The sequence below is a fragment of the Pseudomonas sp. rhizo25 genome (genome assembly GCF_031931935.1).
In the GTDB taxonomy this organism is placed as follows: domain Bacteria; phylum Pseudomonadota; class Gammaproteobacteria; order Pseudomonadales; family Pseudomonadaceae; genus Aquipseudomonas; species Aquipseudomonas synxantha.
Genome location: NZ_JAUJXA010000007.1, coordinates 169,608 through 227,278 on the forward strand (window position 1 = coordinate 169,608; position 57,671 = coordinate 227,278).

49 protein-coding genes, 2 tRNA genes and 1 other RNA gene (2 of these 52 cut by a window edge) are annotated in these 57,671 nt (G+C 58.3%); 30 read left to right on the forward strand and 22 right to left on the reverse strand.

What is annotated here, in order from left to right; all coding sequences use genetic code 11:
• From QZR30_RS17550 to QZR30_RS17560, 3 genes are all read right to left on the reverse strand, one after another.
• A protein-coding gene (locus QZR30_RS17550) for a hypothetical protein (protein WP_311903756.1) crosses the window boundary here: on the reverse strand, positions 1–353 show its beginning. 673 nt of this gene lie to the left of the window's left edge; only the first 353 of its 1,026 coding nucleotides appear in the window; its start codon is at positions 351–353; the stop codon falls past the left edge of the window.
• Between the two features lie 106 nt (positions 354–459).
• Positions 460–714, reverse strand: coding sequence for a DUF6124 family protein (locus QZR30_RS17555; RefSeq protein WP_046069586.1), 255 nt, complete (start codon positions 712–714; stop codon positions 460–462).
• A gap of 342 nt (positions 715–1,056) precedes the next feature.
• Positions 1,057–1,575: a cysteine hydrolase family protein gene (locus tag QZR30_RS17560; RefSeq protein ID WP_059397695.1), complete on the reverse strand. Its 519-nt coding sequence runs from the start codon at positions 1,573–1,575 to the stop codon at positions 1,057–1,059.
• A 313-nt stretch (positions 1,576–1,888) separates the two neighbouring features.
• Here QZR30_RS17560 and QZR30_RS17565 point away from each other — a divergent pair, with 313 nt between their 5' ends.
• Both QZR30_RS17565 and QZR30_RS17570 read left to right on the forward strand, forming a co-directional pair.
• Positions 1,889–2,812 (forward strand): phytanoyl-CoA dioxygenase family protein, encoded by a 924-nt coding sequence (locus QZR30_RS17565; RefSeq protein ID WP_046069584.1) that lies wholly within the window; start codon positions 1,889–1,891, stop codon positions 2,810–2,812.
• Positions 2,813–2,846: 34 nt separating this feature from the next.
• The gene (locus tag QZR30_RS17570) at positions 2,847–3,806 is read left to right on the forward strand and encodes a DMT family transporter (protein ID WP_311903757.1); all 960 of its coding nucleotides are present in this window, start codon (positions 2,847–2,849) and stop codon (positions 3,804–3,806) included.
• A 55-nt stretch (positions 3,807–3,861) separates the two neighbouring features.
• On the opposite strand, the gene QZR30_RS17575 is transcribed toward QZR30_RS17570, so the two are convergent.
• From QZR30_RS17575 to QZR30_RS17595, 5 genes are all read right to left on the reverse strand, one after another.
• On the reverse strand, positions 3,862–4,179 hold the full coding sequence (locus QZR30_RS17575; protein WP_056845772.1) for a hypothetical protein: 318 nt from the start codon (positions 4,177–4,179) through the stop codon (positions 3,862–3,864).
• A 288-nt stretch (positions 4,180–4,467) separates the two neighbouring features.
• Positions 4,468–4,865: a transfer-messenger RNA gene (gene ssrA, locus QZR30_RS17580) on the reverse strand.
• Positions 4,866–4,959: 94 nt separating this feature from the next.
• Positions 4,960–5,238, reverse strand: a complete 279-nt coding sequence (locus QZR30_RS17585) for a hypothetical protein (RefSeq protein WP_046069562.1) — start codon at positions 5,236–5,238, stop codon at positions 4,960–4,962.
• 136 nt (positions 5,239–5,374) lie between these two features.
• Positions 5,375–8,185: an FAD-binding and (Fe-S)-binding domain-containing protein gene (locus QZR30_RS17590; protein WP_311903759.1), complete on the reverse strand. Its 2,811-nt coding sequence runs from the start codon at positions 8,183–8,185 to the stop codon at positions 5,375–5,377.
• A gap of 70 nt (positions 8,186–8,255) precedes the next feature.
• Positions 8,256–9,950, reverse strand: coding sequence for a lactate permease LctP family transporter (locus QZR30_RS17595; RefSeq protein WP_046069560.1), 1,695 nt, complete (start codon positions 9,948–9,950; stop codon positions 8,256–8,258).
• Between the two features lie 252 nt (positions 9,951–10,202).
• On the opposite strand from QZR30_RS17595, the gene QZR30_RS17600 reads away from it, so the two are divergent.
• Positions 10,203–10,970, forward strand: coding sequence for a GntR family transcriptional regulator (locus QZR30_RS17600; protein ID WP_034117836.1), 768 nt, complete (start codon positions 10,203–10,205; stop codon positions 10,968–10,970).
• Positions 10,971–11,008: 38 nt separating this feature from the next.
• Here the strand turns inward: QZR30_RS17600 and smpB are convergent, their stop codons facing one another.
• Complete coding sequence (smpB, locus tag QZR30_RS17605; protein WP_014719962.1) at positions 11,009–11,491, reverse strand: SsrA-binding protein SmpB; 483 nt, start codon at positions 11,489–11,491, stop codon at positions 11,009–11,011.
• 168 nt (positions 11,492–11,659) lie between these two features.
• Between smpB and QZR30_RS17610 the strand changes: the two genes are divergently transcribed.
• On the forward strand, positions 11,660–12,094 hold the full coding sequence (locus QZR30_RS17610) for a type II toxin-antitoxin system RatA family toxin (RefSeq protein ID WP_005791512.1): 435 nt from the start codon (positions 11,660–11,662) through the stop codon (positions 12,092–12,094).
• A complete protein-coding gene (locus QZR30_RS17615) occupies positions 12,087–12,389 on the forward strand; it encodes an RnfH family protein (protein ID WP_311903760.1) in 303 nt (100 codons plus the stop codon). The genes QZR30_RS17610 and QZR30_RS17615 overlap by 8 nt, the downstream gene beginning before the upstream one ends.
• Before the next feature lie 63 nt (positions 12,390–12,452).
• Here QZR30_RS17615 and QZR30_RS17620 read toward each other — a convergent pair whose 3' ends face one another.
• Positions 12,453–12,980: an outer membrane protein assembly factor BamE gene (locus QZR30_RS17620; RefSeq protein WP_043048396.1), complete on the reverse strand. Its 528-nt coding sequence runs from the start codon at positions 12,978–12,980 to the stop codon at positions 12,453–12,455.
• Positions 12,981–13,078: 98 nt separating this feature from the next.
• Here QZR30_RS17620 and fur point away from each other — a divergent pair, with 98 nt between their 5' ends.
• The gene (fur, locus tag QZR30_RS17625) at positions 13,079–13,483 is read left to right on the forward strand and encodes a ferric iron uptake transcriptional regulator (RefSeq protein WP_003194220.1); all 405 of its coding nucleotides are present in this window, start codon (positions 13,079–13,081) and stop codon (positions 13,481–13,483) included.
• Between the two features lie 85 nt (positions 13,484–13,568).
• On the opposite strand, the gene recN is transcribed toward fur, so the two are convergent.
• Positions 13,569–15,242 (reverse strand): DNA repair protein RecN, encoded by a 1,674-nt coding sequence (recN, locus tag QZR30_RS17630; protein ID WP_046069558.1) that lies wholly within the window; start codon positions 15,240–15,242, stop codon positions 13,569–13,571.
• 254 nt (positions 15,243–15,496) lie between these two features.
• Here recN and grpE point away from each other — a divergent pair, with 254 nt between their 5' ends.
• From grpE to QZR30_RS17670, 8 genes are all read left to right on the forward strand, one after another.
• On the forward strand, positions 15,497–16,066 hold the full coding sequence (gene grpE / locus QZR30_RS17635) for a nucleotide exchange factor GrpE (protein ID WP_056845709.1): 570 nt from the start codon (positions 15,497–15,499) through the stop codon (positions 16,064–16,066).
• Positions 16,067–16,168: 102 nt separating this feature from the next.
• The gene (gene dnaK, locus QZR30_RS17640; protein ID WP_046069556.1) at positions 16,169–18,085 is read left to right on the forward strand and encodes a molecular chaperone DnaK; all 1,917 of its coding nucleotides are present in this window, start codon (positions 16,169–16,171) and stop codon (positions 18,083–18,085) included.
• Positions 18,086–18,402: 317 nt separating this feature from the next.
• Positions 18,403–19,527 carry a molecular chaperone DnaJ gene (dnaJ, locus tag QZR30_RS17645; protein ID WP_056845708.1) on the forward strand — a complete coding sequence of 375 codons (1,125 nt, stop codon included), beginning with the start codon at positions 18,403–18,405 and terminating at the stop codon, positions 19,525–19,527.
• A gap of 9 nt (positions 19,528–19,536) precedes the next feature.
• Positions 19,537–20,343 carry a 4-hydroxy-tetrahydrodipicolinate reductase gene (dapB, locus tag QZR30_RS17650; protein WP_046069554.1) on the forward strand — a complete coding sequence of 269 codons (807 nt, stop codon included), beginning with the start codon at positions 19,537–19,539 and terminating at the stop codon, positions 20,341–20,343.
• Positions 20,344–20,602: 259 nt separating this feature from the next.
• Positions 20,603–21,739, forward strand: coding sequence for a glutamine-hydrolyzing carbamoyl-phosphate synthase small subunit (gene carA, locus QZR30_RS17655; RefSeq protein WP_059397698.1), 1,137 nt, complete (start codon positions 20,603–20,605; stop codon positions 21,737–21,739).
• A 105-nt stretch (positions 21,740–21,844) separates the two neighbouring features.
• Positions 21,845–25,066 carry a carbamoyl-phosphate synthase large subunit gene (carB, locus tag QZR30_RS17660; protein WP_043048389.1) on the forward strand — a complete coding sequence of 1,074 codons (3,222 nt, stop codon included), beginning with the start codon at positions 21,845–21,847 and terminating at the stop codon, positions 25,064–25,066.
• A gap of 2 nt (positions 25,067–25,068) precedes the next feature.
• Complete coding sequence (greA, locus tag QZR30_RS17665; RefSeq protein WP_043048492.1) at positions 25,069–25,545, forward strand: transcription elongation factor GreA; 477 nt, start codon at positions 25,069–25,071, stop codon at positions 25,543–25,545.
• A gap of 28 nt (positions 25,546–25,573) precedes the next feature.
• The gene (locus QZR30_RS17670; RefSeq protein ID WP_311903787.1) at positions 25,574–25,978 is read left to right on the forward strand and encodes an MFS transporter; all 405 of its coding nucleotides are present in this window, start codon (positions 25,574–25,576) and stop codon (positions 25,976–25,978) included.
• Between the two features lie 9 nt (positions 25,979–25,987).
• Here the strand turns inward: QZR30_RS17670 and yhbY are convergent, their stop codons facing one another.
• Positions 25,988–26,296 carry a ribosome assembly RNA-binding protein YhbY gene (yhbY, locus tag QZR30_RS17675; protein WP_043048386.1) on the reverse strand — a complete coding sequence of 103 codons (309 nt, stop codon included), beginning with the start codon at positions 26,294–26,296 and terminating at the stop codon, positions 25,988–25,990.
• A 106-nt stretch (positions 26,297–26,402) separates the two neighbouring features.
• On the opposite strand from yhbY, the gene rlmE reads away from it, so the two are divergent.
• From rlmE to QZR30_RS17755, 16 genes are all read left to right on the forward strand, one after another.
• A complete protein-coding gene (gene rlmE / locus QZR30_RS17680) occupies positions 26,403–27,053 on the forward strand; it encodes a 23S rRNA (uridine(2552)-2'-O)-methyltransferase RlmE (RefSeq protein ID WP_034117848.1) in 651 nt (216 codons plus the stop codon).
• 200 nt (positions 27,054–27,253) lie between these two features.
• Positions 27,254–29,164, forward strand: a complete 1,911-nt coding sequence (gene ftsH / locus QZR30_RS17685; protein WP_046069552.1) for an ATP-dependent zinc metalloprotease FtsH — start codon at positions 27,254–27,256, stop codon at positions 29,162–29,164.
• A gap of 8 nt (positions 29,165–29,172) precedes the next feature.
• A complete protein-coding gene (folP, locus tag QZR30_RS17690; RefSeq protein WP_046069551.1) occupies positions 29,173–30,024 on the forward strand; it encodes a dihydropteroate synthase in 852 nt (283 codons plus the stop codon).
• 16 nt (positions 30,025–30,040) lie between these two features.
• A complete protein-coding gene (glmM, locus tag QZR30_RS17695; protein WP_043051840.1) occupies positions 30,041–31,378 on the forward strand; it encodes a phosphoglucosamine mutase in 1,338 nt (445 codons plus the stop codon).
• A 66-nt stretch (positions 31,379–31,444) separates the two neighbouring features.
• On the forward strand, positions 31,445–32,200 hold the full coding sequence (gene tpiA, locus QZR30_RS17700; protein ID WP_003194193.1) for a triose-phosphate isomerase: 756 nt from the start codon (positions 31,445–31,447) through the stop codon (positions 32,198–32,200).
• A 4-nt stretch (positions 32,201–32,204) separates the two neighbouring features.
• Positions 32,205–32,588 (forward strand): preprotein translocase subunit SecG, encoded by a 384-nt coding sequence (secG, locus tag QZR30_RS17705; protein ID WP_003194191.1) that lies wholly within the window; start codon positions 32,205–32,207, stop codon positions 32,586–32,588.
• Positions 32,589–32,609: 21 nt separating this feature from the next.
• Positions 32,610–32,695: transfer RNA gene (locus tag QZR30_RS17710), tRNA-Leu, on the forward strand.
• A 96-nt stretch (positions 32,696–32,791) separates the two neighbouring features.
• A tRNA-Met gene (locus tag QZR30_RS17715) sits at positions 32,792–32,868 on the forward strand.
• 140 nt (positions 32,869–33,008) lie between these two features.
• Positions 33,009–33,467, forward strand: a complete 459-nt coding sequence (rimP, locus tag QZR30_RS17720) for a ribosome maturation factor RimP (RefSeq protein WP_311903788.1) — start codon at positions 33,009–33,011, stop codon at positions 33,465–33,467.
• A gap of 47 nt (positions 33,468–33,514) precedes the next feature.
• Positions 33,515–34,996, forward strand: a complete 1,482-nt coding sequence (gene nusA / locus QZR30_RS17725; RefSeq protein ID WP_043051766.1) for a transcription termination factor NusA — start codon at positions 33,515–33,517, stop codon at positions 34,994–34,996.
• Positions 34,997–35,023: 27 nt separating this feature from the next.
• Positions 35,024–37,540, forward strand: coding sequence for a translation initiation factor IF-2 (gene infB, locus QZR30_RS17730; RefSeq protein WP_046069550.1), 2,517 nt, complete (start codon positions 35,024–35,026; stop codon positions 37,538–37,540).
• Positions 37,541–37,699: 159 nt separating this feature from the next.
• Positions 37,700–38,095, forward strand: coding sequence for a 30S ribosome-binding factor RbfA (rbfA, locus tag QZR30_RS17735; RefSeq protein ID WP_003176137.1), 396 nt, complete (start codon positions 37,700–37,702; stop codon positions 38,093–38,095).
• A gap of 3 nt (positions 38,096–38,098) precedes the next feature.
• Positions 38,099–39,016, forward strand: a complete 918-nt coding sequence (truB, locus tag QZR30_RS17740) for a tRNA pseudouridine(55) synthase TruB (RefSeq protein ID WP_034117853.1) — start codon at positions 38,099–38,101, stop codon at positions 39,014–39,016.
• A gap of 114 nt (positions 39,017–39,130) precedes the next feature.
• A complete protein-coding gene (gene rpsO / locus QZR30_RS17745; RefSeq protein WP_003176135.1) occupies positions 39,131–39,400 on the forward strand; it encodes a 30S ribosomal protein S15 in 270 nt (89 codons plus the stop codon).
• A gap of 196 nt (positions 39,401–39,596) precedes the next feature.
• Positions 39,597–41,702 carry a polyribonucleotide nucleotidyltransferase gene (gene pnp / locus QZR30_RS17750; RefSeq protein ID WP_005791474.1) on the forward strand — a complete coding sequence of 702 codons (2,106 nt, stop codon included), beginning with the start codon at positions 39,597–39,599 and terminating at the stop codon, positions 41,700–41,702.
• A 295-nt stretch (positions 41,703–41,997) separates the two neighbouring features.
• Positions 41,998–42,618 carry a BON domain-containing protein gene (locus QZR30_RS17755; RefSeq protein ID WP_043051762.1) on the forward strand — a complete coding sequence of 207 codons (621 nt, stop codon included), beginning with the start codon at positions 41,998–42,000 and terminating at the stop codon, positions 42,616–42,618.
• Between the two features lie 288 nt (positions 42,619–42,906).
• Here QZR30_RS17755 and QZR30_RS17760 read toward each other — a convergent pair whose 3' ends face one another.
• From QZR30_RS17760 to QZR30_RS17805, 10 genes are all read right to left on the reverse strand, one after another.
• The gene (locus QZR30_RS17760; RefSeq protein WP_311903764.1) at positions 42,907–45,840 is read right to left on the reverse strand and encodes a DUF748 domain-containing protein; all 2,934 of its coding nucleotides are present in this window, start codon (positions 45,838–45,840) and stop codon (positions 42,907–42,909) included.
• 87 nt (positions 45,841–45,927) lie between these two features.
• Positions 45,928–46,944, reverse strand: coding sequence for a class I SAM-dependent rRNA methyltransferase (locus QZR30_RS17765; RefSeq protein WP_311903766.1), 1,017 nt, complete (start codon positions 46,942–46,944; stop codon positions 45,928–45,930).
• Positions 46,945–47,012: 68 nt separating this feature from the next.
• Entirely contained in the window at positions 47,013–47,882 is an 870-nt protein-coding gene (locus tag QZR30_RS17770; protein ID WP_311903767.1) for an oxygenase MpaB family protein, read from the reverse strand.
• Positions 47,883–47,898: 16 nt separating this feature from the next.
• Positions 47,899–49,836, reverse strand: coding sequence for an acetate--CoA ligase (acs, locus tag QZR30_RS17775; protein WP_311903769.1), 1,938 nt, complete (start codon positions 49,834–49,836; stop codon positions 47,899–47,901).
• A 103-nt stretch (positions 49,837–49,939) separates the two neighbouring features.
• Positions 49,940–51,604: a glucose-6-phosphate isomerase gene (pgi, locus tag QZR30_RS17780; RefSeq protein ID WP_046069545.1), complete on the reverse strand. Its 1,665-nt coding sequence runs from the start codon at positions 51,602–51,604 to the stop codon at positions 49,940–49,942.
• 226 nt (positions 51,605–51,830) lie between these two features.
• Positions 51,831–52,682, reverse strand: coding sequence for a pantoate--beta-alanine ligase (gene panC, locus QZR30_RS17785; protein WP_046069544.1), 852 nt, complete (start codon positions 52,680–52,682; stop codon positions 51,831–51,833).
• The gene (gene panB / locus QZR30_RS17790) at positions 52,679–53,479 is read right to left on the reverse strand and encodes a 3-methyl-2-oxobutanoate hydroxymethyltransferase (RefSeq protein ID WP_046069543.1); all 801 of its coding nucleotides are present in this window, start codon (positions 53,477–53,479) and stop codon (positions 52,679–52,681) included. The genes panC and panB overlap by 4 nt, the downstream gene beginning before the upstream one ends.
• Positions 53,480–53,801: 322 nt before the next feature.
• Positions 53,802–54,284 (reverse strand): 2-amino-4-hydroxy-6-hydroxymethyldihydropteridine diphosphokinase, encoded by a 483-nt coding sequence (gene folK / locus QZR30_RS17795; RefSeq protein WP_046069542.1) that lies wholly within the window; start codon positions 54,282–54,284, stop codon positions 53,802–53,804.
• Between the two features lie 2 nt (positions 54,285–54,286).
• A complete protein-coding gene (locus QZR30_RS17800) occupies positions 54,287–55,690 on the reverse strand; it encodes a polynucleotide adenylyltransferase PcnB (RefSeq protein WP_046069541.1) in 1,404 nt (467 codons plus the stop codon).
• Positions 55,691–56,387: 697 nt separating this feature from the next.
• Positions 56,388–57,671 carry the 3' portion of a sigma-54-dependent transcriptional regulator gene (locus tag QZR30_RS17805; RefSeq protein ID WP_059397704.1) on the reverse strand. It continues 156 nt past the right edge of the window, so the window shows 1,284 of its 1,440 coding nt (coding positions 157–1,440); the start codon falls outside the window, past its right edge; its stop codon occupies positions 56,388–56,390.

Sequence of the window (57,671 nt, forward strand, 5' to 3'; positions counted from 1 at the left end):
TAGGCATCGCTGCCGCAGCCGTCCGCGCCAATGCGGCGCAGGGCCAGTGGCAGCGGCGTGCCGCCATCTGTTTTGCTCCAAGCACCAGAAAGGGTATCGCCCTGAGGTTTTTGCAGGGCCCAGAAACCGGTATTACCTTCCTCTACCCAAGGGGCGTTGTCGTTGGCCTGGGTCAACTGGATAGGGGTACGGATGCGCTGGTAGTAATAACTGCCATGCTCCCCGTCGGCGCCATTGAAACAGACGGTAATAGCGGACTTGCCCAAAGTACCTTGCCAAACCCCGTCCAGCTCGGCAGCGGTTGCGAATGAAGGGATGAAGGCGAGGGCGATGACGGCAAAGGGCTTGAACACGGGTATCTGACTTCCGGTTGTCTGATAAAGGCCGTCAGGGTAATGGGAAGTGTGAGGGGATGCCAGCGGGCGAGGTGCGGTGAGGCGTCTCGCCCTTTTTCGTGTTTTAGGGCTGTGGTGTCTGGCTAGTGAATGGCTGGGTGTTCAGGACTCGTTCTACGAGTAACTCACCCAGAACGATCAATTGCTGAGCGGCCAGCAACTTGTGGCGGTGCGCGCCTTCAAGCTCGAAAGCCAAGTCGGTAGTCATGGCGTTGAGAGAGGCGAGGGTTTCGCTGGCTTGGATTAGCAGGGTTTCGGGGTGGATGTCTTCGGCGAGGATGAAGAGGGTGGTTGGGGGATTGGGGGTGATTTTTTTCATGATGAAGCTCCCACACTGTTTAAGGAGCTGCCTCTCCCTGCTGTCAAACAGGAATGGGTGGCAGCTGTACGCGGGTTGACAGACCGGAAGTGTAGGAACCCGGCGCACCCGAAGATGCCCCACGCACAGCCGCCATGAACGGGGCGGAATGCGTAAGCATGCCGCCTTATCACGGGGTGTGAAAGGTTACACTTTTCGGCCTGTCAAAGCCGGTCGCTGATCATCAGCGACGCAAAGAAGTTAGCGTTGTGAGGTGGCTTGCGCTAGTTCACCAACAGCGCGGCAACTTGCGGGAAAATTCCGAAGCTCGGCCCTGTTGGCGTCCCCCGTCGTCAGGCTCTGTTAAAAGCTCCAATCCTCAGCCTGAACCAACTGGCAGAACGGCCCATTGAGCGTGGCATTGTGATGAGCCACGATGGCCTCGGCTTTCATCAAGGGCGTATCAGAACAGGTATGACCGTCGGCGATAAGTACCGCATCGAAGCCAAGATCACGTGCGGCGCGGCAGGTGCTGTCGACGCAGTATTGCGTTTTCATCCCAGTGATTACCACGCCGGTGGCGCCGCTGGAGCGCAAATTATCAGCAAGGTCTGTCATCGCAAAAGCGTTGGGCCGCCGCTTTTCGAACACCACTTCTCCACCTAGCAACTTCAGTTCCTCTGCAACCAGCGTAAGCGGGCTACCCGATTCGATTGGCGAGCCAGCGGGGCCGATGTGACGGGCGAGAAAAATCGGCGCGCCTGCGCTGCGGGCCTTGTCCATCAGGGTATTGAGCGTTTCCAACAGATCGTCGCAGCGCCAGGGTTTTTCCGGGCCGTGGATGAGTCCAACTTGGATATCGAGTATCAACAGGGCGTACATAGGTGCATCTCCTTGCGTGTGAACCAGCGACACAAGGGCATAAAAAAAGGCCCTGTCCATCGCTGGCGGGCCTTTGAAGTTCGTTGGCTAATGGCTCACGACACCTCGCACGCTCCGCTTTCGGCGGTCGTGGTGGTGGTTGTCGAGGTGAGGCCATAGGTAGTCATGACCTGACACTAGCAATATCGCCGACGACTGGCAACCCAGCATCCAATGTCGCCTCAGTGCGCAAAACAGTCGTCTGGGTTCAAGTCACCAGCGCCCACCTATTGCATGCTTGAGTTCAAACGCTGGCATAAAGGAGGCCACGCTGATGCAATCACAAGAAAAGGACCTGTCTCTTGTTAACAACCTCTCGTTCAGCAGCGATGAAATCGAAGCATTTCGTCGCCAGGGGTTTATCAAACTCAAAGACTTCTTATCTGAGCACGCCATTCAATCCTTGAAGCAGGCGGCGCGTTCAAAAGTGATCTCAGCTCGGGAGTCGCAGTCCGCCTATGGGGATTCTTTCAGCCGGTTGACCTACGATCTGGGGACAACCGATGCGGTGAAAAACATCTATTCCTCGATCGCGTTCAGGACGGCCTTGGTGACGTTGATCGGGCATCCGCTGATCATGACCGAGTCGCAGAGTTTCGAGCTAACCCCGCATAAAGAAGGTTTTGCCTGGCACTACGACTCCCTGAGTTTCAGGTACATCCGCCCTCAGGACGCCGCCTTCAGCGTGTGGATCCCGTTGGACCCTATCGACAATTCAGGCCAGCGCGGGGGCATGGCTTATTTAGCCGAAGACATCTATAGCGCAAAAGCGAATTTCCAGATGGCCAGCCTGATTTCCAAAAGGATGGATGCCGGCGTTGCCGTGGAGGATTTTTCCGCGCATTTGAGAGCGGTGTTCCAAACCCCCAGCCTGCTCACCGACCTGTTTGAAACGTATAAAACCCAGGACGATTTTGCATTGGGCGACGTACTGCTGTTCACCAAATCGATGTGGCACCGCTCTGAACCGCTCTTGCCAGGACCGCTCGCGACTCGCCTGGCGGTGACCATGCGTTTTCTCGATTGGCGTTCACGATTGGACAAAACGATGTTCGAAGGCGAGTCTGAAAGCGGTGGCGGCGTAGGGATGGGGGTCAACTGGGGCAGGCCTACCCAGACCGCCTATGGTTCGCAATTTACCGACATCAATGACGGCGAGGAAATTCGCACTTCCACGTATTGCGGCCCTGTCATCTGATGTTCTCGGAAAAATCGCCTGCTGAGGAGCGCTAATGTCCAGATCCTACATGCTGGGGGTGGCAGCTGCGGTATTTGCTACTTTCAGCTGGGCGCTTAATTTTCTGTCGCCCTACATGATGGGCGCGCTCGGTCCGATTGACTTCATCACTCTGCGGTTCATCGTATCCGGCGGCATCGGCCTGGTGATGCTGCGCATCTATTGGCCTGGCGACCCCGTTTTAACCAGGCGCTCAATCCTCAACGCCGGGCTGCTGGGCGTGCTTGGCTATGCGGTGTACATCGGTTGCATCATGGGCAGCGTGCTCAATGGCGGCGCTATCATCGCCCCGGCATTCCTGAGCGCTACACCGGTCATCATCGCGGTGGCGGGCAATATGATCGAGCGCACCACCACTTGGAGCAGCCTCGCTGTTCCCATCATGCTGGCGGTTTGCGGGTTGGTCGCGGCGAACTATGGCACCTTGGTCGGGGTTTTAGACAATGACCTGACCTCCTACCTGGCCGCAGTCAGCTACGCCGTGGGGGCGGTGCTGACTTGGCTGATGTTCAGCATACTCAACCAGAAGATGCTGGCGAAAATCCCCAGGGTACACGCAGGCCTATGGACCGGTCTGATGATGGTCGGCGCCGGTCTGAGCGTGGTTGTATTCGTGCCGTTCGGGCTGGTATTGGACATGTACACCTATCCGCACCTGGACCTGCACTTGGGCAACACCCTGCCGGTGCTGGCTGCCGCAGCGGCGCTGGCCTGTGTTGCCTCCGTTGGCGGCGCATGGGCCTGGAACTTTGCCAGCCAGCGGCTACCGATGGCCCTGTCCGGGCAGCTTATTTCAGTGGAAACCATATTCGCAGTCGCCTTTGGGCTGATCGCCGAGCAGCGCTTGCCTACCGGCCTTGAGGTTCTGGGCATCGTTGGGCTGCTGGCAGGTGCTTCGATTGCGGTAAGGGTGATGGCTCAAGGTAATCGCGAAGGGGTGAAGGTGCAGGCTTGAGTGATCGAGCTGGCGGGTGCGGCGGGGTATGGCGATAGCTGAACAACAGCGTTGATCAGAATTTAATCAACCTGAAACGATAGGCCACGACCAGCACCGTTGGCCAGAACAGTGTATTGACAATGTCATGGAGGCTCGCGCCCCACCGCCAGTATCCCAAGCTCGCCTTATCATCCATAAGATCGAACAACTCGATGAGGCTCGCCCCCGCCAACACCACCAACCAACTGCTGAGTGAGCCCAAGGATTTTCGAGTGATGCAGCTGGTAGCGATCAGCAAACCCAGACCTACATAGATATGCAGGGCGTCCCTCGAGAGACCGGTGGCTGAGATGATGCCAAGCTTGAGTGATTGCAGTGTGGAAGGGTCCATTGAGTGTTTCCTCGTTTACCGGGGCTTAGGTCCATGATAGTTACCCGTGGTTTGATGGGTTGTCACGCTCAATAGCCGGGGTTGAAGCTCATTCGTTTCAGGGCTGCGGTTGCTGCCTGGCTTACGATGGGCTGGGGGAGTGGGCATTGCTTTCGTTTGGCAGGACGCCGTAGAGGGTGTTGCTGAAAAGCGGCTCAATCTTGCGATAGTCCGCATAATCGATAACCACTTGTCATGCGTCCAGATGCAGAAAAACCCGCACTGGGCGGGCTTCTCTGGTGTGTCGATTGGTGGAGCCGGGGGGATTTGAACCCCCGTCCGCCAGTACTCCGCTGTCGGTACTACATGCGTAGCCGTTTCTATTAAGTTAACCCTCAGCGACCCGAAGGGCAGGGTGCTTTGGGCGAGTTGTGTAAGTTTTAGCCGCTTCGTCCACAACGTACTGCACGGCGATTCTGTTCTATATGACAATCACTTTGGGTTTACAGACATCCCCTGGTGATTGCTGGACCCGAAGGTACCAGAAGCTCAGGATCTAAGGCTGCTTACGCAGCGAAAGAGAGTTCCTGGCCGTAGTTTTCGTCATTGGCAACTATAAGAAGTTGCAACAGTGGATTTACGAGTTCTGTTACCAACTCGGCATGCACCTAAAGTTTCGCAACCGGCGTCGAATCCTAAACGGCCCCGTGCTTGTAACTCGTTGTTTCTTAGTGAGTGACAAGCCTGTGCAGTGTACGCCAAAAGGTCAGCGAAGGCCAACCCGAAGGTTGGCCCTATCGCTTACTGGCCGCCTTTGTCGCTGTTTTGCAGGTCCTGCAGGGCCTTGGAGGTGATTTCGATGCACTTCTTCTCATCACCGGCCGCGAGGGCGGCCTTGGCCTGGGAAACGGCGGTGTCGATTTCGCCGCTTTTGCCGCTGGTGTCGGTGGCCAGCAGGGCCTTGCCGTTGTTGATTTTGTCCAGGTTGATCTGGCACAGGTCTTTGTCACCGGCAGCGAAAGCAGGGGAGGCGAGCATCGCAGCGGTAATAAACAAGCCAGCAAGAGCGGAACGCTTCATAGGGTATCTCCTTGCGCAAAAGGGCTCGACGCTGCTGGCGTTCAACCGCTGCCAGCGACATCACTGATGAGCCTCGTTTGTCGAGGCCTATGCAGATGACTGCGCTGGCGCGCCAGGGTTCTGTTTTTTTGCAGGGTTAGTGAGCGCGTGCGCGGGTGACCCGGTCCACCAGGTACACCAAACCGTGGTAATCAATGCCGCCATGCTGGCTCAGGCCGATCTCGCAGGTGCGGCTGGTGGAGATACCTTCGCTGCAATGTTGCACGGCGTCCTTGAGCGAACGCAGGGAGTGGGCGTTGAGTTCCGGCGTGGTAAAGCCTTTGTCGCCGGCAAAGCCGCAGCAATGAATGCCTTCGGGGATTACCACGGTTTTTGCGCAGCGCCGGGCCAGTTCGATCAGCGCCTGGCTTTCGCCCAGGTGTTGGGTACTGCAGGTGACGTGTACGGCGATGGGCGCTTCCTGGGGGGTGAAGTCGAGGCGGTCCATGAGGTGGGTGCGGATGAAGCGCACCGGGTCGTAGAGGTCCAGGCGAGTTTCGCCCAGGTCTTGCACCAGTCGCAGTGTGCATGGGCTGGTGTCACAGTAGATCGGGTCAAGGCCGCCACGGCTGGCGTGGAGCAGGGCGCCGATCAGTTCCTGGCGCTTGTGTTCAGCCTGCTCGGCGTAACCTTTGGAGGCGAAGGGTTGGCCGCAGCACAGGCTGTCTTGGTTGTCGGGGAAGACGACTTGGTAACCGGCTTTTTCCAATAAATTGCGGGTTTTATCGTACAGCGACATCTGCTCTTTATCCCCGGCTGCCGGACCCATGGCGCGTGAGACGCAGGCGGCCAGATACACCACTCGCGGGCGCTCGTCCGACACCGCTGGGCTGAAGCGAATGGCTTTTTCCGGTTGAGGCATGGCGTTGGTCCACTGCGGAACCTGGCCTTTGGACAATTTGGTCAGCGTGGCCGACCACTTCGCCAGGCGCGGTGCTCCCAGTAGCATGCGTGCGCCATTGGCGACGTGCAGGGTAAAGCGTGCGCCTTGCAGCGCCAAGGAGAAATGGCTGGCAAGCCATTCGGCGGTTTTCGTACGGTCGGCCTCGCGGCTGCGCAGCTTTTTCACCAGGTCACCGGTGTTGATACCGACAGGGCAGCGTTGGGCGCAGAGCCCGGTCGCGGCACAGGTCTCGATGCCTTGGTAGTGGTAGGCCGCTTCCAGCTCGGTGGTGTCGACCCCCGCGCGTTGCTTGGCCTGAATATCGCGCCAGATCACGATGCGTTGGCGTGGGCTCAACGTAAGGCCCTTTGACGGGCACACCGGCTCGCAGAACCCACACTCGATGCACTTATCCACAAGCTCATCGGCGGCAGGCAAGGGCTTGAGGTGTTTGAGGTGAATCTGCGGATCGTCGCTGAGTACTACATCCGGGTTGAGAATGCCGTTGGGGTCGAGCAGACGCTTGAGTTGCCACATCAGCTGGTAGGCGTCGCTGCCCCATTCCAGCTCGACGAACGGTGCCATGTTGCGGCCGGTGCCGTGTTCGGCTTTCAGCGAGCCACCAAATTCAACCGCCACCAACTGCGCGACATCATCCATGAACGCTTGATAGCGTGTGACTTCTTCGCGGCTGTTGAAGCCCTGGGTGAACACAAAGTGCAGATTGCCTTCCAGGGCGTGTCCGAAAAGGATGGCTTCGTCGTAGTGATGTTTGTCGAACAGTTCGATCAAGCGGTTCACGCCAATCGCCAGTTGCTCTACGGGGAAGGTGACGTCTTCGATGATCACGGTGGTGCCGGTCTTGCGCACGGCGCCTACGGCGGGGAAGGTGTCTTTGCGGATCGCCCACAAGCGAGCGTTTTCCACGGGGTCTTCGGTGAAATCGACCTGTTTCTCTACGGGAAATGCCGCCAGGGACGCCATGATCAGCGTCAGCTGTTCGTGCAGCAATGCCGGCGAGGCCGCGCGGGATTCGATCAGCAGTGCGCAGGCGTTTTCCGATAAGTGTTGTACGAATGCGGGCATGCCCGGCTTGTTCTGCACCGAGCGCATGCTGCGTCGATCCAGCAGTTCAACCGCTGAGACCGGCTGGGTTTTCAGTACCGTTACCGCGTTGCAGCAGGTCTCGACATCCGGGAATACGATCAGCGCCGAGGCTTTGTTCGGGTGATCGACCACCGTGTCGTAGGTGACGGCACTGATAAACCCCAGGGTGCCCTCGGAGCCCACCAGCAGGTGGCTGAGAATATCCAGCGGGTCATCGAAATCCACCAGGGCATTGAGTGAAAGGCCGGTGGTATTTTTCAGACGGTATTTGTGGCGGATCTTTGCCGCAAGCTCAGTATTTTCCCGCGTCTCACGGCCTAATGTGGCCAGGCGCTCAAGCAACGCGCTGTGGGTTTGGCGGAAGGCTTGCACGCTGGCGGCGTCTTCCGTGTCCAGGCGGCTGCCATCGGCCAGTACCAGGCGGATGCCCGCCAGGGTGTAGTAGGTATTCTGCGCCGTGCCGCAGCACATGCCACTGGCATTGTTGGCGACGATACCGCCAATCTTGCAGGCATTGATCGACGCTGGGTCCGGCCCGATCTTGCGCCCGAATGGCGCGAGCCAGGCGTTGGCCTGGGCACCGATGACGCCCGGCTGCAGGCGTATCTGAGTGCCTTGCCCGCGGATTTCGCGATGGTTCCAGTTGTCGCCCAGCACGATCAGCACCGAGTCGCTGATGGCCTGCCCGGACAGGCTGGTGCCGGCGGCGCGAAAGGTGACCGGCACGTGATCACGCTGGGCCAGTTGCAGCAGTGCGACCACTTCGTCTTCTGACTCCACGCGGATCACCAGCTGTGGGATCAGGCGGTAAAAGCTGGCGTCGGTGCCGAAGGCCAGGGTGGAAAGTGCGTCGTCGAAACGACGATCTTTCGGGATCAGTTGTGCGACGTCGCTGATAAAAGCAGCAGGCAGGCTCATCGGTCCTCCAGAAATAGCAGACGCCGGAATCGTTATCCGGCGTCGATTCTTACCCTATTACGTGCAGGTCTCAGTGCACCAGCATACCGGTGAACCAGTAGGCCTGCGCCAAGGTGATCAGCCCGACGATGGTGGCAAAAAACAGGCTGTGCTTGAGGGTAAAGCGGAACAGGTCGGATTCCTTGCCTACCAGGCCGGTGGCGGCGCAGGCCACGGCGATCGATTGCGGCGAGATCATTTTGCCGGTCACGCCGCCGCTGGTGTTCGCCGCTACCAGCAGGGTGTCATTGACACCGATCTGGTGGGCAGTGGTGGCTTGCAATGAGCTGAACAGGGCGTTGGATGAGGTATCGGAGCCTGTCAGGAAAACCCCCAGCCAGCCAAGGAATGGCGAAAAGAACGGGAAGGCTGCGCCGGTGCCGGCCAGCACCAGGGCCATGGTCGAGGACATGCCCGAATAGTTGGTGACGAAAGCAAACGCCAGCACCATGCCAATGGACAGGATCGGCCAACGCAGCTCAAAGAAAGTTTCTTTTAAAGTGGTAAGACCAGTTTTGACGTCAATTTTCAACACCAGCATGGAGACTAGTGCGGAGAAGAAAATCGCGGTACCGGTGGCCGAAATCGGGTCGAGCTTGAATACGGCCGGGATGGCGGTCGGGTTGGTCACGATGGGGGCGACTTTGATCACCAGTTGATCCAGGTGAGGGATCGCAAAGTTGAAGACCCAGCTGTACATCGAACCGCCCGCGGCGAACATGGCCTTGAAGGGCTTGAGGGTCCAGATGGTGACCAGCACGGTCAGGATCAGGAACGGTGACCAGGCCTTGAAAATCTGCCCCAGGCTGTAGGGCGAAACCACGGTGCTGCGTGGCAAACCGAAGCCGCCGATGCTGGAAGTGACCGCTACGCTGGAGGTGGCGCCGGCAATCTGTGCGCCTGCGGTGCGCTTGGGCTGCCAGACCTTCAGGAACAGCGTCAGGGCAATCAGGCTGGCGAGCGCCGAGGTGATGTCAGGCAGTTCCGGGCCAATGAAGTTGGAGGTGAAGTACTGGGTGATGGCAAAGCTCAAACCAGCCACCAATGCCGCTGGCCAGGTTTCGCGAACACCGCGCAGGCCGTCCATCATGAACACCAGCCAGAAGGGTACGAACAGCGACAGCAAGGGCAATTGCCGGCCGGTCATGGCGCCGATCTTGAACGCATCAATGCCGGTGACCTGGCCTGCGACGATGATCGGAATGCCCAATGCACCGAAGGCCACTGGCGCGGTGTTGGCAATCAGGCACAGGCCGGCGGCGTACAGCGGGTTGAAACCCAGGCCGACCAGCAGCGCGGCGGTGATCGCCACGGGCGCACCGAAACCGGCGGCGCCTTCCAGGAAAGCACCAAAGCAAAAGCCGATCAGCAGTACCTGCAGGCGCTGGTCGTCGGTGATCGACAAGACCGAGCTGCGGATGATCTCGAACTGACCGCTCTTGACCGTCAATTTGTAGAGGAATACTGCCGCCACGATGATCCAGGCGATGGGCCACAAGCCGTAGGCAAAGCCATAACCGGCTGCAGCCAGGGCCATGTCTACTGGCATCTGGAAGGCGAAGATGGCGACCAGGATCGACAGCGCCAGGGTGATGCTGCCAGCCACATGACCTTTAAGGCGAAACACAGCCAGGGCCAGGAAGAAGAACACGATGGGAATGACGGCGGCCATTGCGGACAAGCCGAGGCTGCCGAGAGGGCTGTAGAGCTGTTGCCAGGTTTGCATATGGGGTGGCCCCTGATTTTGTTGTTGTTTGTGTGCTTGGATAATTGGTAATACCAATTTACACTCGCTGTGGGCTAGATTAAGAGGCATTGCAGGGGTGTGTCAATTTGCCGCTCGCGAAACTTTGGTCTTAGGGCGTGATGGGAGGTGCTCTGATCGGATGAATCAAAGGCGTTCTGATAGGTGCTGCAAGCGCAGCGATAGGCCAGAATAGAAGGCCCGGCGAGTGGTCGGGATCGTGGAGAGTGAGTTATGGGGTTTGATCAGGTGCGTCAGCGCCGTTTGTCTGATGACATTGTCGAGCAGCTTGAGGGCATGATCCTTGAGGGCACGTTGAAGTCAGGCGAGCGCTTGCCGGCCGAGCGCGCTTTGGCTGAACAGTTTGGTGTGTCGCGCCCGTCATTGCGTGAGGCGATCCAGAAACTGGCGGCCAAGGGGTTGCTGGTCAGTCGCCAGGGCGGTGGCAACTATGTGGTGGATTCCTTGGGGTCGACCTTCAGCGATCCGCTGCTGCATTTGTTGGAAAACAATCCCGAGGCACAGCGGGACCTTTTGGAGTTTCGCCAGACCCTGGAGGCTTCCTGTGCCTATTACGCGGCGTTGCGTGCCACGGAGGTCGACCGTGAACGACTGACGGCGGCTTTTGAGGCGCTGCAGGATTGTTATGCGCGAGCCGATGAGGTGAGCCGAGTGGAGGAGGGCGCCGCGGATGCAAGGTTTCACTTGGCGATTGCCGAGGCCAGTCATAACGCCGTATTGCTGCACACCATTCGCGGCTTGTTCGACCTGCTCAAGCGGAACGTGGTGACCAACATCGGCGGCATGTACCAACAGCGTACAGAGACCCGCGACATGCTGATCAGTCAGCATCGGGATTTGTACCTGGCAATCATTGAGGGGCGAGCCGAGCAGGCGCGCGAAGTTTCGACACGTCACCTGTTGTATGTGCAGGAAGTGCTGGAGGAAGTACGTCAGGAGGTTCAGCGTGTAGCGCGGGCGGAACGACGCAAGGGCATGTAGCCCCGGGCAAGGTGCCCGAGGCTACATCGTCGCAAGGGTTATTCTTCCTTACCCTTGTTGCGCACGGCGCGATGCAGTTCACGATTGGAATCGCGCTCGCGTTCGGTATCGCGCTTGTCGTATTCCTTCTTGCCCTTGCCCAGTGCGATTTCGCACTTGACCAGGTGCTTGCTCCAGTACCACGACAAGCAAACGCAGGCGTAACCTTTTTGCTGCACAGCCGCGGCGAGCTTTTCCAGTTCGCGGGCGTTAAGCAATAGCTTGCGCGTGCGCACCGGGTCGGCAATCACGTGGGTGCTCGCGGTGGTCAGCGGGGTGATATGACTGCCGAGCAGCCATGCCTCGCCATCCTTGAGCAGCACATAACTGTCGACCAGCTGCAGTTTGCTGGCACGCAGACTCTTTACTTCCCAGCCGGCCAGGACCAGACCAGCCTCGAACCGATGTTCGATGAAGTAATCGTGTCGCGCCTTTTTATTTTGCGCGATGGTCCCTGTGGGGTGTTTCTTTTGTTTAGCCATAGGGGCGGCATTATAGGGAGTTGCGAGCGTGTCGGCTACGGTCAACCTGCGTGCTTGAGCGTGTTGGACGAATCCCGGACAATACGGGCAGTTCTTAGGTTTTTTTCTCTCGCGGATCGGGCTGTACTTTCGCGATGTTTGCCGCTCAGCAGTGGAAGTAACGCTCACATGACGACGCATATTCAACGTTCGGCCCTGTTGCCCTATCCAGCGCAGGCGCTCTATGACCTGGTCAACGACGTGGCGCGTTACCCGGAATTCCTGCCTTGGTGCTCGACTGCCGAGGTCTTGGAGAGCAGTGACGAGCACATGGTTGCCAGTGTCGGGGTCGCCAAGGGCGGTCTTAGCCAGCATTTTGTGACGCGCAATGTGCTGGTGCCTGGCAAATCCATCGAAATGAATCTGCAGGAGGGGCCTTTCACTCAGTTGCATGGGGTGTGGGTATTCAAGGCGCTGACGGATAAGGCCTGTAAGATCAGCCTGGATTTGTCTTTTGATTATGCCGGGCCCATTGTGCGTGCCACGCTGGGGCCTTTGTTCAATCAGGCCGCTAATACGCTTGTGGACGCGTTCTGCCAGCGGGCCAAGCAACTGCATGGTTGAGATTGAAGTGGTGTATGCCGCGGTGGATCGCCAGGTTCTGTTGGCGGTGACAATGCCCGTGGGCACCAGCTTGAGGGCGGCGGTCCTGGCGTCGGGAATCGCACGGCAATTTCCGGATCTGGTGTTGGCCGACTGCCCGTTGGGAATCTTCGGTAAGGTGGTGGCGGATGCTGATGTGCGTGCTGTGCAGCCCGGTGATCGAATTGAAATCTACCGGCCGCTGCTTGCGGACCCCAAGGAAGTACGCAGGCTGCGTGCGGCTAAAGCTGCGATGAGCAGACAGCAAAATTTATAAGCCGGCCAAATGGCAGACAACAAAAAGCCCGGCATGCCGGGCTTTTTATCGAGCGCCGCAAAATTACTGCGGGTCGGTGTCCAGAGGTTGTGGCGTCGGGACGGGAACAGTTTCCACGCCGTCGACGTCTTTCTGGATCTGGTCCAGCAGCGAGCCTGGCTTGGCCGGCACCTCGGATTTCGGCTTTTCAGCTTCCTGCACAGGTGCGGTCACGTTGGTGCCGCTGTCTTTGCCCAGCAGCGCTTCATCGCGGCTCACGCCGGGCATGAAGTCACCGGACAGGCTGACAAGCTGGTCATTGCCGTTGAAGACGACACTGACGCGCTCCTGTTGGCGTTCACCGCCACCTGGCTGGAGGCTATAGAGATAATCCCAGCGATCGGCATGGAAAGTGTCGGTCAGCAGGGGGTTGCCCATGATAAACCGTACTTGCCGTCGGGTCATTCCCGGGCGTAACTGGTCTATCATGTCCTGCGTGACGACATTGCCCTGCTGGATGTCGATTTTGTAAACCCCGGGGAATGAACAACCGGCGAGTGCGAGCAGTCCCACAAAGGTGAAACTGGTTAGCAAGAGCTTGGTGTTTTGCATCGGTGGGCGACTTCCACTATCTTGGCTGGGACAACGTAAACGCCGATCATACCCGTATTAAGAGAAGCTGCGAAGCAGCATCCGCGAGAAAGCTAACCATGGTTGAAAATAGCGAACTACGCAAAGCCGGTCTCAAAGTGACTCTGCCACGAGTCAAGATTCTACAAATGCTCGATTCTGCTGAGCAGCGCCACATGAGTGCCGAGGATGTCTACAAGGCGCTGATGGAGTCTAACGAGGACGTCGGCTTGGCCACGGTTTACCGTGTGCTGACCCAGTTTGAAGCCGCAGGGCTGGTGGTTCGTCATAATTTCGACGGCGGTCATGCGGTGTTCGAATTGGCCGACGGTGGTCACCATGACCACATGGTTGACCTGGATACCAATGAGGTTATCGAGTTCACCAGTCCTGAAATCGAGGCGCTGCAGCATAAGATTGCTGAGGAGCATGGATTCGATTTGGTCGATCATAATCTGGTGTTGTACATCCGTAAGAAAAAGTAAAAATCGACGCAGATTTGCTCTGTGAAACGATTGAAGGCGACCCCAGGGTCGCCTTCGTGCTTTCTATAAGAAGGGAAATATCAGTTCAGGCCTTCGCCGCCACGACCATTTTTTTCGCGTGAGCCAAGGACTCCTTGGTCAAGTCGATACCGCCGAGCATCCGCGCGACCTCTTCTACCCGCTCCGATTTGTTCAGCTTGGAGACGGCCGTGTGCGTCGCGTCATTGCCTCGCACCTTGTGCACAAATAAATGCTGATGACCCTGGGCGGCCACTTGCGGCAAGTGAGTTACCGTAAGCACTTGGCCGCGATCCCCTAGGCGACGCAACAACTGGCCGACAATCTCTGCGGTCGGCCCGCCAATGCCAACGTCTACCTCGTCGAATACCAGCGTCGGCACTCGTGAGGTTTGGGCGGTAATCACTTGGATCGCCAGGCTGATTCGCGACAGCTCGCCGCCGGACGCGACTTTGGCCAGGGCCTTGAGTGGTTGCCCGGGGTTGGCGCTGACCAGCAGTTCTACTTGCTCCAGCCCATGGGGTTGCAGTTCGTGACTGGCGTTTGCGCGTAGTTCGATGGTGAAGCGCCCGCCCGGCATGCCCAGGCGCTGGATTTCTTGCTCAACGGCGCTGGCCAGGCTGGTGGCTGCTTGCTGGCGCAGGTCGCTCAATTCCCGGGCCTTTTCTTGATAATGGCGGGCAAACGAAGCGAGTTCCTCGCCCAGTCGCTCGATGGATTCGTCGTTCGCGTTCAGCGTCTCGATTTCATCCAGCAGTTTCTGCTGCATGGCGGCGACTTCAGTGGGCTGGATTCGATGCTTGCGTGCCAGGGTATAGATAGTATCCAGGCGCTCTTCTATTTCCTGCAGGCGCGCTGGATCGGCATCGAAATGGTCCAGAAAACGATTCAGTTCGCCGACCGCTTCCTCAACCTGGATCTGTGCGCTGGTCAGCAGGGTGGTGGCTTCACTCAGCGAACCGGAAGCGTTGTTCACACTGGACAGGCGATTGAGGCTGGCGGTCAGTGCGTTGAGTACATTGCCGGAATCGCTCTCGCTGCATTGCTCGACCACCTGGCGGCATATACCTAGCAGGGTCTCGGCATTGGTCAGGTTCTTGTGTTCCTGCTCAAGCTGCTCCAGCTCGTTCTCACCCAGGCCCAGGCTTTCGAGCTCTTCCAGCTGATAGCTGAGCAACTGGTGGCGGGCACGTTGTTCATCGCCGGAGTTGGAGAGGCGTTCCAGCTCCTGGCGCGTCTGGCGCCAGCGTTGGGCCGCGAGTTGAACTTGACGGGCAAGATCGGTGGCGCCGGCGTATTCATCGAGCAGGCGGCGGTGGGTATCGGTTTTCAGCAGGGATTGGTGCTCATGCTGGCTGTGGATATCAATAAGCAGCTCCCCCAGCGCTTTCAAGTCGCCCAGGGGGCAAGGGGTGCCGTTGATATAGCCGCGGGAGCGCCCTTCGGCAGTGATCACCCGACGCAGAATGCAGGGCCCTTCATTATTGAGGTCACGCTCGGCCAGCCATGCCTCGGCTTCAGGAATATCCGCAAGGTCGAAGGTGGCCAGGATATCGGCTTTGTCAGAGCCAGGGCGTACTACGCCACTGTCGGCGCGGTCGCCGAGGGTCAGGCCCAGAGCGTCGAGCATGATCGACTTGCCGGCGCCGGTCTCGCCTGTGATTACGCTCATCCCGCGATCCAGTTCAAGGTCCAGGTGTTCAACAATGGCGTAGTTGTGTACAGACAGGTGCACCAGCATGACGGCCGCTCCCAGGCTTTAGGTCTGGTTATTTATACAGTGTTTTGTTCTGGGCTGACAATCCTGATGCTTAGCTCGATTTGCTTGATCAATGCGTTTTTTTAGCGCAATGCGGAATGAAGGCGCAGGAAATGATCCAGAGCATGCGAAAGACTTTTGGTAACGCCTGCGCCCTTGAACCTGGAAATTGTGGCCCCATATACCGGAACAGAAGCGCGAGTTGAGTTCGCGCATGATTTTGAAAGGAGAGATCTATGGCTGACGAACAGACGCAGGATACGCAAACTCCAGACGCCAACGCGGCTGCCGGTGATGAGCTGGCGACACGCGTGCAAGTGCTCGAAGAGCAATTGTCCGCTGCGCAGGATCAATCTTTGCGTGTTGCTGCCGATCTGCAGAACGTCCGCCGCCGTGCCGAGCAGGACGTAGAGAAGGCTCACAAATTCGCGCTGGAAAAATTCGCCGGTGATCTGTTGCCGATCATCGACAGCCTGGAGCGTGGTCTTGAGTTGTCCAACCCGGACGACGAAAACATCCGCCCAATGCGCGAAGGCATCGAGCTGACCCTGAAAATGTTCCAGGACACCCTGAAGCGTTATCAGCTGGAAGCTATCGATCCGCAAGGCGGTGAGCCTTTCAACGCTGAGCACCACCAGGCCATGGCCATGCAGGAAAGTCACGACCTGGAGCCTAATAGCGTGATGAAGGTGTTCCAGAAGGGCTACCAACTCAACGGTCGCTTGATGCGCCCGGCAATGGTGGTGGTGAGCAAGGCTCCTGCCGCCGATGCACCTCCTGCACCTTCTATTGATGAGCAGGCTTGAAATCCGCCGCAAGGCCCCCATCTATAAGTCAAGCGTTTAAGTACTACCGCGGTTAGCCACCACTGCTGCGGCAAAAAAATTAAAGTTTCGGGAGAGTAAATCATGGGCAAAATTATCGGTATTGACCTGGGGACCACCAACTCCTGCGTCTCCGTGCTGGAAAACGGCGTTGCAAAGGTTATCGAAAACGCCGAAGGCGCACGTACCACTCCGTCGATCATTGCTTACGCGAACGACGGTGAAATCCTCGTCGGCCAGTCGGCCAAGCGTCAGGCTGTAACTAACCCGCATAACACCCTGTACGCGGTAAAGCGTCTGATCGGTCGTAAGTTCGACGAAGAAGTTGTACAGAAAGACATCAAGATGGTGCCTTACAAAATCGCCAAGGCCGACAACGGTGACGCCTGGGTTGAAGTAAACGGCCAGAAAATGTCGCCGCCGCAAATCTCGGCTGAAATCTTGAAAAAGATGAAGAAGACTGCCGAAGACTACCTCGGTGAAGCTGTGACTGAAGCGGTGATCACCGTTCCGGCCTACTTCAACGACAGCCAGCGCCAGGCAACCAAAGACGCCGGCCGCATCGCGGGCCTCGACGTAAAACGCATCATCAACGAACCTACCGCAGCCGCACTGGCTTACGGCATGGACAAGGCCAAGGGCGATCACACTGTGATCGTTTATGACCTGGGTGGCGGTACCTTCGACGTTTCCGTGATCGAGATCGCTGAAGTTGACGGCGAGCACCAGTTCGAAGTGTTGGCCACCAACGGCGATACCTTCCTGGGTGGTGAAGACTTTGACATTCGTCTGATCGACTACCTCGTTGATGAATTCAAGAAAGAAAGCGGCATGAACCTCAAGGGTGACCCGCTGGCCATGCAGCGCCTGAAAGAGGCCGCTGAGAAAGCCAAGATCGAGCTGTCTTCCGCTCAGTCGACCGACGTCAACCTGCCGTACATCACTGCAGACGCTACCGGTCCTAAGCACTTGAACGTGAAGATCTCGCGCTCCAAGCTCGAAGCGCTGGTTGAAGACCTGGTTCAGCGCACTATCGAACCTTGCCGTATTGCGCTGAAAGACTCCGGCATCGATGTTGGCTCGATCAACGACGTGATCCTGGTTGGCGGCCAGACCCGTATGCCTTTGGTGCAAAAGCTGGTAACCGAATTCTTCGGCAAAGAAGCGCGTAAAGACGTCAACCCTGACGAAGCCGTTGCCATGGGTGCTGCTATCCAGGGTGCGGTATTGGCCGGTGACGTGAAAGACGTACTGCTGCTGGACGTAAGCCCGCTGACCCTGGGTATCGAAACCATGGGTGGCGTGATGACTGCGCTGATCGAGAAAAACACCACGATTCCTACCAAGAAATCCCAAGTGTTCTCGACTGCTGATGACAACCAGGGCGCCGTGACCATTCACGTGCTGCAAGGTGAGCGTAAGCAAGCCGCCCAGAACAAGTCCCTGGGCAAGTTCGACCTGGCTGAGATTCCACCAGCACCACGTGGCGTGCCACAGATCGAAGTGACCTTCGACATCGACGCCAACGGCATCCTGCACGTTGGTGCGAAGGACAAGGCTACCGGCAAAGAGCAGAAAATCACCATCAAGGCCAACTCCGGCCTGTCTGATGAAGAAATTCAACAGATGATCCGTGATGCCGAAACCAATGCTGAAGCGGACAAGAAGTTCGAAGAGTTAGCCGGTGCTCGCAACCAGGGTGATGCGCTGGTTCACTCGACCCGCAAGATGATCGCTGATGCTGGCGACAAAGTGACTGCCGAAGAGAAAACTGCAATCGAAGCAGCAGTGGTTGCCCTGGAAGCTGCCATCAAGGGCGACGACAAGGCCGCCATCGAGGCGAAGGTTGAGGAACTGTCGAAAGTCTCCGCGCCGGTCGCTCAGAAAATGTACGCCGAACAAGCTCAGCCGGCTGACGGTGCTGCGCAACAAGCAGAGCCTGAAGCCAAGCACGATGATGTTGTCGATGCCGAGTTCGAAGAAGTTAAAGACAACAAGTAAGTTGGTTGTCCGGTTGACCGCTGACAAGCGGTGACTGGTAGGATGTCGCCGCGCGGGAGCTAGCTCCCGCGTTGGCGTGTCTGGGGTATGCGAATTTTTACAGCATGCGACAACGCTCGGATGCTGGCGGTGTGACCGGGAATGCTCCTGCTTTCCGAATGACAATCACCGCGTTTTTGGCCGGGTCCCTGGCTGAAAGCAGTAATGACCAGGATCGTTGAATTGACGTGAGTTGGGTCCGGGCCTGTATTGGGGCTCAACGAGTTTGGCAGGGTTCAGGAGGGCCAGGCCGGACGTCCTTAAGAGTGCAAAGACTTATGGCAAAGCGTGACTATTACGAAGTATTGGGTGTGGAGCGCGGGGCCAGCGAGGCGGACCTGAAAAAGGCCTACCGCCGCCTGGCGATGAAGCACCACCCGGACCGTAATCCGGATAACAAAGAATCCGAAGAGATGTTCAAGGAGGCCAACGAGGCCTACGAATGCCTGTGTGATCCCAATAAGCGTGCGGCTTACGACCAGTATGGGCATGCCGGCGTCGACCCGAGCATGGGCGGCGGCGGTGCCGGTTTTGGTGGCCAGAACTTCTCCGATATTTTTGGCGACGTGTTCAGCGACTTCTTTGGTGGTGGTCGCGGTGGTCAGCGTGGCGGTGCCCAGCGTGGCAGTGACCTGCGCTACACCCTGGAACTGAACCTGGAAGAGGCCGTACGCGGTACCAGCGTCAATATCCGTGTACCGACGCTGGTCAATTGCAAGCCGTGCGACGGTTCGGGTGCGAAGAAAGGCTCCTCGCCGATTACTTGCCCGACCTGTGGTGGTATCGGTCAGGTGCGCATGCAGCAGGGCTTCTTCTCGGTGCAGCAAACCTGCCCGCGTTGCCATGGTCAGGGCAAGATCATTTCTGATCCGTGCGACTCCTGCCACGGCGAAGGCCGCGTCGAAGAGTACAAGACCCTCTCGGTGAAAGTGCCGGCAGGTGTGGATACCGGTGATCGTATTCGCCTGTCGGGCGAAGGCGAGGCGGGTACCCAAGGCGGTCCGACGGGCGATCTGTACGTGGTGATCAATGTGCGCGAGCATTCGATCTTCCAGCGCGATGGCAAGCATTTGTTCTGCGAAGTGCCGATCAGCTTTGTCGATGCAGCCTTGGGTGGCGAGCTGGAAATTCCGACCCTTGATGGTAGGGTCAAGCTCAAGATTCCTGAAGGTACTCAAACCGGAAAGCAGTTCCGCATTCGTGGTAAAGGCGTTGCGCCGGTACGCGGTGGTGCTGCTGGCGACCTGATGTGCCGCGTAGCGGTGGAAACTCCCGTTAACCTGGGGCGTCGTCAGCGCGAATTGCTCGAAGAGTTCCGTAGTTCGCTGGAGGGTGACGATTCCCACTCGCCGAAAACCACTGGCTTTTTCGATGGCGTGAAGCGCTTCTTCGGCGACCTGTAAGGAAGTGATATGCGACGTATAGCCGTAATGGGCGCTGCCGGGCGCATGGGCAAGACACTGGTCGAAGCGGTGCAACAGCGTTCGCCGGCCTCTGGGCTGACCGCGGCGATTGTTCGCCCAGGCAGCACGTTGATCGGTGCTGATGCCGGTGAATTGGCTTCTTTGGGGCGCATCGGTGTTTCGTTGTCGGGCAGTCTTGGGCAGGTGGCTGACGAGTTCGATGTATTGATCGACTTCACCTTGCCGGATGTGATGCTGAAAAACCTGGCGTTCTGCCGCAAGGCGGGCAAAGCCATGGTGATTGGCACGACAGGCTTGAGTGCTGAGCAGAAGCAGTTGCTGGTGGAGGCGGGCAAGGACATCCCTATCGTCTTTGCCGCCAACTTCAGCGTGGGTGTGAACCTGTCGCTGAAACTGCTGGATCTGGCGGCGCGTGTGCTGGGTGATGAGGCGGATATCGAAATCATCGAGACCCATCACCGTCACAAGATCGACGCGCCCTCCGGTACTGCACTGCGCATGGGTGAAGCCATAGCCGATGCGTTGGGTCGCGATCTGTCGAAAGTGGCTGTGTACGGGCGCGAAGGTCATACAGGTGAGCGTGCGCGCGACACCATTGGCTTTGCGACCGTGCGCGGTGGTGATGTAGTGGGCGATCACACAGTGCTGTTCGCCACCGAAGGCGAACGCCTGGAGATCACGCATAAGGCCTCCAGTCGCATGACGTTTGCCAAGGGGGCGGTACGTGCTGCGCTCTGGTTGGAGGGGCGCGAGCCTGGCTTGTACGACATGCGCGATGTGCTGGATCTGCACTAATCAGTAGCTAAAACTGGGGCCCACGATTATCCTGAGGCCCCGTTTTTACCCGCTAAGCGACGTCCTGTCGCATTCCCCTGCCTTTAAGGCTCATTAGCGGTGGACCAAAAAAGCCTTTTTCTGTAAGCTACAGCTTTAGTGTGTCCACTAAAAGCGCGCAGAATAATTCAGTGAAGAAGCGGGGTGACGTGTCCATACGTCACTCCGCTTTTTTACAACCTGCGATCGCCCTTTCAGGCTTTATTTACGGGAGGTCTTCTTGACTAAGCCAGCCATACTCGCCCTTGCTGATGGCAGCATTTTTCGCGGCGAAGCCATTGGAGCCGACGGTCAAACCGTTGGAGAGGTAGTGTTTAACACTGCCATGACCGGCTATCAGGAAATCCTTACCGATCCTTCCTACGCCCAACAGATCGTTACCCTGACCTATCCGCACATCGGCAACACCGGTACTACACCGGAAGACGTCGAGTCTGATCGTGTCTGGTCGGCGGGTCTGGTAATTCGTGACCTGCCACTGGTTGCGAGCAACTGGCGTAACACGATGTCGCTGTCCGATTACCTGAAAGCCAACAATGTTGTGGCGATCGCCGGTATCGACACGCGCCGCCTGACGCGCATCCTGCGTGAGAAAGGCTCGCAGAACGGCTGCATCATGGTCGGTGACAATATTTCCGAAGAGGCGGCGATTGCCGCAGCACAAGGTTTCCCTGGCCTGAAGGGCATGGACCTGGCGAAAGTCGTCAGCGTCAAAGAAAAGTACGAGTGGCGCTCCACTGTCTGGGATTTGAAGACTGACAGCCATGCGACCATCGATGCTGCCGACTTGCCTTACCACGTGGTCGCCTACGACTATGGCGTCAAGTACAACATCCTGCGCATGCTGGTCGAGCGCGGTTGCCGCGTGACCGTGGTGCCGGCACAGACCCCGGCCAGCGACGTGCTCGCCCTGCAACCCGATGGTGTGTTCCTGTCCAACGGCCCGGGTGACCCCGAGCCATGCGACTACGCCATCCAGGCCATCAAGGACGTGCTGGAAACCGAGATCCCGGTATTCGGCATCTGCCTGGGCCACCAGTTGCTGGCCCTGGCCTCCGGCGCCAAGACCCTGAAAATGGGTCACGGCCACCATGGTGCAAACCACCCGGTACAAGACCTGGATACCGGCATCGTGATGATCACCAGCCAGAACCACGGTTTTGCGGTAGATGAAGCCACCTTGCCAAGCAACGTGCGCGCCATTCACAAGTCGCTGTTCGACGGTTCCCTGCAGGGCATCGAGCGCACCGACAAGAGCGCGTTCAGCTTCCAGGGCCACCCTGAAGCCAGCCCGGGCCCGAACGACGTAGCGCCGCTGTTCGACCGTTTCATCAATGAGATGGCCAAGCGACGCTGACTGACTGGCCTGCGGGCGGCCCCGAGCTTCGGTGGCCCCCGCAGGCTTTTCAAAGATTGTTCATGACGGCTTGCCGACTGACCTGCGGATTTGAGTGACAAACCCATGCCAAAACGTACAGACATAAAAAGCATCCTGATTCTCGGCGCTGGCCCGATCGTGATCGGCCAGGCCTGCGAATTCGACTACTCCGGCGCCCAGGCCTGTAAAGCCCTGCGCGAGGAGGGCTACCGCGTCATCCTGGTGAACTCCAACCCGGCCACGATCATGACCGACCCGGCCATGGCCGACGCCACCTACATCGAACCGATCAAGTGGCAGACCGTGGCCAAGATCATCGAGAAAGAGCGTCCGGACGCGCTGCTGCCGACCATGGGTGGCCAGACGGCGTTGAACTGCGCCCTGGACCTGGAGCGCGAAGGTGTCCTGGAGAAGTTCGGCGTAGAGATGATCGGTGCCAATGCCGACACCATCGACAAGGCTGAAGACCGTTCGCGCTTCGACAAGGCCATGAAGTCCATCGGCCTTGACTGCCCGCGCTCCGGTATTGCCCACAGCATGGAAGAGGCCAACGCGGTTCTCGAAAAGCTGGGCTTCCCATGCATCATCCGCCCGTCCTTCACCATGGGTGGCACCGGTGGTGGCATTGCTTACAACCGTGAAGAGTTCGAAGAAATCTGTGCCCGTGGCCTGGACCTGTCTCCGACCAAAGAGCTGTTGATCGACGAATCCCTGATCGGCTGGAAAGAGTATGAGATGGAGGTTGTCCGCGATAAGAAGGACAACTGCATCATCGTTTGCTCCATCGAAAACTTCGACCCGATGGGTGTGCACACCGGTGACTCGATCACTGTTGCTCCGGCGCAGACCCTGACGGATAAGGAATACCAGATCATGCGCAACGCCTCGTTGGCGGTATTGCGTGAGATCGGCGTTGAAACCGGTGGTTCCAACGTTCAGTTCGGTATCTGCCCGGACACAGGCCGCATGGTCGTGATCGAGATGAACCCGCGTGTATCGCGTTCTTCGGCACTGGCTTCGAAAGCTACCGGTTTCCCGATTGCGCGTATCGCTGCCAAGCTGGCGATCGGTTACACCCTGGACGAGCTGCAAAACGAAATCACGGGCGGCGCTATGCCGGCGTCTTTCGAGCCGTCTATCGACTACGTCGTGACCAAGCTGCCGCGCTTTGCCTTCGAGAAGTTCGCCAAGGCTGATGCGCGCCTGACCACCCAGATGAAGTCTGTCGGTGAAGTCATGGCGATCGGTCGCACTTTCCAGGAGTCCCTGCAGAAAGCCCTGCGTGGCCTGGAAGTCGGTGTTTGCGGGCTGGACGAGAAGCTCGACCTGAGCAATCCGGAAAGCATGAGCATCCTCAAGCGCGAGCTGACCGTGCCGGGCGCCGAGCGTATCTGGTATGTGGCTGACGCCTTCCGTGCCGGCCTGAGCGTCGAAGATATCTTCGGCATGAACATGATCGACCCGTGGTTCCTTGTGCAGATCGAAGATCTGATCAAGGAAGAAGAGAAGGTCAAGACCCTCGGTCTGTCGTCTATCGACCGCGACTTGATGTTCCGTCTAAAGCGCAAAGGCTTCTCCGATCAGCGCCTGGCCAAGCTGCTGGGTGTAACCGAGAAGAACCTGCGCACCCATCGCCACAAGTTGGAGATCTTCCCGGTCTACAAGCGCGTTGATACCTGCGCAGCCGAGTTCGCCACCGACACTGCCTACATGTACTCCACCTACGAGGAAGAGTGCGAAGCCGCGCCGTCGGATCGCGACAAAATCATCATCCTGGGTGGTGGCCCGAACCGTATCGGCCAGGGCATCGAGTTCGACTATTGCTGTGTACACGCCGCCCTTGCGCTGCGTGAAGACGGGTACGAGACCATCATGGTCAACTGCAACCCGGAAACTGTTTCCACTGACTACGACACTTCCGACCGTCTGTATTTCGAGCCGGTAACCCTGGAAGACGTCCTGGAAATCTGTCGCGTCGAAAAGCCCAAAGGTGTAATCGTCCAGTACGGCGGCCAAACTCCTCTGAAGTTGGCGCGTGCCCTCGAAGCCGCCGGTGTGCCGATCATCGGCACCAGCCCGGACGCTATCGACCGTGCCGAAGACCGTGAGCGTTTCCAGCAGATGGTTGAGCGCCTTAACCTGCGTCAACCGCCAAACGCTACCGTGCGCAGCGAAGACGAAGCCATCCGTGCTGCCAGCAAGATCGGCTACCCGCTGGTGGTGCGTCCGTCCTACGTACTGGGCGGGCGGGCGATGGAAATCGTCTATGAAGAAGACGAGCTCAAGCGTTACCTGCGTGATGCGGTGAAAGTGTCCAACGACAGCCCGGTGCTGCTGGACCACTTCCTCAACTGCGCTATCGAAATGGACGTGGATGCGGTTTGCGATGGTACCGACGTGGTGATCGGCGCAATCATGCAGCATATCGAACAGGCGGGCGTTCACTCCGGTGACTCCGCATGCTCGCTGCCGCCGTACTCGCTGCCGGCGCACATCCAGGACGAGATGCGCGAGCAGGTCAAGAAAATGGCTCTGGAGTTGGGTGTGGTCGGCCTGATGAACGTACAGTTGGCGCTGCAAGGCGAAGACATCTACGTCATCGAAGTCAACCCGCGGGCTTCGCGTACCGTGCCGTTTGTTTCCAAGTGCATCGGTGTGTCCCTGGCCATGATCGCGGCCCGTGTGATGGCCGGTAAGACCTTGAAGGAAATCGGTTTCACCAAGGAAATCATTCCAAACTTCTACAGCGTGAAAGAGGCGGTATTCCCATTCGCCAAATTCCCTGGTGTGGACCCGATCCTGGGCCCGGAGATGAAGTCCACCGGTGAAGTGATGGGCGTGGGCGATACCTTCGGTGAAGCGTTCGCCAAGGCTCAGATGGGGGCCAGTGAAGTGCTTCCGACCGGCGGTACTGCGTTTATCAGCGTGCGTGATGACGACAAGCCACTGGTTGCAGGGGTTGCCCGTGATCTGATCAACTTGGGCTTTGAAGTCGTGGCTACCGCCGGGACCGCCAAGCTGATCGAAGCTGCCGGCCTGAAAGTACGTCGCGTGAACAAGGTGACGGAAGGCCGTCCGCACGTGGTCGACATGATCAAGAATGACGAAGTCACGCTGATCATCAACACCACCGAAGGTCGCCAGTCGATCGCGGACTCCTATTCCATTCGTCGTAATGCCTTGCAGCACAAGATCTACTGCACCACCACCATTGCTGCTGGCGAAGCCATCTGCGAAGCGCTCAAGTTCGGTCCGGAAAAGACCGTGCGTCGCTTGCAGGATTTACATGCGGGATTGAAGGCATGAGCATAACCAAATACCCAATGACCGTTCAGGGTGCCAAGGCCCTGGAAGAGGAGCACGCCCATCTCACCAAGGTCGTACGTCCAAAGCTGAGCCAGGACATCGGTACGGCCCGCGAGCTGGGTGACTTGAAGGAAAACGCCGAATACCACGCTGCCCGCGAGCAGCAGGGTATGGTCGAGGCGCGGATTCGTGACATCGAGGGGCGCATGCAGAATGCGGTGATTATCGATGTCACGACCATCCCGCATACTGGCAAGGTGATCTTTGGCACCACGGTGGAAATCGCCAACGTCGAGACCGATGAGAGCGTGACCTACCAGATCGTGGGAGAAGATGAGGCTGACTTCAAAAAAGGCAAGATCTCCGTCGGTTCGCCGATTGCTCGTGCCTTGATTGCCAAGGAAGAGGGCGACGTGGTTGCTGTGAAGACGCCGAGTGGCGTGATCGAGTACGAGATTGTCGAAGTTCGTCACATCTGAAAAAAAGCGCCCGCTTCGTGCGGGCGCCATGCTTTGGCAGCTCTCCCAGATGCTTTGGGTCGGCGGTCTGTGGCTGTTACATATTGGCGTGTTACCGGCGCTGGGCCTGATTGGCCTGGCACCGCTGCTGATCGACGAGGTCGACGGATTATTGAGTGCGCTGCTGGTAGGTTTTGCGGCGGCGTGCGTAATGCTTCAGGCGTTAGTGCTGATCAAGGCTGAAGGCTTGGGGAGTCAGTGGCGAGATATTCGTGGGCAACTGCTGTTGATGGCGCTGTATGCGTGCGCGATGTTTTGCGTGGTGCATGTATGGCTGCCGGAAGCGTTGCGCTGGCGGCTGTTCAGCTATCTTGTGCTAGGGTTCTCCGGCCTGGTGCTGGTGATGCAGCCGGTCCCGGGATGGAGTGGCAGGGCGCGCGAAGCACGCCCGTGACCCTTTTTGTTACTTGAAGCGGTGTACGTTCGACAGTTGCTTGTTGACGCTGAAGTTCTTGCGATACAGCAGCGCCATCTTGCCGATGACCTGGACCAGGTCCGCCTTGCCCGCCTTGCACAGTTCTGCAACGGCAGCCAGGCGCGCTTCGCGATCAAGGATATTGACCTTGATCTTGATCAGTTCGTGATCGTTCAGTGCGCGTTCAAATTCGGCTAACACACCTTCAGTCAACCCGTTGTCTGCCACAATCAGAACTGGTTTCAGATGGTGGCCAATGGATTTGTACTGTTTCTTCTGCTCTTGAGTGAGCGGCATAATCTGACCCCTGCGTCTGATCTTGTAAAAAGCGGCGGCCAGTTTACCCGAGCGAGTCCGGGACCGCCCAGTTAATCACGACCCGTTTTATTTTTCGAGGTGGCCCGTGGCCCGTTCCAAAACTAGCCTTAAGTGGCTGCAAGAACATTTCAACGATCCTTACGTCAAAAAAGCGCAGAAGGATGGGTATCGCTCCCGGGCCAGCTACAAGCTGCTGGAGATCCAGGACAAGGACAAGTTGATTCGTCCGGGCATGAGCGTTATCGACCTTGGTGCGGCCCCCGGTGGCTGGTCCCAAGTGACCAGTCGTCTGATTGGTGGGCAAGGTCGACTGATCGCTTCCGACATCCTTGAGATGGACAGCATCCCGGATGTCACCTTCGTGCACGGTGATTTTACCCAGGACGCGGTGCTGGCCGAGATTCTGGAGGCTGTAGGAAATTCGCAGGTAGACCTTGTGATTTCCGACATGGCCCCCAATATGAGTGGATTACCGGCTGTTGATATGCCGAGAGCCATGTTCCTGTGTGAATTGGCATTGGATCTGGCGGGGCGCGTATTGCGTCCAGGTGGTGATTTTCTGGTGAAAGTGTTTCAGGGTGAAGGTTTCGACGAGTACCACAAGAACATCCGCAAGTTGTTCGACAAGGTTCAGACGCGTAAGCCGGACTCCTCCCGGGACAGGTCCAGGGAGCAATACCTGTTGTGCCGCGGCTTCCGCGGCGTCGAAGGCGCGGCGAGCGAAGAGCGTTTTTGAGAATTTCGAGGAGGGCGATAGGTTTTTTTATATCGCTTTCGTCATGAGGCTTTACGAATATTGTGTGGTCAAAGTTTCACAAAGGGTTACAGACGGCGCCTGCCAGAGATGTAGGTAATGTAGTAAGTTAGGCCGGTGAATATCATGCGAAGCGCGCGCCAGTAGCGGAGCTTGCTTCAGAGGGTAGTTAATTGAACGATATGGCAAAGAATCTGATCCTGTGGTTGATCATCGCGGCTGTCCTGGTGACGGTGATGAACAACTTCTCCAGCCCTAACGAGCCGCAGACCCTCAACTATTCCGACTTCATCCAGCAAGTTAAGGATGGCAAGGTCGAGCGCGTAGCGGTTGATGGCTACGTGATTACCGGTAAGCGCATCGATGGCGACAGCTTCAAGACCATTCGTCCGGCAATTCAGGACAATGGGCTGATCGGCGACCTGGTGGATAACAAGGTCGTCGTGGAAGGCAAGCAGCCGGAGCAGCAGAGTATCTGGACCCAGCTCCTGGTAGCCAGCTTCCCGATCCTGGTGATTATCGCCGTGTTTATGTTCTTCATGCGCCAGATGCAGGGCGGGGCAGGAGGCAAGGGCGGGCCGATGAGCTTCGGCAAGAGCAAGGCGCGCCTGCTCTCCGAGGATCAGGTGAAGACCACCCTGGCTGACGTTGCCGGTTGCGACGAGGCCAAGGAAGAAGTCGGCGAGCTGGTTGAGTTCCTGCGCGATCCGGGCAAGTTCCAACGCCTGGGTGGTCGTATTCCTCGCGGTGTGTTGATGGTGGGTCCTCCGGGTACCGGTAAAACCTTGCTGGCCAAGGCGATTGCCGGTGAAGCCAAGGTGCCTTTCTTTACCATTTCCGGTTCTGACTTCGTCGAAATGTTCGTCGGCGTGGGTGCAAGCCGTGTTCGCGATATGTTCGAACAGGCCAAGAAGCACGCGCCGTGCATCATCTTTATCGACGAAATCGACGCCGTTGGTCGCCATCGTGGCGCCGGCATGGGTGGTGGTCACGATGAGCGTGAGCAGACCCTCAACCAGTTGCTGGTCGAGATGGATGGTTTCGAGATGAATGACGGCATTATCGTCATTGCCGCAACCAACCGTCCGGACGTGCTGGACCCTGCACTGCTGCGTCCGGGCCGTTTCGACCGTCAGGTCGTGGTTGGCCTGCCGGATATCCGTGGCCGTGAACAGATCCTGAAAGTACACATGCGCAAAGTGCCAATGGGTGACGACGTGGCACCGGCTGTGATTGCCCGTGGTACGCCTGGTTTCTCCGGTGCTGACCTGGCCAACCTGGTCAACGAGGCTTCTTTGTTCGCTGCCCGTACCGGCAAGCGCATTGTTGAAATGAAAGAGTTCGAGCTGGCCAAAGACAAGATCATGATGGGCGCCGAGCGCAAATCCATGGTCATGTCCGAGAAAGAGAAGCAGAACACCGCTTATCATGAGGCGGGTCACGCTATTGTCGGTCGCGTTGTGCCTGAGCATGACCCGGTCTACAAAGTGTCGATCATCCCGCGCGGTCGGGCCCTGGGTGTGACCATGTTCCTGCCGGAGGAGGACCGCTACAGTCTCTCCAAGCGGGCACTGATCAGCCAGATCTGTTCGCTGTACGGCGGCCGGATTGCGGAAGAAATGACCCTTGGTTTCGACGGTGTGACCACCGGCGCGTCCAACGACATCATGCGTGCCAGCCAGATTGCCCGGAACATGGTGACCAAGTGGGGCTTGTCGGAAAAACTGGGTCCCTTGATGTATGCCGAGGAAGAGGGTGAAGTGTTCCTGGGTCGTGGTGGTGGCGGTCAGAGCGCCAGCTTCTCGGGTGAGACAGCCAAGCTGATCGACTCCGAGGTTCGCAGCATCATTGACCAGTGCTACGGCACGGCCAAGCAGATCCTGACTGATAACCGCGACAAGCTTGACGCCATGGCTGATGCGCTGATGAAGTATGAGACCATCGATGCCGACCAGATCGACGACATCATGGCTGGCCGTACGCCGCGTGAGCCTCGTGATTGGGAAGGTGGTTCGGGTACCTCGGGCACCCCGCCCGTAGTTCAGAATGAACTCCCTGAAGCCCCGATCGGTGGCCCGGCGGCTGACCATTAAGGTTTGAAATGACTTCTGCGTTGTCCTCTACCCGGTTGCCTTGCGGCAACCGGGTTCTTGATTTGGCCCATACACATGTCATGGGCATTCTCAATGTAACCCCTGATTCCTTTTCCGATGGCGGCCGTTTCAGCCAGGTAGACGCTGCGTTGCGCCACGCCGAGGCGATGGTGGCCGCTGGCGCGACTTTGATTGATGTCGGTGGTGAATCGACCCGGCCTGGTGCTCGTGTTGTTTCGCCATTGGAAGAGTTGGAGCGAGTGGCGCCGGTTGTCGAGCGCATCGCCCGCGAGCTGGATGTGATTATCTCGGTGGACACTTCCACTCCGGCGGTGATGCGCGAAACTGCTCGTCTGGGGGCGGGACTTATCAACGACGTACGTTCGTTGCGACGTGATGGTGCCCTTGATGCCGCCGCAGCGACCGGCCTGCCTGTCTGTCTGATGCATATGCTGGGTGAGCCCGGCAATATGCAGGATAATCCGCACTACAACGACCTGATTGGCGAAGTAAGTGGGTTTCTTGCTGACAGGATGGCCCAGTGCGTGGCTGTGGGAATTGCACCTGAGAAGATCATCCTTGATCCGGGATTTGGCTTTGCCAAGACCCTGGAGCACAATTTGAGCCTGTTCAAGCACATGGATGCTCTGCATGCCCTTGGTCGCCCGCTGTTGGTGGGTGTCTCGCGCAAGAGCATGATCGGGCTCGCCTTGAATCGCCCGGTGGGCGAGCGCTTGTATGGCGGCCTGGCGCTTGCGGCGCTTGCCGTGACCAAGGGCGCACGTATTTTGCGTGTGCATGATGTCGCCGAAACGGTCGATGTGGTGCGCATGCTCGCTGCTGTAGAATCAGCCGAATAAGAATGATGGAGCACTTATGACTAAAAAATATTTTGGCACCGACGGTATTCGTGGTCGGGTCGGCGAATTTCCGATTACTCCTGATTTCATGCTCAAGCTGGGCTGGGCGGCAGGCATGGCGTTCCGCAGCATGGGCGCTTGTCGCATCCTGGTAGGCAAAGATACCCGTATCTCGGGTTACATGTTTGAGTCAGCGCTGGAGGCCGGCTTGTCGGCCGCCGGAGCCGATGTGATGCTGCTGGGGCCTATGCCCACACCGGCGATCGCATATCTGACGCGCACGTTCCACGCTGAGGCTGGGATTGTAATCAGTGCCTCTCATAACCCTCATGATGACAATGGCATCAAGTTCTTTTCCGGGCAGGGCACCAAATTGCCTGACGAGATCGAGCTGATGATCGAAGAGCTGCTGGATGCGCCGATGACGGTGGTTGAATCCAGCAAGCTAGGCAAGGTGTCGCGTATTAATGACGCATCCGGCCGTTATATTGAATTCTGCAAAAGCAGCGTTCCAAGCAGTACCAATTTTGCCGGGTTGAAGATCGTCGTCGATTGCGCCCATGGTGCGACCTACAAGGTAGCGCCGAGCGTCTTCAAGGAGTTGGGCGCGCAGGTCACGGTACTGTCCGCACAGCCTAATGGCTTGAACATCAACGATAATTGTGGCTCCACCCACATGGAGCAGCTGCAGGCGGCTGTGCTGGCCGAGCACGCAGACCTGGGCATCGCTTTCGACGGCGATGGGGACCGGGTCCTGATGGTGGATCACACCGGTATGATCGTGGATGGTGATGACCTGCTGTTCATCATTGCTCGTGACCTGCATGAGCGTAACAAGCTGCACGGTGGTGTCGTTGGTACCTTGATGAGTAACCTCGGGCTCGAACTGGCGCTGGCAGAACTGGGTATCCCCTTTATTCGTGCCAATGTTGGTGACCGTTATGTGATCGCCGAGTTGCTGGAACGTAATTGGCTGGTCGGTGGGGAGAATTCGGGGCATGTTGTTTGCTTCCAGCACACCACCACTGGCGACGCGATCATCGCCGCGTTGCAGGTTTTGCTGGCCTTGCGTCGTCGTGAAGAGAGCCTGGCCCAGGCACGCCAAGCCCTGCGCAAATGCCCGCAAGTGCTTCTGAATGTGCGTTTTGCCGGTGGCGAAAACCCAATCGAGCACCCGGCAGTCAAAGAGGCTTGCGAGCGTGTGACCCAGGCAATGGCTGGGCGTGGGCGTGTGTTATTGCGCAAGTCCGGCACAGAGCCTCTGGTGCGCGTCATGGTCGAAGGCGAAGACGAAACCCAGGTTCGCGGCCATGCCGAAGACCTGGCAAAACTGGTAACTGAAGTTTGCGCCTGAATTCGGCTTGCCAGTGATGATGTGGTTGGGTAACATCTGCGCCCACTTTGACCGACGAGGTACAGCATGCGTCGCACTATGGTAGCTGGTAACTGGAAGATGCACGGTACCCGCGCCAGTGTCGCTGAGCTGATCAACGGCCTTCGTCACTTGGCCTTGCCTAGCGGTGTTGATGTCGCGGTGTTCCCGCCTTGCTTGCATATCAACCAAGTGGTTGACGGCTTGAAAGGTAAGTCGATTCAGGTCGGCGCGCAGAACTCTGCGGTGGAGCCCATGCAAGGTGCGTTGACTGGCGAGATTTCGCCAAGTCAGTTGGTGGATGCGGGTTGTTCCTATGTGCTGGTCGGGCACTCCGAGCGTCGTCAGATGATGGGCGAGCGTGATGGGACACTCAACCGCAAGTTCGCAGCGGCACAGGCTTGTGGCTTGATTCCAGTGTTGTGCATAGGGGAGACCCTGGAGCAGCGCGAGTCGGGCAAGACTCTTGAAGTTGTCTCGCGTCAGCTGGGCAGCATCATTGAGGAGTTGGGTGTTGGTGCGTTTGCAAAGGCAGTCATTGCTTATGAGCCGGTCTGGGCCATTGGTACCGGGCTGACTGCTACACCGCAACAAGCGCAGGATGTGCATGCAGCCATTCGCGCGCAGTTGGCGGCAGAGAATTCTGAGGTCGCACAAGGTGTGCGGCTTCTATACGGCGGCAGCGTGAAGGCGGCCAATGCGGTCGAACTGTTCGGCATGCCGGATATCGATGGGGGGCTCATTGGTGGAGCCTCCCTGAATGCAGATGAGTTCGGTGCGATCTGTCGCGCCGCGGGAAACTGAAAAAATGCTGGAAACAGTCGTAGTCGTTTTTCATCTGTTGGCTGCCCTGAGCGTAGTTGCTCTGGTTTTGTTGCAACAGGGTAAAGGTGCGGATGCTGGTGCGTCTTTCGGTGCAGGTGCTTCAAATACTGTGTTCGGAAGCCAAGGTTCCTCTACCTTTCTTAGTAAGTTTACTGCTATACTTGCCGCCGGTTTCTTCATAACCAGCTTGGGGTTAGGTTACTTTGCTAAAGAGAAGGCTCATGTGCTGACTCAAGTAGGTCTCCCAAACCCAGCAGTGTTGGAAGTACCAAAAGCAAAACCGGCTTCTGATGATGTCCCGGTGCTTCAAGAGCAAAAGTCGGCTACTCCAGCGACTGACGTGCCTCCAGCTCAAGAGCAGAAGTAAGAAGGTTGTAAACGCTGTATTGCCGAGGTGGTGGAATTGGTAGACACGCAACCTTGAGGTGGTTGTGCCCATAGGGTGTAGGGGTTCGAGTCCCCTTCTCGGTACCAATTATCAGGAGAGCCCGCTGTTGCGGGCTTTCTTGTAGGTGGAAGGTTACATTGACCCTGTAAGGGATCGGTCGTATACTTCCGCCCCAGCTTTGTCGCGGGGTGGAGCAGTCTGGTAGCTCGTCGGGCTCATAACCCGAAGGTCGTCGGTTCAAATCCGGCCCCCGCAACCAGTTTTAGCGGAGCCCCTTTTAAGGGGCTTTTTGTTAGCTGGACACTTTCAACGCCGCTGTTCGACGGCGTTTCAAGGATGGGCGTTTCGCCCATTTTTTTATTTTGCACAGCATGCACATACATGCACGAGGGGGTTCAGGTGTCGAGCAAGCTAGAAGAGTTGCAGGCCTTGCTGGCCCCGGTGGTCGTGGCCCTAGGCTATGAATGCTGGGGTATTGAGTTTTCGGCTCAAGGTCGCCACTCAATGTTGCGCGTTTATATCGATAAAGAGGGCGGCGTGCTGGTCGACGATTGTGCAATTGTCAGCCGTCAAATCAGCGGTGTGCTGGATGTTGAAGATCCCATCGCCGTTGAATACACCCTCGAAGTTTCCTCGCCAGGCATGGAACGCCCGCTGTTCACTATCGAGCAGTTTGCTAAATATGCCGGTGAACAAGTGAAGATCAAGCTGCGCTCCCCGTTCGAAGGGCGACGCAACTTTCAGGGCCTTCTGCGCTGTGTAGAAGAACAGGATGTCGTGGTGCAGGTAGAAGACCATGAGTTCCTGTTGCCGATCGATATGATCGACAAGGCCAACATTATTCCCAGTTTTGACTGAGACGCGGATCCCGCGGATCCAATGGCTTGCGAAAGGCGAGGCGTACGATGAGCAAAGAAGTACTGCTGGTTGTTGAGTCGGTATCCAATGAAAAGGGCGTACCGGCAAACGTGATTTTTGAAGCGCTGGAGCTGGCCCTGGCCACTGCTACCAAAAAGCGTTTTGAAGATGAAGTTGATCTGCGTGTGGAAATCAACCGCCACACCGGTGCCTATGAGACCTTCCGTCGCTGGACGGTCGTCGAAGAAGCCGATCTTGATGATCCGGCCATCGAAACCTGGCCGAGCAAGGTTGCGCAGACGCACCCTGGTGCCCAGGTCGGTGATGTCGTCGAAGAAAAGATCGAATCGATCGAGTTCGGCCGCATTGCTGCACAGACTGCCAAGCAGGTCATCGTGCAGAAGGTTCGCGAAGCCGAGCGCGCTCAAGTCGTTGACGCTTATCGCGAGCGCCTGGGGGAAATCATCTCCGGCACCGTGAAAAAAGTCACCCGCGACAACGTGATCGTCGACCTGGGTAACAACGCGGAAGCGTTGCTGGCCCGTGAAGACATCATCTCTCGCGAAACCTTCCGTGTTGGCGTGCGTCTGCGTGCGCTGCTCAAGGAAATCCGCACCGAGAACCGCGGCCCTCAGTTGATCCTGTCGCGTACCGCGCCGGAAATGCTGATCGAGCTGTTCCGCATCGAAGTGCCGGAAATCGCCGAAGGTCTGATCGAAGTCATGGCTGCATCCCGGGACCCGGGTTCGCGTGCCAAGATCGCGGTCCGCTCCAAGGACAAGCGCATCGACCCGCAAGGCGCCTGCATCGGTATGCGCGGTTCGCGCGTCCAGGCAGTGTCGGGCGAGTTGGGCGGCGAGCGTGTGGACATCGTCCTGTGGGACGATAACCCGGCGCAGTTTGTGATCAATGCGATGTCGCCGGCTGAAGTGGCGGCAATTATCGTTGACGAGGATGCCCATGCAATGGACATCGCCGTTGGCGCAGACAATCTGGCTCAGGCCATTGGTCGTGGTGGTCAGAACGTGCGTCTGGCCAGCCAACTGACCGGTTGGACCCTGAACGTGATGACCGAATCGGACATCCAGGCTAAGCAGCAAGCTGAAACCGGTGACATCCTGCGCAACTTCATCGAAGAGCTGGAAGTCGATGAAGACCTGGCGCAGGTGCTGGTAGATGAAGGCTTCACCAGCCTGGAAGAGATTGCCTACGTACCGTTGGAAGAAATGCTCAACATCGACGGCTTTGACGAAGACACCGTCAACGAGCTTCGCGCTCGGGCCAAGGATCGTTTGTTGACTAAAGCCATCGCTACTGAGGAAAAGCTGGCAGACGCCCATCCGGCCGAAGACCTGCTCTCGCTTGAGGGTATGGACAAGGATTTGGCGATGGAACTGGCGGTGCGCGGCGTAATTACCCGCGAAGACCTGGCCGAGCAGTCTATTGACGATCTGCTCGACATCGACGGCATTGACGATGATCGTGCCGGCAAGTTGATCATGGCCGCCCGAGCCCATTGGTTCGAGTAATTAGGCGCGGCCTGAGGAGAGAAGTGCATGACGCAAGTCACGGTGAAACAACTGGCCGATGAGGTCAAAACACCGGTAGAGCGCCTGTTGCAGCAGATGCGTGAGGCAGGTCTGCCGCACACCGCCGCCGATGAAGGTGTGAGCGATAGTGAGAAGCAGTCTTTGCTGACTCACTTGAAGAGCAGCCACAAGGCGAAAGTGGAAGAACCGCGCAAGATTACATTGCAGCGCAAAACCACCAGCACCCTGCGTGTTGCGGGTAGCAAGAGCATCAGCGTTGAAGTGCGCAAGAAGAAAGTCTTCGTACAGCGCAGCCCGGAAGAAATCGAAGCCGAGCGCAAACGCGAACTGGAAGAACGTCGCGCAGTAGAAAATGCTGCTCGTCAGAAGGCTGAAGAAGAAGCCAAGCGTCGCGCCGAAGAAGAAGCGCGTCGCCAGCCTGCTGCTGCGCAACCAGCTGCCACTGAAGCGGTCGCCGCCCCTGTTGAAGCTGTGCGTGAGGCCGCCCCGGTTGCCGCTGCACCTGCTCCTGCAGCAGATGCCCGCAAGCGCGACGAACCTCGTCGTCCAGACAAACCCCGTGCCGACGATAACAGTCGTCGCGGTGGTGGTGGCGATGGCGAGCGCAAAAACGCTCCGCATCGTGCTTCGGTCAAAGAGAAGGCGCCTGCTCCACGCGTTGCCCCACGTACTACCGACGAAGAAAGCGATGGCTTCCGTCGTGGTGGACGCGGCAAGGCCAAGCTGAAAAAACGCAACGCCCACGGTTTCCAGAGCCCAACCGGCCCTGTCGTGCGTGAAGTGAAGATCGGCGAGACCATCACTGTGGGCGACCTGGCCCAGCAGATGTCGGTCAAGGCTGCTGAAATCATCAAGTTCATGTTCAAGCTGGGCACTCCGGCCACCATCAACCAGGTACTGGACCAGGAAACTGCCCAGCTTGTGGCTGAGGAATTGGGCCACAAAGTGACCCTGGTCAGCGACACTGCCTTGGAAGACTCCCTGGCCGAGTCCCTGAAGTTTGAAGGTGAGGCAGTCTCCCGTGCACCAGTCGTGACCGTAATGGGCCACGTTGACCACGGTAAGACTTCCCTGCTCGACTACATCCGTCGTGCCAAGGTAGCCGCTGGCGAAGCCGGTGGTATCACCCAGCACATCGGTGCGTACCACGTTGAAACCGAACGCGGCATGGTCACCTTCCTCGACACCCCGGGTCACGCCGCGTTTACCGCAATGCGTGCCCGTGGTGCCAAGGCGACCGACATCGTGATCCTGGTCGTTGCAGCGGACGACGGCGTAATGCCGCAGACCATTGAAGCGGTCCAGCACGCGAAGGCTGCCGGTGTTCCTCTGGTCGTTGCTGTGAACAAAATCGACAAGCCGGGCGCTGATCTCGATCGCATCCGTAGCGAACTGTCGGTTCACGGCGTGACTTCCGAGGAGTGGGGTGGCGAGACTCCATTCGTATCAGTCTCGGCGAAGATGGGTACCGGCGTTGATGAACTGCTCGAAGCGGTTCTATTGCAAGCCGAAGTCCTGGAGTTGACTGCTACTCCATCGGCTCCTGGCCGTGGTGTCGTGGTTGAATCCCGTCTCGACAAGGGCCGTGGCCCGGTTGCAACCGTGCTGGTTCAAGACGGTACCCTGCGCCAAGGCGACATGGTGCTGGTCGGTTCGAACTACGGCCGTGTACGTGCCATGCTCGACGAGAACGGCAAGCCAATCAAGGAAGCAGGTCCAGCTATCCCGGTCGAGATCCTCGGCCTGGACGGTACTCCGGACGCTGGCGACGAGATGAGTGTAGTTGCCGACGAGAAGAAAGCCCGTGAAGTGGCTCTGTTCCGTCAAGGCAAGTTCCGCGAAGTCAAGCTGGCCCGTGCTCACGCCGGCAAGCTGGAAAACATCTTCGAGAACATGGGCCAGGAAGAGAAGAAGACGCTTAACATCGTCCTCAAGTCTGACGTACGTGGCTCCCTCGAAGCGTTGAACGGTGCCTTGAATGGCCTGGGTAACGACGAAGTGCAAGTGCGCGTTGTCGGTGGCGGTGTCGGTGGTATCACCGAATCCGACGCCAACCTGGCACTGGCTTCCAACGCTGTACTGTTCGGCTTCAACGTGCGTGCCGATGCTGGCGCTCGCAAGATCGTCGAGCAGGAAGGCCTGGACATGCGTTACTACAACGTCATCTACGACATCATCGAAGACGTCAAGAAAGCCCTTACCGGCATGCTTGGCAGCGACGTTCGGGAGAATATCCTGGGTATCGCCGAGGTGCGTGATGTGTTCCGCTCGCCGAAGTTCGGCGCGATCGCCGGCTGCATGGTTGTCGAAGGCACTGTGTACCGTAACCGTCCGATCCGTGTATTGCGTGAAGACATCGTTATCTTCGAAGGCGAGCTGGAATCCCTGCGCCGCTTCAAGGATGACGCTGCCGAAGTGCGTGCCGGCATGGAATGCGGTATCGGCGTCAAGAGCTACAACGACGTCAAGGTTGGCGACAAGATCGAAGTCTTCGAGAAGGTTCAGGTTGCTCGCAGCCTCTAACTCGCGCACTTCAGGAGCCACGCAGCGTGTGGGCATGCAAATGCCCCGCGCAGCGTCAGGACTCTAAACGCAACGCCCGGTCTGGCTTTTGTCAGGCCGGGCGTTTGCCGCTTTCAGACCCCACGGGTTTCACCGTGTGGCAGTAACAGGTAACAAGACATGGCAAAAGAATACAGCCGTACCCAGCGTATCGGCGATCAGATGCAGCGTGAGCTGGCCCAACTGATCCGTCGCGAAGTCAAAGACCCTCGCGTTGGCCTGGTCACCATCACCGCCGTTGAAGTGAGCCGTGACGTAGGTCACGCCAAGATCTTCATCACCGTGATGGGGCAGGACAACAGCGAAGAAATCGCACAAAGCATCAAGGTGCTCAACTCGGCCGCAGGTTTCCTGCGCATGCAGTTGGCCCGTGAAATGAAGCTGCGTAGCGTCCCCCAGTTGCACTTCCACTACGACGAAAGCGTCGTGCGTGGGGCGCACCTGTCGGCATTGATCGAGCGCGCCGTTGCTGAAGACAGCCAGCACCCGTCCACACCTGAAGACGCCAAGGAGTAAGCGGTGGCTCAGGTCAAACGTATCCGTCGCAACGTCAGCGGCATCATTCTGCTCGACAAGCCCATTGGCTTTACCTCCAATGCCGCGCTGCAGAAGGTCCGTTGGTTGCTCAATGCCGAGAAGGCAGGGCACACCGGTAGCCTTGATCCGCTGGCCACCGGCGTGCTGCCGTTGTGCTTTGGCGAGGCCACCAAGTTCTCGCAATACCTGCTCGATTCCGACAAGGGCTATGAAACCCTGATGCAACTGGGCAAGACCACCACTACGGCCGACGCCGAAGGTGATGTTCTGCAGGTTCGCGACGTGACCGTTGGTCGTGCTGATATCGAAGCTGCTTTACCGGCTTTTCGTGGGGAAATCAGTCAGATACCACCGATGTACTCGGCCCTCAAGCGGGATGGACAGCCACTTTACAAGCTGGCACGTGCGGGCGAAGTAGTGGAGCGTGAACCGCGTTCTGTTACTATTGCGCGCTTGGAATTGCTCGCCTGTGAAGGCGACACTGCCCGTTTGGCCGTTGACTGCAGCAAAGGCACCTATATCCGTACCCTGGTGGAAGATATCGGTGAAAAGCTCGGTTGCGGCGCGTACGTTGCAGAACTGCGACGTACCCAAGCCGGCCCTTTCAGCCTGGCCCAGACGGTGACGCTGGAAGAGTTGGAAGCTGTGCATGCCGAAGGCGGCAACGAAGCGGTTGATCGCTTCCTGATGCCATCGGACAGCGGTTTGCTCGATTGGCCATTGCTGCACTTCTCGGAGCACAGCGCGTTCTACTGGCTCAACGGCCAGCCGGTACGCGCCCCGGATGCCCCGAAGTTCGGCATGGTGCGGGTACAGGATCATAACGGTCGCTTCATCGGTATCGGTGAAGTGAGCGAAGACGGGCGTATCGCGCCGCGTCGACTGATTCGGTCAGAATGACCGAACGAGGGTGGCTGTTAACAGGCATGGTCACTTCTCATTTTTAGATACAGGGATTTGTCCCTGGCCTGTTGAAACTACCCTTGGGTAGTTTCCTGAAAAAAGGATTGCCTCATGGCTCTCGACGTTCAAGAAAAAGCACAAATCGTAGCTGACTATCAGCAGGCTGTTGGTGACACTGGTTCGCCAGAAGTGCAGGTTGCACTGCTGACCCACAACATCAACAAGCTGCAAGGTCACTTCAAGGCCAACGGTAAAGATCACCACTCCCGTCGTGGTCTGATCCGCATGGTAAACCAGCGCCGTAAGCTGCTGGACTACCTGAAAGGCAAGGATCTGGGTCGTTATCAGGCTCTGATCGGTCGCCTGGGTCTGCGTCGCTAATCAGCGATTGCGCTAGAGGTTGGTTGTCTGCCGTGTGTCAGTGGGATTCCCGCTGGCCCATGGTAGGCTCCCAGCCTCAAGTTTTATCTGGATACACGTTTTACCCCTGGACAAGGGTTGGGCCGATTCCCGACATTGCCCAAGAATTTCGCAAGAAGACAAGTTCCCCCAAGAGCCACAAAGAAGGTAGGACACCGTGAACCCGGTTATCAAAAAATTCCAGTTCGGTCAGTCGACCGTTACCCTCGAGACAGGCCGTATCGCCCGTCAAGCCTCCGGCGCAGTGCTGGTTACCGTTGACGACGACGTTACCGTACTGGTGACCGTTGTTGGCGCCAAGACCGCTGACCCGAGCAAAGGCTTCTTCCCTCTGTCCGTTCACTACCAGGAAAAGACTTACGCTGCCGGTAAGATCCCTGGCGGTTTCTTCAAGCGCGAAGGCCGTCCTTCCGAGAAAGAAACCCTGACTTCCCGACTGATCGATCGCCCGATCCGTCCGCTGTTCCCAGAAGGCTTCATGAACGAAGTGCAGGTCGTCTGCACCGTGGTTTCCACCAGCAAGAAGACCGATCCGGACATCGCAGCGATGATCGGTACTTCGGCTGCGCTGGCTATCTCCGGTATTCCGTTTGATGGCCCTATCGGCGCCGCTCGCGTTGCTTTCCACGAAAGCACGGGCTACCTGCTGAACCCATCCTACGAGCAGCAGAAAGCTTCGAGCCTGGACATGGTCGTTGCCGGTACTTCCGAAGCCGTACTGATGGTTGAGTCGGAAGCCAAAGAGCTGACCGAAGACCAGATGCTGGGCGCCGTACTGTTTGCTCACGACGAGTTCCAGGTTGTGATCAACGCGGTCAAGGAATTGGCTGCCGAAGCTGCCAAGCCAACCTGGACCTGGGCTGCTGCCCCGGAAGCCACCGACCTGCTGGGGGCTATCCGCTCCGAGTTCGGCGCGGCTATCTCCGATGCCTATACCATCACCGTCAAGGCCGACCGTTACGCTCGCCTGGGCGAGTTGAAGGATCAGGTCGTTGCCAAGCTGTCCGGCGAAGAAGGCCAGCCTTCTGCCAGCGACGTCAAAGCTGCATTCGGTGAAATCGAATACCGCACCGTTCGCGAAAACATCGTTAACGGCAAGCCGCGTATCGACGGTCGTGACACCCGCACCGTGCGTCCGCTGAACATCGAAGTCGGCGTTCTGCCGAAGACTCACGGTTCGGCGCTGTTCACCCGTGGTGAAACCCAGGCCCTGGTCGTCGCGACCCTGGGTACTGCCCGTGACGCACAGCTGCTGGACACCCTGGAAGGCGAGAAAAAAGACCCGTTCATGCTGCACTACAACTTCCCTCCGTTCTCGGTGGGCGAGTGTGGTCGTATGGGGGGTGCTGGTCGTCGTGAAATCGGTCACGGCCGCCTGGCCCGTCGTTCGATTGCAGCGATGTTGCCGGCTGCTGACGTGTTCCCGTACACCATCCGTGTTGTGTCGGAAATCACTGAATCCAACGGTTCCAGCTCGATGGCCTCCGTTTGTGGTGCTTCCCTGGCGCTGATGGACGCGGGTGTGCCGATGAAGGCACCGGTTGCCGGTATCGCCATGGGCCTGGTCAAAGAGGGCGAGAAGTTCGCCATCCTGACCGACATCCTGGGTGACGAAGACCACTTGGGCGACATGGACTTCAAAGTAGCCGGTACCGCTAAAGGTGTTACCGCGCTGCAGATGGACATCAAGATCAAGGGCATCACCGAAGAGATCATGGAAATTGCCCTGGGCCAAGCCCTGGAAGCGCGCCTGAACATCCTCGGCCAGATGAACCAGATCATTGGTCAGTCCCGTACCGAACTGTCGGAAAATGCTCCGACCATGATCGCGATGAAAATCGACACCGACAAAATCCGTGATGTCATCGGTAAAGGCGGCGCGACCATTCGTGCGATCTGTGAAGAGACCAAGGCTTCGATCGACATCGAAGACGACGGCTCGATCAAGATCTTCGGCGAAACCAAGGAAGCGGCTGAAGCTGCACGCCAGCGCGTCCTGGGTATCACCGCTGAGGCTGAGATCGGCAAGATCTACGTCGGCAAGGTTGAGCGCATCGTCGACTTCGGCGCATTCGTCAACATCCTTCCAGGCAAAGACGGTCTGGTTCACATCTCCATGCTGAGCGACGCTCGCGTTGAGAAAGTGACCGACATTCTGAAAGAAGGCCAGGAAGTTGAAGTGTTGGTACTGGACGTGGATAACCGCGGCCGTATCAAGCTGTCCATCAAAGACGTAGCAGCAGCCAAGGCTTCGGGCGTTTAATCGCTCGTAGCTCAGGCTGAAAAAAGGGACTCTTCGGAGTCCTTTTTTTATGGGTGATGGAAAATTAAGCAAAATCAGCCATTTAGCCCACTGCCAAAAACCGCAACTTGCATGCAGGTACAGGTGGTTTCATGCAAGTTGCACGATTTCGAAAATCGGATGTTTTTTTAACTAACTGATTTATAAGGGGTTATGCTGGTTTTTGGACTTGGCACGCCGTCTGCAATATTCCTGTTAACGCTGCAGCATCAAGGTCCACACGCCGCAGACTTTTAATAAAACAGGAGTTACTCGTATGAAGAAGTTCGCTCTCGCTACTGCTACCGCTCTGACACTGGCCATGGGTGCTAGCGTGGCCTTTGCTCAGACTTCCCAAGCCCCTATGACTCTGGCGGCTGGTGAAATGACCAAGGCCAAAGAGTCCACCTCGGATACCTGGATCACCACTAAAGTAAAAGCTGACCTGCTGACTGAAAAAGGCATTCCTGGTTCGGACATCAAGGTAGAAACCAACAAAGGCGTGGTTTCCCTTTCTTCCGATGTAGCTATCTCCGACTCGCAGAAAGCGACCGCTGTAGCCATTACCAAGAAAATCAAAGGTGTAACTGCTGTTTCTGCTGACGGCCTGCTGGCTGGCGGCGCTACCAAAGCTGACGGTATTGATAAAACCAAAGGTGCGGCTGCTGATGCCAAAGGCGCGACCAGCGACACTTGGATCACTACTAAAGTGAAGGCTGACCTGGTTACCGAAAAAGGTATTCCTGGTACCGATATCAAGGTAGAGACCAACAAAGGTGTGGTTTCCCTGTCGTCCGCGACTGCTGTAACTGCATCGCAGAAAGAAACCGCAGTCGCAATTGCCAAGAAAATCAAAGGCGTTAAAGCTGTATCGGCCGATGGCCTGAAAGCAGAGTAACGCGCCCTTTTCGTCTGAACTGGATGGCGGCGGCTTAGGGTGAGTTAGATATCCACCCGAGGCACCTCTGGAGTTCATGCGACCGACCACACGGATGTGGTCATTACAGGCCCCGGCACTTGTGTCGGGGCCTGTTCTATTCTGGGGCGTAATTGCTGGCCAAGCGAGGCATAAGAATATGGCAGGGGGCTTACCTTAATATCGCTCTCTGTAGGAGCGAGCAAGCTAGCTCCTACAAAAAGCATTAGGGCGTGCCCCTCCCACATTTAGAATTGCGCGAGCTTGAGGTTACTCGGCATCCAGATGCATTGGGGTGATGACACGACCATCTTTCTCGGCCTGCCCCAGTTGCGCATCAATGAAGTACACCCGGTCGTCTTCCAGCTGTCCCTTGTCCACCAGATAATCCTTGATCGTACTGGCGCGGTCCTGGCCCAGTTTGCGTAACAACACATCGCTGGCGCTCCAGAACTTGATCACGCCGTCCTTGAGCTTCGCCGAACGCTCATCGCTGCCCAGGTCTTTCCATTCGGCCGGTGGCTGCTGTTTCAAGCGGGTGCGATAAATGCCTTCCAGCAAGGGGGCCTTTTCCTTCTCTGGCACCACCAGCAATGAGGCCTGGGCAGGGACTTTGTCGCCACGGCGCTGGAGGATCTTGTAGTAGTTGTATTGGTATTCACGTTCCAGCCGTTCTGCGGCCAGGAACGGCCCGTCGCTGCTTGCGGCAGCCGTACCTTCGATTTCCAGGCGCAGGGTAGGGCGCTCTTTCAACGCCTTGGCCAGGGTGTTCAAAGCGCCTTCGGCATCTTTGTTCAGCTCACTGGAGCCGGCGGCGAACGACACATTACCCAGGTCTTCCGAGCCGCCACCGGTCACCAGCCCACCGATAAACTTGAACGGCGCTGTTGCTGCCCGTACTACGAGGTTACGTAGGGTCTGCCACACAATCGGCATCACGCTGAATTGAGGGTTATTCAGGTCGCCGCTCACCGGCAATTCGATGGAGATCTTGCCATCGGAGTCCTTGAGCAGGGCAACCGCCAGGCGAATCGGCAAGTCCACCGCGTCGGAGCTGTCAACTTTTTCACCCAGTTGCAGTTGCTCGACCACCACTTTGTTTTCAGCCTTCAACTGGCCCTTGATGATCACGTAGTGCAAGTCGAGATTCAAACGGCCCTTGCGGATACGGAAACCTGCGAACTTGCCTGAGTAAGGCGTCAAGTTGGTCAATTCGACACGTTTGAAGCTGGTAGCGATATCCAGGGATGCCATCGGATCAAACGGGTTCACGCTGCCTTTGATGGTCACTGGCGCGTAGCGGTCCACCTTGCCCTTTATGTCGACGCTGGCCGGCTTGGCCTGGCGGCTGTCGATGGTGCCAATCTGGCCGTTGAGCTGTTGAATCGCCGTGGCGAAGTTGGGTGTGAGGCTGAAGTCGGCAAAGTTGGCCGAACCATCGTTGATCGCGATCTGCCCGATATGAATGCCCAGTGGCTTCTCGTTGCTGGCTGCGGGTTTGGCGGCCGACTTATTGCCACTGTCTGCCGGCTGTGGAACCAGCAAGTCATCGATATTGGTGGTGCGATCGTCGTTGATCATGAAGCGCGCATACGGTTGCAGCAGGTTGACCTTGTCGATCGACAGGCTTTGACCGTGCTGGTAGTTCACGCCTTCCAGCACCAGGCGCTGCCATTTGAGGAAGTCGCGGGTCTTGAGGGTGTCCAGGGTATGCAACTGATCAACCTGGGCGCGGCCAGTGACTTGGAGGGCCAGCGGCTCGGTGCTTTTAAGGTTCACATCCAGGTTGCTGCCCAGCATGCCGCTGCGCAGTTCCAGGCGAATAAACGGGCTGATGTAGGACTGGGCAACCCGCAGATCGATGTCCTGGGTGTTCACTTTCAGCTTGGCACTGACGGGGTTGAGGTTAACCTCACCAGTCGCCTGGATCTTGCCTTGCTTGCCCAGGCCGGTGTCGACCTTCAAGGTAAAGGGGCTCTGGTTGAGGCTGTCGAAGTTCTGCACATCGACATTCAATGGGCCCAGCTCCAGCGCGACCGCAGGTTTGGCCTGGCGGTCGGCCAGGTGCACCTGATAGTTACGCAGTTGCACGTCCTTGAGCAACACTTGCCAGGGTTTGTTCGGGGCTGCAGGTTGTGCTTGAGGGGCGTCGGCAGTGGTCGGCGCAGTGGCCGGTTCCGGTGCCGTGGCTGGTTTACTCGGCTGGCTGGCGAACAGTTTCTGCCAATCCAACTGCCCATCGGCTTCACGGGCCGCCCAGGTTTCCAGCTTGTTGCTGCGAATCTTGCCGATAACCACCTGCTGCTTGGCCAGGTCTACCGTGGTTTCGCTGACGTCCAGGCGCTCCAGGCGGGCCAATGGCCGGCCATCCGGCGCCTTGATTGCAAAGGGCGCGATGCTGGCGGCGGTGTTGGTCAGGTTCAGTTCGGTTTCTTTGGCCAGGCTGAATTTATAGTCAGTGCTGAAGTTAAGCACACCGTCTTCCAGCACCAAAGGCAAGGCGTCACGTACATAGGGCCACCAGGCTTTCATCTTGCCGTCGGTGACTTTCAAGGTGCCTTCGGATGTGATCGGCACCAGGCTGAAATTACCTTTCCAGTCAATCTGCCCACCGTCAGGGCCCGCGGCGACCAAGGTCATGTCGGCGTTGTCTTCGGGCAAGGTGCTGAGATTTTTCAGCTCGAAGTCGAGTTTGTCGTAGAGAAATTCGATGGGTTCGCTGGGGCGCAGGTCCTGGAAGTGCAGATTGCCGGCCGCCAGCTTGATGCTGTCGATACGCAGTGGGAACGGCTTGGCATCAGGATCGGCCGGGGTCGGCTCGCTCGGTGGCAGCTTGAACAACTGCGCCAGGTTAAGTTGGCCGGATTTGTCGAACAGCAGTTCGGTCTTGGGCTGGTCCAGTTGCACATCGGCCAGGTGCAGGGCGCGGGTCCAGAGACTGTCGACTTGCAGGTTGGCGTAGAAGCGCTCGAAACCCACTTGTTCTTTACCCGGCTCACCGATCTTCAGGCCCCACAATGTAAGTTCGAGGCTGAACGGGTTGAGCTCGATGCGCTCGATTCGCGCCGGCACCGTGGCGTAGTTGGCCAACTGTTGGTTGGCAATGCGAAGGGCAATGCCCGGTAAGATCAGAAAGCCCAGCAAGCTGTACAAAGCAAGGGCGGTCAACAAGGCGCCTGCGGCGCGAATCAATCCTTTGGGCATGGGTGACGCCATCTATGTCAAACGAGAGTGCCTTGGAGTATGGCACGGGAATTCGGTTCCGAAGAACCGTGGACACTGGGAAACTTCCTACAAATGCAGGATCAAGGTCTTCAATGGCGGTTGCTGGTCTCTGGATGGAAAGTCGGCTCCAGGTGTCATGATTTGCCAGTCACGCACAGGGCGGCCGGCTTTTTCTGCGCAACGCAGCACCTGCTCACGCCAGTCATCCATGCTGACCTTCGCCAGGTTGTTGCAGCAAATCAGCACGCCATTGTCGGCGGTGGCCAGCAGCGCGGGCTTGAGCAGGCTCTGATAGTCGCGCAGCAAGTCGACGGTGCCGAAGGCGCTCTTGGCCCAGGCGGGAGGGTCGAGGAGTACCAGGTCATATTGGCGCTGTTCCAGGCGTGGATAACTCGGCAATTTCTGGCCGCGACGCTGGGTGATCGGCAGGCCCGCCAACTGGCGAATCGCCGGGAAGTAATCGGACTGCACAAATTCCATGGTTGGCAATTGCGGGTTGAGCTCACCGTTTTCACGCCCAACCGCCAGGTTCCCCTCGGCAAAATCCAGGTTGCACACCTCGCGTGCGCCGCCGGCCGCCGCGCTCAAGCCCACACCGCAGGTGTAGGCGAACAGATTCAGCACGCTTTTACCGGCACTGTGGCCCTTGACCCAGCCACGGGTATTACGCAGGTCGAGGAACAGCAGGGGGTCTTGTCCGGCATGGCGCCCGCGCACACGATAGTTGAGGCCCCATTCGTGGCCGACCAGGTCTTCCAATGCCGCAGGCTCTGCGCGGTACACCGTGTCTTCGCGGTCGATCCGTGAGTTACCGCGGGCGCGGTCGTTGTATACCAGCAGCAATTCCAGGCCCATGTGCTGGTTGATCATCTGGTGCAGGTCCAGCAGGTCTGCGCTTTCCAGCGACTGGTGGAAGCTCTGCACCAGCAATTGCGGACCGTAGCGGTCGACGGTCAGGCCACCGGCACCTTCCTGACTGCCGTGGAACAACCGATAGCAGTCCGTACCCTGGGCGTGCAGTTGGTTGATCAGGTCTTGGCGATAATCGAGGGCGGCGCGCAGCGCCTGATTCAAGGGAGTCATGGAGCGCGCCTTGCTTGCGGTAAATGAGGGCATTGTGGGCGCGGAGTTTAACAGCTATGGGCCGCTACCTACATCAGCCCCATCCGCCGATGGGCGCGCTGCACCGAACCGTTGCGCATCGCCCAGCGCAGCAGTGGCGCACTGCGCTTGACCCCGGCGCGGATCATCTGGCGTTGCAGCGGGCTCTGCTGTTGGTCGAGCATCGCGCTTGCCCAGTCGGGCAGCAGGTCGATCCCGGCCTGCATCATCAGGCTGCCGAAGGGTTTGGCCAAAGTGCTCGGGGCAGGGGCCTCGAGCAGCAGGCGCAGCACCTCACGGCTGCGCTCGTCGCACAGCAGTTGCGGGCGGATACGCACCAGATAATCCGAAATTTCCTGGCGTGAACGTGGCACAAGCCGCGCGCCCAGGCGTTCAGCGACCAGGGCAATTTCGCTGTAGTAGCGATCCTGGTCGCGACCCGAAAGCCGTGGGTTGCGATAACGCAGGTGAGCGGCCAGAAAGTTGCTCACCTCGGCCACATGCACCCAGGTCAGCAGCTCGGGATCGCTGGCCGCATAAGGTCGCCCATCCGGCGCGTGGCCGACCACCTGCAGGTGAATGGTGCGCACTTTTTCGATCAGCCACTCTGCATCCTTGCGTGAGCCGAAGGTGGTGCCGGAAATGAACTGCGAGGTTCGTCGCAAGCGCCCGAGCATGTCCTGGCGGAAGTTCGAATGGTCCCATACGCCGGCCAGGGCCAGTGGGTGCAAGGCTTGCAGCATCAAGGCACTGATGCCGCCGATCAGCATGCTGCTGAAGTCGCCATGCACTTGCCAACTGACCGAGTCGGGCCCGAACAGTCCGGGATCGCCCTTGGGGTTCTCCAGGTCCAGTTGGCCCAGTGACAAACCCGTCAGGCTCATCAACTGGGTTTCGATACGGCTGCGGATAAATTCCATGGCGACTCGGGGGTTCCTATCGGTTCAGGCGCTTGTCGATCAAACCGTCTACGACGCTCGGGTCGGCCAGGGTCGAGGTATCTCCCAAGCTGTCCAGTTCGTTGCAGGCGATCTTGCGCAAGATGCGCCGCATGATCTTGCCGGAGCGGGTTTTCGGCAGGGCAGGCGCCCATTGGATCAGTTCTGGCTTGGCAAAGCTGCCGATTTCCTTGCTGACCAGGTCCAGCAGGTGTTTTCTCAACGCATCGCTGGGCTCGACACCGTTCATTGGGGTCACAAAGGCATAGATGCCCTGGCCTTTGACGTCGTGGGGGTAGCCGACCACAGCGGCTTCGGCGATTTGGTCATGCAGCACCAAGGCGCTCTCCACCTCGGCAGTGCCGATGCGATGGCCCGATACGTTGATCACATCGTCGATCCGCCCGGTGATCCAGTAGTCACCGTCCTCATCGCGCCGCGCGCCGTCGCCGGTGAAGTAGTAGCCGGGATAGGGTTTGAAGTAGGTGTCGATCATGCGTTGCGGGTCGCCATAGACGCTGCGAATCTGCCCCGGCCAGCTGGCCTTGATCGCCAGCACGCCACTGCCGGCGCCGCTGATTTCCTTGCCCTGCTCATCCAGCAGCACCGGCTGTACGCCGAACATTGGCTGGGTGGCGCAGCCCGGCTTGATGCGCTGGGCGCTGACCAGCGGGCTGAGCATGATGCCGCCGGTTTCGGTCTGCCACCACGTATCCACAATCGGGCAGCGCTGTTCGCCGACCGCGTTGAAATACCAGTCCCAGGCCTCCGGGTTGATGGGCTCACCGACGCTGCCGAGCAGGCGCAGGCTGGCGCGGGAGCTACTCTCCAACGGACTGTGGCCTTCACGCATCAGGGCGCGCAACGCGGTGGGTGCGGTATAGAAAATATTCACTTGGTGCTTGTCGATCACCTGCCAGAACCGCGAGCTGTCCGGGTAACTTGGTACGCCTTCGAACATCAGCGAGGTCGCGCCATTGGCCAGCGGGCCATAGACAATGTAGCTGTGGCCGGTGACCCAGCCGACATCGGCGGTGCACCAGAACACTTCGCCTTCTCGGTAATCGAGCACGTACTTGAAGGTCATCGCCGCTTGCAGCAGGTAGCCGCCGGTGGTGTGCAGCACACCCTTGGGTTTGCCGGTGCTGCCGGAGGTATAGAGGATGAACAGTGGATCTTCGGCATCCATCGGCTCGGGCGGGCAGTTGTCGCTGGCGGCGTCCAGGGCCGCCTGATACTTGAGGTCGCGGCCCTCGTTCCAGTTCACGCTGGCCCCGGTGCGCTCCACCACCACTACAGTACTGACATCCGGGCAACTGGCCAGGGCTTTATCGACGTTCTGCTTCAAGGCCACGGGCTTGCCCCCGCGCACGCCTTCGTCGGCGGTAATCACCGTACGGCAATCGGCGTCGAGAATACGGTCACGCAGGGCGTCAGGTGAAAAGCCGCCAAACACTACCGAGTGCACCGCGCCAATTCGCGTACAGGCCAGCATGGCGTAGGCCGCTTCCGGAATCATGGGCATGTAGATGCACACGCGGTCGCCTTTTTTAACGCCACGGCTTTTTAGTACGTTGGCCAGGCGACTGACGTTTTGATGAAGCTGGCGGTAGGTGATTTTGCAGGACTTTGTCGGATCGTCGCCTTCCCAGATAAAGGCCGGCTGATCGGCGCGCTTTGCCAGGTGACGGTCGATGCAGTTGTAGCTGACATTCAGTTGGCCACCGGCAAACCATTGGGCGGCTCCGGTCTTGATGTCTGACTGCTGGACACTGTGCCATGGCGTTATCCAGTCGAGAAAGCCCTTGGCCTGTTCGGCCCAGAAGGTGTCCGGCTGTTCGATGGATTGGCGATAGAGGCGCTGGTAGTCCTCTTGACTGAGTTGCGCAGCCCGGCGGACGGCATCGGCGGCGGGGAACGTGCTGATATCGAACATGAGCGATCCTTATTCTTGTTTTTGCGACAAGTAATAAAGATGCACCCTGTGGCAGGAGGGTTCAAGGCCAACGTCCAAACGCACGTTGGCCTTGAGGCCAGCTTCAGCCGCGGTGGCGACCGCGGAAGTAGTTGATCAGGCCCTGGGTCGAGGCATCATCTGCCAAGGTTTCTTCGGCGCCGGTCAGACGGTTGTAAACGCCTTTGCCCAGCTCCTTGCCAAGTTCCACGCCCCATTGGTCGAAGGCGTTGATGCCCCAGACAACGCTCTGCACGAACACCTTGTGCTCATACATCGCGACCAGCGCGCCGAGGCGACGAGGGCTGATGCGTTCGACCACGATGGTGTTGCTCGGACGGTTGCCCGGGATCACCTTGTGCGGTGCCAGCTTCTGCACCTCGGCTTCCGGCAGGCCCTTCTCACGCAGCTCGGCTTCGGCTTCGCTGCGGGTTTTGCCGAGCATCAGGGCCTGGCTCTGGGACAGGCAATTGGCGTACAGCCACTGATGGTGGTCGGATACCGGGTTGAAGCTGACAATCGGCACGATGAAGTCGGCCGGGATCAGTTGGGTCCCCTGGTGCAGCAACTGGTGGTAAGCGTGTTGCCCGTTGCAGCCTACGCCGCCCCAGATCACCGGACCGGTATCGGTGGACACCGGCGTGCCATCCTGGCGCACGCTCTTGCCATTGGATTCCATGTCCAGCTGTTGCAAATGCTTGGTGATGTTACGCAGGTAATGGTCGTACGGCAGGATCGCATGGCTCTGCGCCCCCCAGAAGTTGCCGTACCACACGCCGAGCAAGCCCAGTAGTACCGGCATGTTGTCTTCGAACGGAGCGTTCTGGAAATGCTGGTCCATGGTGTAGGCACCGGACAGCAGTTCCTTGAAGTTGGACATGCCGATGGCCAGGGCAATTGGCAAGCCGATGGCGGACCACAGCGAGTAACGCCCGCCGACCCAGTCCCACATCGGGAAGATGTTTTCTTCGCGAATCCCGAAGGCCACGGCCGCGGCGTTGTTGCTGGAAACGGCGATGAAGTGGCGATACAGCTCGGCCTCCGAGCCGCCCTGGGCCAGGTACCAGGCACGAGCAGCCTGGGCGTTCTTCAGGGTTTCGAGGGTGTTGAAGGATTTCGACGAGACGATGAACAGCGTGGTCTCGGCGCGCAGCTTCATGGTCAGCTCGTGGAACTCGCTGCCATCGATGTTCGCCAGGTAGTGGCAGCGCACGCCTTTATGGGCGTAGGACAGCAGGGCTTCGGAGACTAGCTCCGGGCCGAGGAACGAACCACCGATGCCGATGTTCACCACGTCGGTGATCGGCTTTTCGGTGTAGCCACGCCACAGGCCGTCGTGGATGCGGCCGACCAGGTCGGTGATCTGGTTCAGCACCTTGTGCACGTCCGGCATGATGTTCACACCGTTGACCGACAGCTTGTCGCCCACCGGGCGGCGCAGGGCAGTGTGCAGGGCAGGGCGGCCTTCGGAGGAGTTGACCGGCTCACCGGCGTACAACGCATCGATCGCGCCTTTGAGGTTCACTTCCTTGGCCAGGCCCACCAGCAGGTCGCGGGTTTCGCTGGTGATCAGGTTTTTCGAGTAATCGAGGAAAAGTCCGCAGCTGCTCAGGGTGAACTGGGAAAAACGCTGGGGATCGGCATTGAACGCGTCGCGCATGCTGAAATCCTGCATGGCTTGGCGATGTTGGGTAAGCGCTTGCCAGGCGGGCAGCGCGGTAACGTCATGAGGGGTGCGGTAGTACGCCATCGCTGCGGGTTTCCTTTTTATTACAGGGACTGCCTTTAGGACACTTCAAAGCCCGGAACATCCAGTCTTATATCAAGGATTGGGTTCCAGACAGCGCTAACCGTAGCGCAGGGCGATTACATTAAACCTAGCGTGTCGATATGTCTTGGCTTTGTCTGCGCTGTGGCCGGTACTTTTTTATACCGGCACGGCGGTGGGGGCAACAGGTTGTGGATTTAAAGAGGGGTCAGGCGAGGTTCAGGTGCAGGTTATCAATCAGGCGTGTCGTGCCTAAATAAGCAGCGACCAGGATCACCACATCACGGTCTTGCGCCGTGGCCGGGCGCAGATGCACACCTTGGCGTACTTCCAGATAATCCATGCGCAACCCGGCGTTCTCAATGTGCTGGATCTGTTCGGCGCGCAGCTTGGCGAAATCACGCTCTCCGCTTTTGATGGCCGTGGCTATCTGGTTGAGGGCGCGGTACAGCACTGGCGCGACGGCGCGTTGCTCTGCGGTGAGGTAACCATTGCGCGATGACAGCGCGAGACCGTCCTCTGCGCGTACGGTGGGCTCGCCGATGATCTGGATCGGCATGTTCAGGTCATGGACCATTGCACGTATCACCGCCAGTTGCTGGTAATCCTTCTGACCAAATACGGCGATGTCCGGCTGGACCATGTTGAACAGCTTGCTGACCACCGTGGCCACGCCTTCGAAATGCCCTGGGCGGCTGGCACCACACAAGCCTTCGGACAACTGTGGAACGCTGACGCGGGTCTGGCCGGTCATGCCACCTGGGTACATTTCCTCGACGCTAGGCGCGAACAGCAGGTTGCAGCCGGCTTGCAGGAGCTTTTCCTGATCGGCGGCCAGCGTGCGCGGGTATTTGTCCAGGTCTTCGCCGGCACCGAATTGCAGTGGGTTGACGAAGATGCTCGCCACCACGAAATCCGCTTGCTGTGCGGCTTTGGTCACCAGGGTTGCGTGGCCGCTGTGCAGGTTGCCCATGGTAGGCACAAAGCCGATGCGCTTGCCGGCACTGCGGGCGTGGGTAACCGCGGCGCGCAGTTCACGTAGGGTTTTAACGGTGTTCATGCCGAGAACCCGTGTTCGATGCCCGGGAAGGTGACGGCTTTGACCTCGCTGACGTAAGCGCTCAGCGCAGCGTGGATGCTGGTCTGGCCGGCCATGAAGTTCTTCACGAACTTCGGTACGTGACCGGTCATCGACAGGCCGAGCATGTCGTGCAGTACCAGCACCTGGCCATCGGTGGCGGAGCCGGCGCCGATGCCGATTACCGGCACTTTGACGGCCTGGGTGATTTCTGCGGCCAGTTCGCTGGGTACGCACTCCAGCACAATCATCGCGGCACCGGCTTGTTCCAGGGCAATGGCATCGGCGCGCATCTGGCGCGCCTGGGCTTCATTGCGGCCCTGAACCTTGTAGCCGCCGAGGATGTTCACTGACTGTGGTGTCAGGCCCATGTGCGCGCATACCGGTACGCCACGTTCAGCCAGCAGCCGGATCGACTCGGCCAACCACACTGCACCTTCGACTTTGATCATGTGAGCGCCGGCTTGCATGAGCTTGCCGGCGTTCTGGAAGGTTTGCTCCAGCGTGGCGTACCCCATGAACGGCAGGTCGGCGATGATCAAGGCGCCGTCGTTGCCACGCTTGACGCTGGCGGTGTGGTAGGCAAGTTCATCGGTGGTCACGGGCAGGGTGCTGTCATTCCCTTGAAGAACCATGCCCAGGGAATCGCCTACCAACAATACTTCAACCCCGGCCTGGCAACAGGCGTTGGCGAAGGTGGCGTCATAGCAAGTCAGCATGGTGATTTTTTCACCCTTGAGCTTGAGGCTCTGCAAGGTGGTCAGGGTAATGTCTGGCATGAAAAGGGTCCTCGTTCAGGCGCTTGGAAACAGCGAGTAACGCGCGTGAGTCTTCGTTTATACAGGCGCACTGTCTTGAAAGCAGTGCTTATAAGGCCTGGATTGCGCCCTGTAGTGCCGGGTTGGCGGCAGCGGGACGCCTATAGTCGTGAGGAGGACACGGGAAGTCAATTGGATGTGTTACCGCATTGTTACGATGGCGGTGTTACCGCTGTTACTGATGCGATTGTAGGAGCGAGCTTGCTCGCGAAGAACGCGTGGGCACCGCGTTTAAGCAGGCTGTGCACGTTAACGTTGGCGATTTTCGCGAGCAAGCTCGCTCCTACGAAGGTAAGCGTTCCAGGCCGACGAATGGGCAGGCTTCAAGCAGGCCGCTGAGGCTTTGCCCGTCAGGCAACTGCAGGTCGGCTGGCGCCAGCTCAGCCAGCGGATACAACACAAACGCCCGCACGTGCATCTGGTAGTGCGGCACCTTCAGGCGCGGCTCATCGATCAAGCGATCGCCAAACAGCAGGATATCCAGGTCCAGCGTGCGTGGGCCCCAACGCTCATGGCGCTCGCGGCCCTGATCCTTCTCGATGGTTTGCAGTGCATCGAGCAGGTCCAACGGGGCCATGTTGCTGTCCAGGGCCGCCACCGCGTTGGTGAAGCGCGGTTGGCCTGGAAGCAGGGAGTCACTTTGATAGAACGCGGAGACACCGGCGAGGGTGGTGTCTGGCAGTTGCGACAGGGCTGTGATCGCGCGGCGCAATTGCTGGTCCGGGGCAGCGAGGTTGCTGCCCATGCCGATGTAGATACGCTCCACGCTTATTCCCCTGCGGCGCCCGAGGCGTCGGCGGCGTTGCGTTTACGCTTGCTACCGCTGCGGCGACGCTTCTTCGGTCCTTCACCGACACCATCGCCTTTACTGCCCAGCTCGCGAATCATTTCGCGGCGCTGGCTATCATTGGCGTCCTGATAGTCGGTCCACCATTCGCCCAGGCCGTCGGTTTGCTCGCCGGCGCTTTCGCGCAGCAGCAGGAAGTCGTAGCCGGCACGGAAGCGCGGGTTGTCGAGCAACAGGTCGGCGCGTTTGCCGCTGCGGCGCGGCAGGCGCTCCTGCATGTCCCAGATCTCGCGGATCGGCATGGTGAAGCGTTTTGGGATGGCGATGCGTTGGCACTGTTCGGTGATCAGCTCGTGTGCCGCTTCTTGCATGGCCGGGATCGGCGGCATGCCACGGTCCTGCAGGCGCAGCACTCGCTTGGGCAGGGCTGGCCACAACAGGGCGGCAAACAGGAACGCTGGGGTTACCGGTTTGTTCTGCTTGATGCGCAGGTCAGTGTTGACCAACGCTTCGCTGATCAGTGTGTGCGTGTACGTTGGGTTGTATTCCAAGGCCTCGGCGCTGGCCGGGAACAATGGATCGAATAACTGCAGGTCGACAAGCATTTCGAAGGTGTCGGCGGCATAGCCCGAGAGAAACAGCTTGAGCACTTCTTCGAACAGGCGCGCCGAGGGAATTTCCCGCAGCATTGGCGCCAGCTCGCGAATCGGCGCAGCGGTGTGCTTCTCGATACCAAAGTTGAGCTTGGCCGCGAAGCGCACGGCGCGCAGCATGCGCACCGGGTCTTCCTGGTAGCGCTGCGTTGGGTCGCCGATCAGGCGGATCAGGTTATTGCGGATGTCGTGTACGCCATTGGCGTAATCGAGGATGCGCTCGCTGACCGGGTCGTAATACAGGGCATTGATGGTGAAGTCGCGACGTTGCGCGTCTTCCTCCAGGGTGCCGTAGACATTGTCGCGCAGGATGCGCCCGCTTTCGTTGCGGGAAGACTGATTGGTGTCTTCCTCTTCGTCGTTTTGCGGGTGGCCGGCGCGGAAGGTGGCGACCTCGATGATTTCGCGTCCAAAGTGGATATGCACCAACTTGAAGCGCCGGCCGATGATGCGTGCATTACGAAACTCGGCACGTACCTGTTCAGGCGTGGCGCTGGTGGCGACGTCGAAATCCTTGGGCGTGATATTGAGCAGCATGTCGCGTACGCAACCACCCACCAGGTAAGCCTGGTAGCCGGCGTTCTGCAAACGTTCGACGATGTTCACTGCGTAACGGCTGAATTGAGCCCGTTGCAGCGAATGCTGGCTGCTATTGAGCACTTCAGGCGTGCTGCGTTTGTGTTGCGTTCGACGCAAGGGAGAACGGAATGACTGGAACAACTTCTTCAGCATGGGATGCACTGTTTGAAGGAATGTTCGGCCATAACGAAGAATGACCGCATGATGGGCCGGGATTCTAGCATTTAGTCGGGGGATGGTGTAGGAACAAGCTACAGGCATTGCGCCATAAGCTTCAGAACGTCAAATGCCGGAAACTACAAGGGGAGCCGAAGCTCCCCCAGAAGTAGTTGCGTGCTCTATTTTTATTATTGATTTCGGGCTTCTTGTTTTTGTTGATCGCCCTCGCCATGAAGCTTCACCTTCATGACACTCCCAATTGGGAGTCAAGAGCAAACGGATTGCTTTGGTCGCTGTGTTGCTGATCTACGATCCAACCAGTTCAGGCTCTGCCTTAGGGCAGTTTTTGTTGTTCTCGGCCTGGTTGCGGGGCAAGCCCCAAATGCAACGCCTCTCCAAAAGAATCAGTTAGCTGCGCCTCCGCCGTGTTGTTTTTGTTATGCGTGAGTCGATTCGTCTTATTTTTATTGTCTTGTACAAAGCTTGTTATTGTTTTTGTACTAAGCATATAGCAGGGTGCGTGCCAACTTTTGTGCCGGCCAGCAAAATCGGGGGGTTGAGGTGGTTTTGTGGTTTTCGGGGCCAAAAAAAAGCCGGGGCTTCGTTACCGTAAGCCCCGGCTTCTGTTACGTGAAAAGTCAGCGGTAACAGTTTTTTCACATCAGCAGGTGTTACCTGGTGGGGCGCACCCTCAGCTTTCGCTGGCGACTCCGGTCTTGCGCCGTGGAATGCCCAGGCGCTGACGCCGTTCCCACAGGCATTTGCGACTCACCCCCAGCTTGCGTGCCAGCTCGGTCTCGGTCATATGGTCCTGATGCTCGAGGACGAAATGCTGGAAATAGTCTTCCAGTGACAAATCTTCCGTCGGTTCATGGCTGGTATTGCTAGCGCCGCCCTGTTGCGGGGCCAAGCCAATGAAATCATCGTCGTCCAGGTCACTGAGCTCGATATCGATACCCAGCAACTCGGCGGAAATCTCCGGGCTCTCCGACAGAATCACCGCACGCTCGACCGCGTTCTCCAGTTCCCGCACGTTACCCGGCCACGAGTAATGCCGGATCGCCTGCTCGGCGTCTGCGGCAAATTTCAGGTCGGTACGGTTGATGCGCGCACTCTGGCGCAACAGGAATGCACTGGCGATCTCGTTGACGTCGGCGCCGCGCTCGCGCAGGGCCGGCAGCTTGAGCGCGATCACGTGCAGACGGTAATACAAGTCTTCACGGAACTGGCCGATCTTGGCCAGGCTCTTGAGGTCACGGTGTGTCGCAGCAATCAGTCGCACATCGACCTTTTGCGATTGCACCGAACCGACGCGTCGAATCTCGCCTTCCTGCAGCACCCGCAGCAAGCGGGCCTGGGCTTCCAGGGGCAACTCGCCGATCTCATCGAGGAACAAGGTGCCGCCGTCTGCGGCTTCCACCAACCCCGCGCGCCCGGCGCTGGCGCCAGTGAACGCGCCTTTTTCGTGGCCGAACAATTCGGACTCGATCAGGGATTCGGGGATCGCCGCGCAGTTCACCGAGATCATCGGTGCCTTGGCACGCTTGGACAGGTTGTGCAGGGCGCGGGCTACCAGTTCTTTACCGGTCCCCGACTCGCCCTGGATCAATACATTGGAGTCGGTCGGCGCTACTTTGCGGATCTTGCTGTACAGATCCTGCATCGGTGGGCAGGAGCCGATGATGCCGATCTCGCCGTTGCTGTTGTCGACGCCTGGCTTGTCGGCGCCGTTGATCGTTTTACCGGCTGGGCGCTGTTCGGCAGGCGCGCTGCTGGCCGACTGACGGTCACGCAGGATGCGGGCCACGGCCTGGAGCATTTCATCGTGGTCGAAAGGCTTGGCGATGTAGTCCACCGCGCCCATCTTCATCGAGTCCACCGCCGAGCGCAGGCTGGCGTAGCTAGTCATGATCAGCACCGGGGTGCCTTGGCCCAGCTTGATCAGCTCGGTGCCCGGGGCTCCGGGCAGGCGCAG

Bases quoted from the DNA above. Each gene is read 5' to 3' on its own strand.
- QZR30_RS17555 (WP_046069586.1), bottom strand. From the start codon at position 714: ATGAAAAAAATCACCCCCAATCCCCCAACCACCCTCTTCATCCTCGCC.
- QZR30_RS17560 (WP_059397695.1), bottom strand. From the start codon at position 1,575: ATGTACGCCCTGTTGATACTCGATATCCAAGTTGGACTCATCCACGGC.
- QZR30_RS17565 (WP_046069584.1), top strand. From the start codon at position 1,889: ATGCAATCACAAGAAAAGGACCTGTCTCTTGTTAACAACCTCTCGTTC.
- QZR30_RS17570 (WP_311903757.1), top strand. From the start codon at position 2,847: ATGTCCAGATCCTACATGCTGGGGGTGGCAGCTGCGGTATTTGCTACT.
- QZR30_RS17575 (WP_056845772.1), bottom strand. From the start codon at position 4,179: ATGGACCCTTCCACACTGCAATCACTCAAGCTTGGCATCATCTCAGCC.
- QZR30_RS17585 (WP_046069562.1), bottom strand. From the start codon at position 5,238: ATGAAGCGTTCCGCTCTTGCTGGCTTGTTTATTACCGCTGCGATGCTC.
- QZR30_RS17590 (WP_311903759.1), bottom strand. From the start codon at position 8,185: ATGAGCCTGCCTGCTGCTTTTATCAGCGACGTCGCACAACTGATCCCG.
- QZR30_RS17595 (WP_046069560.1), bottom strand. From the start codon at position 9,950: ATGCAAACCTGGCAACAGCTCTACAGCCCTCTCGGCAGCCTCGGCTTG.
- QZR30_RS17600 (WP_034117836.1), top strand. From the start codon at position 10,203: ATGGGGTTTGATCAGGTGCGTCAGCGCCGTTTGTCTGATGACATTGTC.
- smpB (WP_014719962.1), bottom strand. From the start codon at position 11,491: ATGGCTAAACAAAAGAAACACCCCACAGGGACCATCGCGCAAAATAAA.
- QZR30_RS17610 (WP_005791512.1), top strand. From the start codon at position 11,660: ATGACGACGCATATTCAACGTTCGGCCCTGTTGCCCTATCCAGCGCAG.
- QZR30_RS17615 (WP_311903760.1), top strand. From the start codon at position 12,087: ATGGTTGAGATTGAAGTGGTGTATGCCGCGGTGGATCGCCAGGTTCTG.
- QZR30_RS17620 (WP_043048396.1), bottom strand. From the start codon at position 12,980: ATGCAAAACACCAAGCTCTTGCTAACCAGTTTCACCTTTGTGGGACTG.
- fur (WP_003194220.1), top strand. From the start codon at position 13,079: ATGGTTGAAAATAGCGAACTACGCAAAGCCGGTCTCAAAGTGACTCTG.
- recN (WP_046069558.1), bottom strand. From the start codon at position 15,242: ATGCTGGTGCACCTGTCTGTACACAACTACGCCATTGTTGAACACCTG.
- grpE (WP_056845709.1), top strand. From the start codon at position 15,497: ATGGCTGACGAACAGACGCAGGATACGCAAACTCCAGACGCCAACGCG.
- dnaK (WP_046069556.1), top strand. From the start codon at position 16,169: ATGGGCAAAATTATCGGTATTGACCTGGGGACCACCAACTCCTGCGTC.
- dnaJ (WP_056845708.1), top strand. From the start codon at position 18,403: ATGGCAAAGCGTGACTATTACGAAGTATTGGGTGTGGAGCGCGGGGCC.
- dapB (WP_046069554.1), top strand. From the start codon at position 19,537: ATGCGACGTATAGCCGTAATGGGCGCTGCCGGGCGCATGGGCAAGACA.
- carB (WP_043048389.1), top strand. From the start codon at position 21,845: ATGCCAAAACGTACAGACATAAAAAGCATCCTGATTCTCGGCGCTGGC.
- QZR30_RS17670 (WP_311903787.1), top strand. From the start codon at position 25,574: ATGCTTTGGCAGCTCTCCCAGATGCTTTGGGTCGGCGGTCTGTGGCTG.
- yhbY (WP_043048386.1), bottom strand. From the start codon at position 26,296: ATGCCGCTCACTCAAGAGCAGAAGAAACAGTACAAATCCATTGGCCAC.
- ftsH (WP_046069552.1), top strand. From the start codon at position 27,254: ATGGCAAAGAATCTGATCCTGTGGTTGATCATCGCGGCTGTCCTGGTG.
- folP (WP_046069551.1), top strand. From the start codon at position 29,173: ATGACTTCTGCGTTGTCCTCTACCCGGTTGCCTTGCGGCAACCGGGTT.
- glmM (WP_043051840.1), top strand. From the start codon at position 30,041: ATGACTAAAAAATATTTTGGCACCGACGGTATTCGTGGTCGGGTCGGC.
- tpiA (WP_003194193.1), top strand. From the start codon at position 31,445: ATGCGTCGCACTATGGTAGCTGGTAACTGGAAGATGCACGGTACCCGC.
- secG (WP_003194191.1), top strand. From the start codon at position 32,205: ATGCTGGAAACAGTCGTAGTCGTTTTTCATCTGTTGGCTGCCCTGAGC.
- nusA (WP_043051766.1), top strand. From the start codon at position 33,515: ATGAGCAAAGAAGTACTGCTGGTTGTTGAGTCGGTATCCAATGAAAAG.
- infB (WP_046069550.1), top strand. From the start codon at position 35,024: ATGACGCAAGTCACGGTGAAACAACTGGCCGATGAGGTCAAAACACCG.
- rbfA (WP_003176137.1), top strand. From the start codon at position 37,700: ATGGCAAAAGAATACAGCCGTACCCAGCGTATCGGCGATCAGATGCAG.
- rpsO (WP_003176135.1), top strand. From the start codon at position 39,131: ATGGCTCTCGACGTTCAAGAAAAAGCACAAATCGTAGCTGACTATCAG.
- QZR30_RS17755 (WP_043051762.1), top strand. From the start codon at position 41,998: ATGAAGAAGTTCGCTCTCGCTACTGCTACCGCTCTGACACTGGCCATG.
- QZR30_RS17760 (WP_311903764.1), bottom strand. From the start codon at position 45,840: ATGCCCAAAGGATTGATTCGCGCCGCAGGCGCCTTGTTGACCGCCCTT.
- QZR30_RS17765 (WP_311903766.1), bottom strand. From the start codon at position 46,944: ATGACTCCCTTGAATCAGGCGCTGCGCGCCGCCCTCGATTATCGCCAA.
- QZR30_RS17770 (WP_311903767.1), bottom strand. From the start codon at position 47,882: ATGGAATTTATCCGCAGCCGTATCGAAACCCAGTTGATGAGCCTGACG.
- acs (WP_311903769.1), bottom strand. From the start codon at position 49,836: ATGTTCGATATCAGCACGTTCCCCGCCGCCGATGCCGTCCGCCGGGCT.
- pgi (WP_046069545.1), bottom strand. From the start codon at position 51,604: ATGGCGTACTACCGCACCCCTCATGACGTTACCGCGCTGCCCGCCTGG.
- panC (WP_046069544.1), bottom strand. From the start codon at position 52,682: ATGAACACCGTTAAAACCCTACGTGAACTGCGCGCCGCGGTTACCCAC.
- panB (WP_046069543.1), bottom strand. From the start codon at position 53,479: ATGCCAGACATTACCCTGACCACCTTGCAGAGCCTCAAGCTCAAGGGT.
- QZR30_RS17800 (WP_046069541.1), bottom strand. From the start codon at position 55,690: ATGCTGAAGAAGTTGTTCCAGTCATTCCGTTCTCCCTTGCGTCGAACG.